Origin of the sequence: Micromonospora sp. NPDC049048 (assembly GCF_043197615.1) — a bacterium.
Taxonomy (GTDB): domain Bacteria; phylum Actinomycetota; class Actinomycetes; order Mycobacteriales; family Micromonosporaceae; genus Micromonospora.
In genome coordinates this window covers 1-57671 of sequence record NZ_JBICTM010000009.1, presented here as the reverse complement: position 1 = coordinate 57671, position 57671 = coordinate 1, and the positions used below count along the sequence as shown (strand labels likewise).

Sequence of the window (57671 nt, the reverse complement as noted above, 5' to 3'; positions counted from 1 at the left end):
TCCAGGGCGTACCCGGCTTCGAGATCGGCAACGACGGCAACGGGCCGCGAGGCTGGCTGGTGCGGGTGCCGGCGCTGGCCGAGCGGCGCGGGTCGGCGCCGGCGACGGTGGCCGCACTCCAGCGACGCAAGATGGGCACGATCGACGATCCCAGCGGTACGAGCACCGGGGCGCACGCGCTCACCCGGACCCTGCCGGTCAGCCTCTACCCGTGCGACGCGGCGGAGATGGCCGCCCTCACGCACGCGGGTGACGCCGTCGGCGTCGCCGGGCTGGCGGGTGCCGTGATCCGTCTGCTCGCTGCGGGACGCCCACTCGTCGAGGCCCTGGTGAGCGTGGCGTCGGATCCGGGAGACTTCTCCGAGGTGGCGCAGCGGTCCCTGGTTCCGGCTCTCGCCGCTGCCGGGTCGGGTGCGCCCTCTGTCCACGAGCTGACCCGGCTGGCTCCCGATGCCCGGGCGGTCTCCGCGCTGGCGGGCGGCGTCTACGCCGTCGCCTGCTTCCCGGGCCGCGAGGCGGTACGCGAGGCGCTCCTCTTCGCCGCCTCGGCCGGCGACGGCGGGCACGCCGTGACGGTGGCCGGTGCCCTGCTGGGTACGGCGCACGGGCCGGACGCGCTCCCGGTCGACTGGCTGTCCCGGTTGGAGCTGGCGTGGACGGCCGACACGCTGGCCCGCGACCTCGTCACCGAGTTGCACGACAGCCCGTCGGGAGGCGAGTACTTCCCACCGACCGATCCACACTGGCGGACCCGCTACCCCGGCTGACGTCGGATCGGAGCGCGTCCGTACGCGAAGTGCGACCCTGATGACCGTCCACCGCCCCGCAAGGGCCTCGGCCCGCACGGTCAACCGCCCCGCAAGGTCTCCGGCCCGCAAGGTCCTCGGCGACCGCCGCCCGCCTCGGCCGCGTCGAACGGCACCCCGGTCACGTCCCCCATCGGGTGCTGGGCGTCGGGGGCAAGGACGTGTTCGGGAGGTCGGCTCGGTGCGGGGCGGCTCCCGCCGCGCCGGGCTGTACGGGCCCGTCAACAGCCGGGTCGGACGGGTCTCCGGTCGCGCTCAGCGCCCGATCAGGGCCTGTCCGGACGCCTCCGGCGTCTGCCGTGACGCCCTGCCCGCCCGGATCTCGTCCAGCCTCGCTTCGAGCACCACCGCCTGGGCGACCGAGCCGCCACGGACGCCGAGGCCGCCACGGGCCGCGCGGTAGAAGAGGTCGCGCGCCTCGTTGGCCCGGTGCAGCAGGTCGGCGAGATCGTGGTCGTCGCCCGGGTCGAGTCCACGGGCCACCCGCTCGATCTGCCAGACGGCGTCCCGCCACTCGCGGGCCGCCGACACGGTCGAGGCGTCCCCGAGCAGCAGGAGGCTCTCCCAGGCCAACGTGTGCCGGACGTCCGCGTCGGCCAGGCGGGTGAGGCCTTCTTCCCGGTCCATCCGGTGCCCGCGCGAGTGGGGTCGCTCGTCCACGAGCATGCGGTTGGCGACGGCGTGGATCTCCTTGATCACCCGCGCGAACTCGACGTACGCGTCGAGCCGCCGGTCGTCCCAGCGGACGGACTGGTTCCGCTTCCACCGGGTGCGGTCGGCGAGGGAGGTGGCGACGATCGTGCCGATCGTGCCGACCAGCACACCGATGAGGGCGGGCAACTGCGTGACGATGCTTCCCATACCTGGAGCCTGCCAGTCACCGGCAAGCGGGCTTCGCCGCGGGACCACTCGGGTAGCAGGGCGAGCGGGCAGCCGAGGGTGGCGCCGTGCAGGCTTGACCCTCGAGTCGGTCGAGCCCCGAGCATGTATCGCGGAGACCCGACAGCCGGCTGCCCGGCCCTGACCGCGAGGAGCATGGTGGACACGAACGACGCCGACGACGTCATGGCGCACCTCGGCCGCGCCCTGGAACTGGGTACGGCCGGCGACCGTACCGCCGCACGCCTGGCCCTGACCGAACTCTGGGACCGGGTCGGCGACACCGGGGACGCGCTGCACCGCTGCACCGTCGCGCACCACCTGGCCGACCTTCAGGACTCGGTCGCGGACGAGGTGGCGTGGGACCGCCGGGCGCTGGCCGCCGTCGCGGACCTCAGCGACGAGCGCGTGCGGCGGCACGACGCGTCGTTGCGGGTCCGGGCCCTCCTGCCGTCGCTGCACCTCAACCTCGCCGACGGGTACCGCCGTGCCGGCGACGCCGCCCGCGCCCGCGACCACCTGGCGATCGCGACGCCGCTCGTCGCCGAGCTGCCGGACGACGCGTACCGCACGATGATCGACGACGCGATCACACGGGTGAGCGCGCTTCTCGACAGCGGATCGCGGGAACCTCTCGCCGCGCCCTGACACGTGCCTGCCGTCGCAGTCCGGTGCGGGGAGGACCGTGACCTTCCGTCAGCTCGGGACGTCGCGGCGGCGGAAGCCGGCCATGCCGGCCGCGAGCAGCACCCCCGCCACCGCCGTCAGCACGACCAGCGGCAGCACCGCCGGGTCGGCCGCCGGGGCCGGCGGCACGTGGGTGTACGGCGACAGGTTCAGCGCCGCCTGCGGCAGGTCGAGCACCGCGCCCAACTGCCCGAGCAGCAGGAACGCGATCAGCGCCGCCCAGGACAGCGCCACCGACCAGCGCGGCAGTAGGCCGAACAGCGCGGTCACCACCCCCGCGACCACGAGCAGGGCCGGCAGTCGCACCAGTGCCGCCCCGCCCAGCTCGACCGCCCGGCCGAGGGGATCGCCGGCGACCAGACCGTAGCCGAGCCCGGTGGTGAGCCCGCCCACCAGCACCAGGGCGAGCGCGCCGAGCGTCGCCGCGAGCACCTGTGTCGTCAGCCAACGGGTGCGGCTGACCGCCGTGGCCAGCACCGCCTCCAGCGGCCCGTCGCTCTCGTCGTTGCGCGTACGCAGCAGCGCCTGCACGACGTACGCGCCGATGGTCAGCGCGAACAGCCCCAGCATCGCCGCCAGGTACGCGTCGATCAATCGTGCGCCGCCGCCCATCGCGCTGATGGCCTCGGCGGCGGCCGGGTTCTCCTCGATCATGGCGTTGAACTCGTCGCCGGCGATGCCCATCGAGAACCCGAGCACCGCCACCCCGACCGCCCAGCCGAGCAGCGCCCCGCGCTGCAGCCGCCAGGCCAGCCCGGCGGGGCTGAGCAGACCGGGTACGGCTGTGGCCGGCCCGCGCCGGGGCGCGACGAGCCCGGCCCCGACGTCCCGCCGCTCGGCGAGGGCGTACGCGAGCGCCACCCCGGCGACCAGCAGCGCGACGGGCAGCGCCAGCGTCCACCAGCGTTCGCCGCCGAAGGCCCGCACCTGGTTGCCCCAGCCGAGCGGGGAGAGCCAGGACGGCCAGGCGCTGACCACCCGCAGCCCGCCGTCGACCTGCTCGCCCAGTACGTCACCGGCCGCGCGGAGCAGGAAGGAGATCCCGACCGCGGCGGCGGCGAGCGCGTTGGCGCCCCGGGAGGTGACCGACAGCTGGGCGGTGACGGCGGCGACGCCGGTGAAGGCCACCCCGACGCCCCCGATGGCGGCGGCCGCGGCGACCGACCCGGCGAGCGGCAGGCCGGCACCGGCCAGCGCGGCGGCGAGCAGGGCGGCGGCGGCCACGTTCGCCGCGACGACCACCAGCAGCGCGGCGGTGAGCAGCGCGTACCGGCCGACGACGGAGGCGCCGAGCAGTTCCGCCCGGCCCGTCTCCTCGTTCTGCCGGGTGTGCCGGACGACCGCGAAGGTGCTCAGCAGGGCGGCGAGCAGGGCCAGCGTCACGTACGTCTCGGCGACCACGACCGCGCCGAGGTCGGTGCCGGCGATCGGGCCGTTGAAGGCGCGGGCGACCAGGCTGGACGCCGACGTGCTGGCGTAGCCGACGCGGGCCGCCTCGTCGGGGTAGAACTCCTTGACGCTGCCGGCGAGGGCGTAGCCGAGCAGAGGCGTGCCGAGCACCCAGATCGCCAGCCGGACCCGGTCGCGGCGCAGCACGAGCCGGGCGAGTCGCCCGGTGCCGGTGAACGCGCTCACCGGACGCCCTCCGGCCGGCCGGCACCCGGACCGTCGCCAGCACCCGGCCCGTCGCGGCCGGCACCTTCATTCGGGCCGGCACCGTCAGTCGGGCCGGCACCGTCAGTCGGGCCGGCCACCGACCCGGAGGATCCGGCGGCGACGGTGGCGCGTTCGTCGCCGTAGTGGCGCAGGAACAGCTCCTCAAGGGTGGGCGGGGCGCTGGTCAGCGCCCGGACGCCGAAACGCACCAGGTGCCCGAGCAGATCGTCGAGGTGGGCGGGCTCGACCTCCAGGTGGGTACGCCCGTCGACCTCACGCACGTCGTGGACGCCGGGCAGCGCGGCCAGGCCCGTCGCCGGTCGCGCGGTCTCGACCGCGACGGCCGTACGCGTGAGATGGCGCAGCTCGGCGAGGGTGCCGGACTCGACGGTGCGCCCCTCGCGGATGATGCTGACCCGGTCGCAGAGCGCCTCGACCTCGGCCAGCACGTGGCTGGAGAGCAGGACGGTCGCGCCCTCGCGCTTGAGCTGGCGGACCTCGTCCTGGAACACGGCCTCCATCAGCGGATCGAGCCCGGAGGTCGGCTCGTCGAGCACGTAGAGCTCGACGTCCGAGGCGAGGGCGGCGACGATGGCGACCTTCTGCCGGTTGCCCTTCGAGTAGGTGCGGCACTTGCGCGTCGGGTCGAGGTCGAAGCGCTCCAGCAGGTCGTCGCGGCGACGCCGGTCGAGGCCACCGCGCAGCTGCCCGAAGAGGTCGATCGCCTCGCCGCCGGACAGGTTCGGCCACAGGTTCACGTCGCCGGGCACGTACGCCAGCCGGCGGTGCAGGGCCACCGCGTCGCGCCAGGGGTCGGCGTCGAAGACCCGTACGTCGCCCGCGTCGCGGCGCAGCAGGCCGAGCAGGACGCGGATCGTGGTGGACTTGCCCGAGCCGTTGGGGCCGAGGAAGCCGTGCACCTCCCCCGCCCCGACCTTCAGCGCGAGTCCGTCGAGCGCCCGGACGCTGCCGAACGTCTTGACCAGGTCGTCGATGGAGATGACGGGCATGGACCCCTCCTGCCGCTGGCGGTGCCGACCTGCGCGACCGGATCGAGGCAGGCCTGCCGACGACCACACTGTACTGACCGATGGTCAGTCGAATCAATGGTGCCGCCTCCCGGCGGTCAGGGCGCGGCTACGCTTGCCGCCATGACCGCCGAGGCGCCCGACGACACGCGCACCCGGATCCTGCGCGCCGCGCTCGACCTGTTCGCCGAGCACGGCTACCAGCGCACCTCGCTGCGCCAGATCGCCGAGCGGCTGCGGCTGACCAAGGCGGCGATCCTCTACCACTTCCCCGCCAAGGAGCACCTGCTCACCGCCCTGGTCGAGCCGCTGGTCGCCGATTTCGAGGCGCTGCTCGACACGGCCGAGGCGGGGCCGGCCGAGCGGGCCCGGTGGACGGTACTGGAGGGCTGGGTGGACATCATCCTGGGCCACCGCCGTCCACTCGGCATGCTCTTCCACGACATCGCGCTCGTCGGTCGGGGCGACACCTACCACCGCCTGATCCGGATCGCCCTGCGCGCCAACGACCTGATCGCCGGGCCCGACGCCGGGCGCCGGGAGCGGGTACGGGCGGTGCAGGCGGTCGCCGCGTGCAGCGACCCGATCGTCTTCTTCACCGACGTGCCGGACGAGGTGCTGCGCGCCGACATGCTCGACGGCGTACGCCGGCTGCTCGGCGACCCGGCGGGCACCGACCCGACCAGCGGCGCGGGCGCGGAGACCGGCGACGGCACGGGCACCACGTCCGGCGACGGCCCGGGTGTGCCGCGCCCCGGCGACGGCGCGGGTGCGCCGACCTCCGGAGGCGGTGCGGTGAGGGGCCGGCGGCGGCCCGGGCGGCCGCGGGCGATGGGTGCGGAGCAGGTGGCGGCGGCCCGGCGGATGCACGCCGAGGGCAGCCACTCGGCCGACGAGATCGCCGCCGCGCTCGGGGTCTCGCGGGCCACCGTCTACCGCCACCTCGACCCGACCGTCGCAGAATAATGAGACGGATTATGCGACGGTTCTGAGACTCGCGACGAGTCGTCAGGCGGCCAGCGTGGCGTAGCGGCCGGCGCGCTCCAGCAGTCCGTCGTGGCTGCCGGACTCGACGATCCGGCCGTGGTCGAGCACGGCGATCTGGTCCGCGCCCCGCACCGTGGAGAGCCGGTGGGCGATGGTGATGGTGGTACGCCCCCGGGCCACCTCGTCGAACGCCCGCTGCACGGCGCGTTCGGTCTCGGTGTCGAGCGCGCTGGTGGCCTCGTCGAGGATCAGGATGCGCGGGTCGCGCAGCAGCGTACGGGCGATGGCGAGGCGCTGCTTCTCGCCGCCGGAGAAGCGGTGCCCCCGGGAGCCGACGACCGTGTCGTACCCGTCGGGCAGCCCGGCGAGCAGGTCGTGGATCTGGGCGGCGCGGGCGGCTGCCTCGATCTCGGCGTCGGTGGCGTCGGGGCGGGCGTAGCGCAGGTTCTCCCGCACGGTGGTGTGCAGCAGGTACGTCTCCTGGCTGACCACGCCGACGATCGCGGCCAGGTCGGCCAGGCGCAGGTCGCGCAGGTCGACGCCGTCGACGGTGATCCGGCCGCTCGTCGGGTCGTGCAGCCGGCTGACGAGCGCGGCCAGGGTGCTCTTGCCGGAGCCGGTCTCGCCGACCAGGGCCAGGCTGGTGCCGGCCGGCACGTCGAGGGTGATCCCGGCGACGGCGGCGGTGTCGCTGCCCGGGTAGCGGAAGGTGACGTCGGTCAGGCGCAGGCGGCCTCGGACCCGGCGGGGGTCGACGTCGGCCGGCTCGGCGGGGTCGTCCACCTCGACGGGCAGGTCCAGGTACTCGAAGATCCTGGCGAACAGCGCCAGCGAGGCGGTCACCGAGACGCCCACGTTGAGCAGGCCCATCAGCGGGCGGAACAGCCCGCCCTGCAACGCGGTGAAGGCGACCAGGGTGCCGATGCTGAGCGTGCCGGCGGCGCCGGGCAGCCCGGCGCTGAGGTAGATGACCGCCGGGATGGCGGCGAAGACGATGCTCATCGTGGCCATCCGCCAGCGGCCGGCGAGTTCGGAGCGCAGTTCCAGGTCGACCAGGCGGGCCGACGAGGCGGCGAAGCGCGCGGCCAGGGCGGGGCCGGTGCCGAGGGTCTTGGCGAGTTGCACCCCGCTGACCGACAGCCCCTCCTCGACGGTGACGTTGAGGTCGGCGAGTTCGCGCTGGCGCTGCGCGGTGATCTCGCGACGCAGGTGGGCGACCCTGCGGGTCAGCCAGATGGCCGGCGGCAGCACGACGAGGGAGACCAGGGAGAGCCGCCAGGAGAGCGCGACCATCGCCGCCGCGGTGGCGACCACGGTGGTCAGGTTGGCCGCGATGGCGGTGGCGGTCGAGGTGACCACGCTCTGCATGCCGCCGATGTCGTTGGTGATGCGGGACTGCACCTCGCCGGTGCGGGTGCGGGTGAAGAACGACAGCGACTGCCGTTGCAGGTGGGTGAAGACGTCGGTGCGCAGCCGGTGCATGACCTGCTGGCCGACCCGGGTGGAGATCCAGGTCTGCGCCACGCCGAGCACGGAGGTCACGGCGGCGACGGCGACCATGCCGGCGACCAGGGCGACCAGCAGGGCCAGGTCGCGCTCCGGCAGGGCCCGGTCGATCACGGCGCGCAGCAGGAAGGGCGAGGCCATGGCGAGCACCGAGGAGACCACGATGATCGCGGTGACGGCGCCGATCGCCGCCTTGTGCCGGGCGAAGAGCGTGCCGATGCGCCACAGGGACACCTGGCGGGCCTGCGCCTTCTCGGCGGCGCTGACCTTGCGGGGGCCGCGGTCGCGGCCGGAGGGGATGGGTTCCAAGGGATGCTCCCTCACGTCGACAATGCTGAGGTTACCTCAACATGAGGGAGCAACAGCTTCCGCTGGTACGGTATTCCCGTGACCGCGGACACGGACGGCAGCGACGACGGCAGCGACAGCCTCGCCGAGGAGTTCCGGGCGGTGACCCGGCGGCTGCGCCACCGCACCCGCGAGGCGCTCGCGCCCTGGGACGTCACGCCCGCCCAGTCCCGGGCGCTCGGCGTGCTGATCCGGCACGGCGCGCTGCGGCTCAGCGTGCTCGCCGAGCACCTGCGCATCGCCCCGCGCTCGGCCACCGAGGTCGTCGACGACCTCGAGGCGCGTGGGCTCGTACGGCGCCGCCCCGACCCGGCCGACCGGCGGGCCACCCTGGTCACGCCGACCGAGGAGGGTACGCACACCGGCGCCGCCATCCGTGCCGCCCGGCGGGCCGCCACCGAGGAGCTGTTCGACCGCCTGGCACCCGCCGACCGGGAACAGCTCGCCCGCATCCTGCGTACGCTGCGCGACTGATCCGCCGCCCGGGGCGCGACCTCCTTCGCGGTGCCCTCGCCGGCGCGGAAGAGCCCACCACCGGGCCCGCCCGGGGCCGCGACCGGACACTGCCTGGGTTTGCCGCCCCCGACGGCGGGTAGCCCAGCCGCCCGTCCTGCCGACGGGACCGGGCTCCCCCACGATCGGGCGGCCCGGCGCAGCCGCGACGCCGACGGGAGTGGTGACGGTGGGTCCGATGCCCCGGAAGTCCGGTGGCCGCTGACGATGTGCGGCATCAGCGGCGAGGCCAGGTTCGACGGCTCGGCACCGGACACCGGCGCGGTGACCCGGATGAGCGAGGCGATGCGGTCCCGGGGCCCGGACGGCGAGGGCCTCTTCGACGACGGCTGGGTGGTCCTCGGGCACCGCCGGCTCACCGTCATCGACCTCACCGAGGCCGGCTCCCAGCCGATGGTCCGCGAGGACCTCGGACTGGCGCTGGTCTTCAACGGCTGCGTCTACAACTACCCGCAGCTGCGCGAGGAACTGCGGGAGGCGGGGCACACGTTCCACTCCACCAGCGACACCGAGGTCGTCCTGGTGGCGTACGCGCAGTGGGGCGAGCACTTCGTCGACCACCTGGTCGGCATGTTCGCCGTCGTCCTGGTGGACCGGCGGCGGCGCCGGCTCGTGCTGGCCCGCGACCGGCTCGGCATCAAGCCGCTCTACCTCGCCGAGTCACCCGGCCGGCTGCGCTTCGCCTCCACCCTGCCGGCCCTGCTGCGGGCCGGCGACGTGGACACCGCGATCGACCCGGTGGCGCTGCACCACTACCTCTCCTGGCACTCCATCGTGCCCGCGCCCCGCACCGTCCTGCGCGGGGTGCGCAAGCTGCCCCCGGCCACCGTGCGCGTCGTCGAGGCCGACGGGCGCAGCCGCCAGCACGTCTACTGGCGGCCCGACTACGCCCGGCACCCCGACCACGAGGGGATGGACGCCGCCGACTGGCGGGCCGCCGTCGGGGAGGCGTTGCGCGAAGCGGTACGCCGCCGGCTCGTCGCCGACGTCCCCGTCGGCGTGCTGCTCTCCGGCGGCCTGGACTCCAGCATGATCGTGGCGCTGCTGGCCGAGGCCGGGCAGCACCACCTCCAGACGTTCAGCATCGGCTTCGACAGCCGCGGCGGCGAGTCCGGCGACGAGTTCCACTACTCCGACCTGGTCGCCCGCACCTTCGGCACCGACCACCACCGCATCCGGCTCGCCGACGAGGACCTGGTCCCGGCGGTACGACGGACCGTGCACGCCATGACCGAGCCGATGGGCAGCCACGACGTGGTCGCCTTCCACCTGCTCTCCGAACAGGTGGCCCGGCACGTGAAGGTGGCCCAGTCCGGCCAGGGCGCCGACGAGGTCTTCGCCGGCTACGGCTACCACCAACCCCTCACGCGAGTGCCCCGCGACGGCGCGACGGCGGCCTTCGCCGACGCGTTCTTCGACCGGGACCACGCCGAGCTGAACCGGGTGGTCGACCCCGCGTACGCCTGCGACCGCGACGCCAGTCGCGAACTGCTGGCGGCGGACCTGGCCGCGCCGGGCGCGCAGACGGCGCTGGACGCGGTGCTGCGCCTGGACACCCACCTGATGCTGCCCGACGACCCGGTCAAGCGGGTGGACAGCATGAGCATGGCGTGGGGGCTGGAGGTGCGTACGCCGTTCCTGGACCAGGACCTGGTCACCCTCGCGGCGGCCTGCCCGCCCGAGCACAAGGTGGCCGACGGCGGCAAGGGTGTGCTGAAGGCGGTGGCCCGCGAGGTGCTGCCCGTCGAGGTGGTCGACCGCCCGAAGGGCTACTTCCCGGTGCCGGCGCTGCGCAACGTCGACGGGCCGGTACGGCAGCTCGTCGCCGAGGCCCTCGCCGCCCCCGCCGCCCGCGAGCGCGGCCTGTTCCGCCGCGGGTACGTCGACGAGCTGCTGGCCGAGCCGGACCGGGCGCAGGCCGCCGCCGGCAGCAACAAGCTGTGGCAGCTCGGCCTGCTGGAACTCTGGTTGCAGTCCCACGACATCCGCTGACCGGCGGCCCCTCCCAGGCGAACCGGGCGCCAGCCTGCTCCGCAGCCGGGGCCCGCCAGCCGCCGGCGGCGACGGCGGCAACGGGCGCGGCTCAGCCGGCGCGGGTCTCGGCGGCCAGGTGGTCCAGGACGGCGCGCACGTCGTCGCCGGTGCGCGCCATGACGCGACGTTGCCGGGTGGCGCCGTTGCCGTCGCGGCGCAACCGTAGGAGCTGCTCGCGGACGTAGTCGAGGTCGCCGTGGCGGGCCAGGGCCGGGGTGATGGTGTCGACGAGTTCGCCGACCATTTCCCAGGCGGGACGGGCGACGCCGGCGCGCAGGTCGATCAGGTCGCCCTCCAGCCCGTCGTGGGCGGCCCGCCAGTGCGCGGCGGAGACCAGGCAGTCCCGGATCCGTCGGGCGGGCACCCCGGCGCGCGCGTCGTCGGCCAGCGTCGCGACGAGGGCCCGGACCAGCCCGGCGACCAGCACGGTGTCGTCCACGGCCGGACAGACGTCACCCACCCGCACCTCCACGGTGGGATACGCGGACGACGGACGCGCGTACCAGTAGACCATCGCGGCGTCGAGCATGATCCCGGCGTCGATCAGCTCCGTCACCGTCGCGTCGTAGTCGGCGACCGACTCGAAGTGCGGGGTCGGCCCGATGCTGGGCCAGCGTTCGAGCTGCATGGAGCGCCAGCTGGCGTGCCCGGTGTCGCGGCCGTCGTGCAGCGGCGAGTTGGCGGTGATCGCCTGCACCACCGGCAGCCACGGCCGCAGGTGGTTGCAGACCTGCACGGCCAGTTCGCGGTCGGCCATCCCGACGTGCACGTGGCAGCCGCAGACGGCCGGATCGTGCGCCACCGGCCCGAAGCGCCGCGACATGGCGTGGTAGCGGGGTTTGTCCGGCACCGTCCGGTGCGGCTCGTGCACGGGCGTGGCGCCGACCGCGACGAGCCGGGCCCCGGCGGCCTCCGCCGCGTCACCGGCGGAGCGGCGCAGCGCCACCAGCTGCGCGCGCAGCTCGGCCAGGTCGGCGGTGACGGGCGTGACCATCTCCACCATGCTGTGCCGGAACTCCTGCCGGCTCTGCTCCCGGGCGCTGCCGGACAGGGCGGTGAGCACCCGGTCGGCGACCGGCAGGCTCTCCCCCGTGTGCGGGTCGAGCAGGAGGTACTCCTCCTCGACCCCGATCGTCAACGTGGTCGGGTCGGAAGCGGTGGCAAGTGCCGGACGGTACGTCATGGGCGCTGCGCGTCCGTTCGTCGGGCGGCGCCGGGCGCCGCGCTGCCGGACGACCCGGGTTCCCGGCCCACCGAGCGGGCAAACGCGCAGGAGGCGGCGTTCATCCACCCGGCAGCGTGGTGGCCGCCCGCGCGGCCAGGAAGGCGCGTTCGGCCGCGTTGTCCGTCCGCTCGGCGGCCGTCCGGTACGCCTGCGTCGCCTCCCGCCCCCGGCCCAGCCGCCGCAGCAGGTCGGCCCGGACCGCGTGGAACACGTGGTAGCGGCCCAGGTCGAGCCGCTCGACGGCGGCCAGCCCCGCCGCCGGCCCGGCCACCTCGGCGAGCGCGACGGCCCGGTTCAGCGCCACGACCGGCCCCGGGGCGTACGCGGTGAGCTGGTCGTACAACGTGAGGATCTGGGCCCAGTCGGTGCCGGCGGCGTCGGGAGCGTCGCTGTGCACGGCGGCGATCGCGGCCTGGATCTGGTACGGCCCGGGCCGGTCGCGGCGCAGGCAGCGGCGGACCAGAGCCTGCCCCTCGGCGACGAGCCCGGCGTCCCACCGGCGGCGGTCCTGGGCGGGCAGCGGCACCAGCGCGCCGTCGGCCGTGGTGCGCGCGGGGCGGCGCGCCTCGGTGAGCAGCATCAGCGCCAGCAGGCCCAGCGCCTCCGGCTCGTCCGGCATCAGCTCCACCAGCAGCCGGGCCAGCCGGATCGCCTCGGCGCACAGGTCGTCGCGGACGAGCCGGTCGCCGGAGCCGGCGGTGTGCCCGGCCGTGAAGATCAGGTAGAGCACGGCCAGCACGGCGTCGAGCCGCTCCGGCAGGTCGGCGTCGCCGGGCACCCGGTACGGGATCCCCGCGTCCCGGATCTTGGCCTTGGCGCGCACGATCCGCTGGGCCATGGTCGCCTCGGAGACCAGGAACGCCCTGGCGATCTCGACGGTGCCCAGGCCGCCCAGCAGCCGCAGGGTCAGCGCGACCCGGGCGGCGGGGGCGAGCGCCGGATGGCAGCAGGTGAAGATCAGGCGGAGCCGGTCGTCGTGCACCGGCCCCTCCTCGGTCGGTCCGTCGCGCACGTGCAACAGGGCGGCCTGGGCGTGCCGGTCGGCGCGGGAGGCCTCGCGCCGCAGGCGGTCGACGGCCCGGTTCCGGGCGGTGGTGATGATCCAACCGGCCGGGCTGGGCGGTGGCCCGCTCTCCGGCCACCGCGCCACCGCCACCGTGAACGCCTCCTGCACGGCCTCCTCGGCGAGGCCGATGTCGCCGAGCAGCCGGGTCAGGACGGCGACCGCGCGACCGTACTCCGCGCGGAACACCGCCTCCACGTCGACCATGGCGCTCATGTCGGGCACCGGTCAGCGTGGCGTCGGGGCCAGCAGGCCGGCCACGGCGTCGACGGTCTCCGGGTGCGCGGCCAGCAGGGCGGTCACCCCGACGGGAACGGCGCTGGCCGTGACCCCCGCCTCGCGCCAGCCGCCGGCGCAGCCGAGGAGCGCGGCGACGGCGTCCACGCTCTCCCGGTTGTCCGCCAGCAGGGCGGCCACCGGCCCGGCGGCGACGGCGGTGACGGCTGGCGCCGCCGGGGCGGCCGACCATGGCGGCACCCAGGCGTCCAGCGCGGCCAGCGAGCCCGGGAACGTACGCCCCGCCTCCCGGACCAGCAGCGGCACCAGCTCCGCACCGTGCGCGCGCAGCGTGGTGATCAGGGTGGGCAGCCACGGCAGCAGCACCGGGTCGGGCAGCCGGGCGAACGCGGACGACATCACCTCCACGACGAACGCGGCGAGCCCCGGCACCGGCTCCAGGGCCTGCACGAACCCGCTGAGGTACTGCGGGAAGGCGGGCACCACCAGCGGGTTGGCGAGCAGCGCGGCACACCGCTCGCGCAACTCGGCCAGCGGCAGCAGGCCCAGCTGGTGCCGGGCGGCCCAGAGCAGGGCCACCTTGGCCGGCGTCTCCGGGTGGCACTGCGCCACGGCGAGTTCGAGCTGGGAGCGGTCGCAGCCCAGGGAGAGCGCCAGGCTCTCCATGCCGAACAGGAAGCCCAGCATGGCGCCGACCTGCCGTACGCCGCTGTCCTCGTCGACGAAGGCGGTGGGCAGCAGGGTGCAGTAGTGCGCGTAACCGGTGGTGACGAACGCCTCGCACCAGGCCGGCAGCGGCCCGGTGGCGCGGTGGTGGGCCAGCAGCCGCCGGATCCGGCGCAGCACCTCGGGGGCGTCGTCGACCGTACGTTCGGCGGCGAGCAGCTCCACCGCGCGGGTGCCCAGCTCGTCGACCAGGCGCGGGCTGTCGAGCAGCCGGATGGCGTCCTCGACGGCCTCCAGCGCGACCGAGGCCGTCGCGTCCGGGCCCCGCACCGCGCGACGCAGGCGCTGCTCCAGCACCTGCTCGACGGTCACCCCCTCGTAGCCCAACTCGATGAGCGAACGCTGGTTGCGGCCGAGAGCCAGGTCCCAGCTCTCCTGGATCGAGCGGTGCCCCAGTCGGCGCTCACCCATGATGGGCCGGACCGCGTCGGACGGCAGCAGGTGCCGCAGCCGCCACAGCAGATCGGAGCAGGGCACCAGCTCGGGACTGGCCCGCAGGTCCACCAGGGCCCGCTGGATGGTGCGCTTCTCCAGGTCCAGCCCGAGCGGGGCGAGACGGTCGTGGACGTCGCGGGCGAGCGGCGGCAGGGCCTCGTAGCCCACCTGGCCGACCCGGTCGCCGCCGAACAGGATCTCGCAGAGCCGCCGGACGTCCCGGCGGCCCGGGACGACGTCCTTCTCGATGCAGGTGACCGCCGCGTCGGCGAAGTCGTACGGCGTGGGGCGGGCGCGGTTGCGCAGCCCGGCGAGGAGGATCGAGGTCTCGAAGACGGCGATCGCGTCGGCGGTGCTGGCCAGGTAGCCGTTGCGGCGGGCCAGCCGGACGATGTCGACGCACCAGCCGCGCAGCTCCCCCTCGTCCAGGCCCTGCGGCGCCGGCGGCTGCGCCAGGTATCCCGAGAGCCGGTCGGCGACTTCAGCGGCGGGCGCGGGGGCCGGGGCGGCGCGGCGCCGGCCACCGGTGCGGGTCCGACCCCCGCGCTGGCCCTCCAGCCGGAACGGGGTCAGCCCGGTGCGGTCGACCGCCTTGGCCCAGGTGGCGGCTGCGATCGACACCGAGCCGGGTGCGAGGCCGAACTGCGCCTCGATGGCGGAGTGGCTGGACGGGATGAGCCCGTAGTGCCACCGGGTGGCGGTGCGGGGACTGATCTCGAACGAGGCGTCGCCCCGCAACCCGAACTGCTCCACCCGGCTGGCGGCGTGGAACGCGCCGCAGACGTAGAGGCAGTCGGCGGGGTCGGCCCCGGTGGCGGCGAGGTGCTGGCGCATCCGCGTCCACATGTAGCGCTCGCGGTCCTCGTCCCTGTCCCGGGCGTCCGAGCCGGCCGGGCGCAGCCGCCGGAACAGGCTGCCGATCAGCACCATCACCTGCCGGTAGGTGTCGTGGTCGGCGTCGGCCAGCGGCTGCTCGACGTACTGGTCCCACCACTCCGACCAGTGCCGGACCTTGCCGTGGTGCAGGAGGTAGGCCTCCAGCTCCGCGAAGCGGGGCCGCAGGTCGCCGATCTCGACCCCGACCGCGTCGCCGTGCAGAGCCGCCTCCTCCCCCGCCGGCGCGGCGGCCTCGACGTCCCCGCCGGGCGGGGCCTCCTCGCCGGGGCCGGGCGGGGTCTCCTCGCCCGTGCCGCGTGGGCGGGGCGACCACTGGAAGACGTGGTCGGTGGAGCGGTCCACCAGCACCAGCTCGACGCCGGGCGTCTCCAGCGCGTACGCGATCGCCTGGTATTCGGCGCTGGCCTCGGTGACCGGCGCGACCACGCTGAGCGGCCCCCAGTCGGCCGGGAAGCCCTCCAGCTCCGAGGCGAACGCCTGCACGGCGACCGGGAGGCGGCAGTTGCGCAGCTCGCCCAGCAGCGGCTGGAGGTCCTCGCAGAGCTCCAGGTAGATCACCTTCGGCTGCTTCGCGCGCAGCCGGCGGACCATGGCCAGCGCGGAGGCCGGCGAGTGGTGGCAGACCGGGAAGATCTCCAGCTCCTCGCCGAGGGCGCGGTCGACGTCGTCGACGATGCCGGCGAGGATGTCGGCGACGGCGGCCGAACTGCCGGCGAAGGCGGTGGCGGCGGCCGTGAGCTGCTCGCGCAGCGCGCCGAACGGTCCGATCGTGGTGGGAGCGGTCACGACAGGGCGGCGATCGCCTGGCGGCCGCCGTCGAGGAAGCCCTCCCAACCGCCACCGTCCTGCTTGGCCCGTGGCTCCACGACCCCGTGCAGGTACTTGTTGAGGATCGCCAGGTCCTCCGGGCTGCGTCGGGCGAGCGAGCCCACCAGCGACCCGGCCAGCGTCTCGGCGCGCAGGGTGCGGTCGCCGAAGAACTGGCTGTGCAGGATGGCGTCCTCCAGGACGCCGATCTGTTCGGCGGTGGACAGCGCCGACTCCAGCTTCTCGTCGTCGCTGGTCGCGGCGGAGGCGGCGGCGCGCAGGTCGGCGAAGCTCTGCAACAGGATGTCCAGCAGGGTGGGCGGCACGTCCAGCGTGATCTGGTGGCGGCGCAGCAGCTCCTCGGTGCGGAAGCGGACGATCTCGGCCTCGCTGCGCTTGTTCGTCACCACGGGGATCCGGACGAAGTTGAACCGCCGCTTGAGCGCCGAGGAGAGGTCGTTCACGCCCCGGTCGCGGCTGTTGGCCGTGGCGATGATCGAGAAGCCGGGCCTGGCGAAGACGATGTTGTCGTGGTCCAGCTCCGGGATGCTGACGTACTTCTCCGACAGGATCGAGATCAGCGCGTCCTGCACGTCGCTCGTGGAGCGGGTCAGCTCCTCGAACCGGCCGATGGTGCCCTGCTCCATCGCCGTCATGATCGGCGAGGGGATCATCGACTCCCGGGACTGGCCCCGGGCGATGACCATGGAGACGTTCCACGAGTACTTGATGTGGTCCTCGGTGGTGCCGGCGGTGCCCTGGACCACCAGCGTCGAGTTGCGGCAGACGGCGGCAGCCAGCAGCTCGGCCAGCCAGCTCTTGCCGGTGCCCGGGTCGCCGATCAGCAGCAGGCCCCGGTCCGACGCCAGGGTCACGATGCTGCGTTCGACGAACGTACGGTCGCCGAACCACTTCTGCGGGATCTCCCGGTCGAGCCCGTCGGCGCGCTCCGAGCCGAGGACGAACAGGCGGACCATCCGCGGGCTCAGCCGCCACGAGAACGGCTTCGGGTCGGTGTCGACCGACTCCAGGTAGTCGAGTTCCTCGGCGTACTTGACCTCGGCGGGGGCACGCAGCATCTCGGACATGAGGGGTTGTTCTCCTAGGTGAGGAAGCTCTTGAGCTCGAAGACGAGTTTGCGGATGTGGCCGGAGATCACCGGCGTGCCCAGGTCCTTGAAGCGTTGCCGGAACCAGGGGTTGACGCTCTGCTGGCCCGAGCTGTTGACCGAGCCGACCGGGATGAACCGCACCCCGGAGCGGTGCACCGCCTCGATGCCGTCGAACAGCGGCTGGGAGCGGTCGAACTCGTAGAAGTCCGAGATCCACACCATGACCGTGTTCTTCGGCTCGACGATCTTCGGGCGGGCCAGCGCCATCGCCACCGGGCCGTCGTTGCCGCCGCCCAGCTTCGTACGCAGCAGCACCTCGAACGGGTCGTGCACCCAGGGCGTGAGGTCCAGGGCCCGCGTGTCGTACGCGATCAGGTGCACGTCCACCTTGGGCAGGCCGGCGAAGATCGACGCGAGGATGGTGCAGTTGACCATCGAGTCGACCATGGAGCCCGACTGGTCCACCACCACGATCAGCCGGGCCGGCGTGACCCGCCGGGCGGTCTGCCGGTAGTAGAGGCGGTCCACGTAGAGGCGCTCGTCCTCCGGACTCCAGTTGGTCAGGTTCTGCCAGATCGTGCGGTCGAGGTCGAGGTTGCGGTAGACCCGCTTCGGCGGCACGGACCGGTCGACGACGCCGACGCTGGTCTGCGCGACCTGCGTACGCAGCACCTCGGCGACCTCATCGACGAAGCGCCGGATGAGCGCCTTGGCGTTAGCCAGGGCCACCCCGGAGAGGTTCGCCTTGTCGCGCAGCAGCTGCTCGATCAGCGACATGCTCGGCGTCAGCCGACTGGCCAGCACCGGATCGGCCAGCACCTCCCGCAGGTGCATCCGGCGGACCAGGTCGCCCTCGATGCCGGCCAGCACCCCGCCCAGGCCGTCGCCGCCGCCCTGCCGGCGCAGCCCGCCGGGCTCCATCCCGAGCGCCTGCTCGAACCAGCCGGCGTCGGACTGCCACCGGGCCAGCTGGCCCGCGTCGACCGCGCCGTGGCCGGTGGCGAACACGTTGAGCAGCAGCTTCGACACCAGGGCGGCGCGGCGTACCTCGGCGGCGCCCGGCGCTTGCGGCGGCCCGTCGCCGCCGGTTCCGGCGGCGGATCCCGCAGGCTCGCCGCACCCGCCGGAGTCGGCGGACCCGACGGTGCCTGCGGACCCGACGGTGCCTGCGGACTCGGCGGGATCGGCGGGATCGGCGGCGGATTCGGCGAGGTCAGTCGGGCCGGCGGGATCGCTGGTGGAGTCGGGTGCCGCGGCGGCCGGGGCGTCGGGCTCGGGGTGGAGCAGGCCGCGCAGCTCGTCGGCGATGGCCGGGAAGCGCTGGACGACGGTGTCCACCGAGACCGCCGGATCCAGGAGGGCGGCCGGCAGGCCGAGGTCCTCCACGACCGCCATGCTGGCCGATTCCAGGGTGGGCTGCTCGTCGGGGTCGAAGAGCCGGGCCAGCAGCCGCCAGTAGAGCACCTGGCGCCGGTTGGCGTCGGCGAGGTCCGCGGGGGTCGGCAGATCGGTCATCGGCGCAGCAACCGTCCCGCGCGCTCGCGCAGCACCGCCACGGCGTCGCCCGCCTTGGCCTCCGCCTTGGCGATCTTCGGGTCGGTGATCCCGCCCGCCCAGTCTCCGGTGTGCACGTCGACCGGCCGGCGTTTGACGGTGGTGCGCACCGCCAGGGGTTGCAGCAGCCACCGATCGTCGTCCCACCGGATCAGCCCGATGCAGGCGGCGGATGCGGCCACCAGCTCGGGGGTGAGCGGGCCGCAGGAGGGCAGCCGGTCCACCGCGACGGCGATCGACTGGCCGCCGAGCTCGAAGGTCGTCGTGCCGTCGTCGTCGCGCACGGTGTAGCCCTCCACCAGCACCGGCTCGGCGATCCCGACGGGGTGCCGGTCCAGCGGCGCCGACGCCGCCGCAACCGCCGTGGGCAGCAGGACCCGGGCGGTGGCGAACGGGTCGGCCGGCTCGCCGGGGCGTACCCGGTCGTCGTGCCAGATCAGGTCCGCGCCGTGCAGCGGCAGACCGGTGACCGTCACGGCGCGTCGCTCGGCCAGCGCGGCCAGCAGCACGGGATGGGCGTCCAGCAGGCGCCACAGCGCCGGCCCGACGATCGTCTCCACCTTGACCGCGCCGACCGCGCAGCGGACCAGCCGGGGCGGCCCGCCGTCGGCCGGCTCCAGGATCGCGTGCAGCTGCGCCTGCACGGCGGTGTCGTGCTCGTGCACGTCGACGCCCAGCACCAGCAGCCGCCCGGAGACCTCCTCGGCAGCGGTCGGCGAGGACGCGGTCGCCGCGTCCTGGGCCAGCAGCACACCCCGGGCCCACAGGTCGGCCCAGCGCCGCAGCGGCGGCTGCGCCATCGTGGCCACCGGCACGCAGGCGCGCAGCTCGGCGGCGAGCCCGTCGAGCAGCACCGCGAGCCGGCGCAGCCGGGGCTCGGCGAGGGCCGCCTCGACCGGTGCCCCCGCCCCGGCCACGAGTTCGTGGTCGAGGCCGCCCCAGCCGGTCACCGCCACCTCGTGCAGCCAGGCGCGAGCGCCGGCGCGGGCCGCGACCGCGTCGCCCTCGGGCCCGGCCGCGCCGGCGGCCCAGGGGGCGCGGGAGCGGCCCAGTGCGGAGTCCAGCTGCCCGAGCAGCGCGTCGTGCGCGGCGCCGAACAGCGCGCACCGGGCGCCGGCGAGAGCGAGCAGGTGTTCCTCGGCCACCGAACCGGCGGTCACCTTGGTCACCGCCTCGGCGAGCCGGTCGCCGAGCGGGGTGGCGGCGAACGCACCGGCCAGGGCGGCCAGCGCGGCGGCGTCGTCGGCGCCCACCCGGGCGAGGCCGCGCAGCAGCGCGTCGTCGAGCCCGGCGACCAGGTCGAGGGCGTCGGTCAGACCGGTCGGGGTGCCGTCGCGCAGGGCGGCGAGCTGCGTGCCGAGCATCAGCGGCCCGCCCCGACGGCCGGGAACCAGTGCAGCTCAGGCAGGGCGACCGTGCTGCCGGGCAGTTCGAGGTAGGACAGGTGCCGCAGGAAGCGGCTGAACACGACGGCGGCCGGGGTCGGCTCGTGCCGCCCGTCCAGGGCGGAGAGCAGTTCCCGGGCGGTGTCCACCTCCGCGCCGACGTCGACCCGCAGGTAGCGGGCGACACGCTCGGCGCCGTACTGGAGCAGCGCCTCCTCGGCGAGGGCGTGCAGGTGTTTGCACGGCATGCCGCGCAGCCCTCCGCAGGGACGGTTGTTGTTGGTGCTGCAGTGGTAGGCGTGGGTGCCGGAGGCGATCGACGACACGTAGACCCGGTCGACGTCCGACCCGCTGGAGACCACCCCCTGCAACCGTCCGTCGGCCAACTCGACGAAGGGCACCTTGGCCAGCTTGCGGGGCCGCGCGGGCGGCATCACCCGTACCGTGCTGCGCCGTCGCCACGCGGTCCGTTCCGCGTCAGCCACTGTCCGACCTCCCGTCCGCCGCTTCCGGCGCCGCCCACGACCATCCGGACGCCGGAGGGGCCGCCGGCGTCGCTGTGACGACAAGGATCATGGACCACGGGTACGACACGGCGCTGAGTCGGGTTTGCGGACGGCGGTCGCCCGGGGGGTCGCCCCGCCCCTATGCTTCGGACACCGACGCGGACGGGAGGCGGGATGTCACCGGTCATCGCGCTCGCGGTGCGGGGCAGCGGCGGCCCCGCCGGAGCCCAGCACCCGCCGGCACGCGACGCCGGGCGGGCCGTACGCGCCGCCGGGGATCCGGGCCGCGAGCCGGGCGGCCGGTGCCGTCCCGGTGCCGTCGTCCCCCGCGCGGGTCTGCGGCGCAGGAGCGTCGCGGCCGGCTCCCGATGGTGTAGAAAAGGCGGGGTGAGCGCAGCGATGACGCGCGGCAGGGTCCACGGTCGCCGGACGGTCCACCGTGGCTGAGACCGAGCTGCCGCCCGTGGAGGCGGGACCCGCCCTGGTACGGCTGGGGGACGTGCCGCTGGCCGACCTGCTTGCCGGCGCCGGTGACAGCGTGCTGGCCCACGTGCTCGGCACCCTCGTGGTCGGCGACGAGCCGGGCCGACAGCTCGACGTGTCCGCGTTCGAGTCGAGCTTCTGACGTGTCCGCCGACGCCCCGACGTCGGCCGCGCCGCCCCGCCCTGAGCACACCCGCCCGCCGACGGGCCACGCCACTGCCGATCCCGTCGCCCCGGCGCAACCGGCCGGGCGAGAGACGGAAAGGGGCGGCCCGCGCGCCGGAGGCGGCCCGCCGCCCCGGGTGCGGCAGCTCGTGCTCAAGGTGCACAGCCGGTGCAACCTGGCGTGCGACCACTGTTACGTCTACCGGCACGCGGACCAGCGGTGGCGCGAACGACCCCGGGTGATCGCCCCGGGCACCGTGGACCAGGTCGCGCGACGCCTCGGCGCGCACCTGGCGCGGCACCGGCTCGACCGGGTACGCGTCGTGCTGCACGGCGGCGAGCCGCTGCTGGCCGGCCCGGCGGTGCTCGACCGGACCGTACGCACCCTGCGCGCGGCGCTGCCCCCGGGCGCGGTGCTCGACATCGGCATGCAGACCAACGGCGTGCTGCTGGACGAGGAGTTCCTGGCGCTGTGCCACCGGCACGACATCGACGTCGGGGTGAGCCTCGACGGTGACCGGGTCGCCAACGACCGGCACCGCCGCTACCCCGACGGGCGGGGCAGCTTCGCCGACGTGGCCGCCGCGCTGCGGCTGCTCGCCCGCCCGGAGCACCGGTCGCGCTGGGCGGGGCTGCTCTGCACGGTCGACCTGGCCAACGATCCGGTACGCGTCTACGAGGCGCTGCTCGCGTTCGCCCCGCCCCGGCTGGACCTGCTGCTGCCGCACGGTAACTGGAGCGCTCCCCCACCCGGGCGCGGGCCGGACACCGCCGAGACCCCGTACGGCGACTGGCTGGTCGCCGTCTTCGACCGCTGGTACCACAGCACGCCGCGGCGGACGGGCATCCGGTTGTTCGAGTCGCTGATCGCGTTGGTGCTCGGCGGTCGCAGCGGCACCCGGGCGCTGGGCTTCGCCGAGCCGGATCTCATGACGATCGAGACCGACGGCACCATCGAGGGCACCGACACCCTGAAGACGACCGACGACGCGTCGATGCGTACGGGGCTGGACGTCTTCCGGCACTCCTTCGACGAGGCGCTGCGTCACCCGTCGCTGGCCGGCCGGCCCACCGGTCCGGCGGCCCTGGCCGCCGAGTGCCGGGCCTGTCCGGTGCTCAGCGCCTGCGGCGGCGGCCTCTACGCGCACCGCTTCCGTGCCGGCGCGGGATTCGCGCACCCGTCCGTCTACTGCCCCGACCTCTACCGGCTGATCCGGCACGTGCAGCGGGTGGTGGCCGCCGACGTCGACGCCCTCCGCCGCCGCGCCCTGGCCGGCCACCCCGCCCCGGCCGAGCGGACCGCCCCGCCCGCCCCGGCCGAGCAGACCGCCCCGCCCGCCCCGCCCGGGCCGGCCGAGACGGGCAAGACGGCCAAGACGGCCGAGACCGCCGGGACCGCCGAGACAGCCGAGACGGCCGGGCAGTTCCTGACAGTCGAGTCGGCCGGGTCCACGCCGATGGCGGCGGGCCGTGGGGTCGGCACCCGGGGGCGGTGAGACCGTGGTGCTCTCCCCCGCCCAGTTGGCCGGGCTCGCCGCCGGGCACGGCGACGACGCGACGCTGGAGGTGCTACGCGCCGGGCAGCTGGGACGCCGGCGACTGCTCACCGTCGCCGCCGCGCGTGCCGGCGGGGACGGGCCGTCGGTGCGGGAGTGCCTCGCCCTGCTGACCCGCGCCGAGCGGGCGGACCCGGCGGCGGTCGCCCACGTCCTGGCCCATCCACCGGTCACCGGCTGGGCCACGACGGCGCTGGGTGGCCACCCCGACCCGGCCTACCTGGCCGGGCTGGCGGCCGCCGCGGCCGTCCGGGCGGGCCTGCCCTTCACGCTCGCCGTGCCCTGCCCCGAGGGCACGCTGCTGCTGCCCACGGTGGGCGGTGCGGTCGGGCTCGGCGCCGGCCTCGCGGTCGTCAGCAGCGTCGGCGGCCGGTACGACGGCCGGCCCTCGACCGGCGGCGACGCACCGCCGGGGCTGTCGGTGCGCGGGCCGGCCGGCGCCGTGCGCGTTGCGGCGAGCGGGCCGGGCGGCGGCACTCTGGCGAGCGGGCCGGGCGGCGGCACTCTGGCCAGCGGGCCGGACGGCGGCACCCCGGCGGGCGGGTGGCTGCCGACGCGCCGGGTCACCCCGGTCCGTGGCGCGCCCCCGACCGAGGTGCTCGTCGACGACCAGGACCCGTACCGGTACCGGTACCACCGGCCGCCGACGGGCCGGCTCGACGACGCGGCGGCGGACCGGCTCGACCGGCTGACCGGGCAGGCGTGGCACTGGCTGACCGACCGGCTGCCGGCGCACGCCCGGGGGCTGGCCGCGCTGCTGCGTTCGCTGGTGCCGCTCACGCCCGCGCCGTCCGGGCACCCGGTCAGCGCCACCAGCCGGACGGCGCTGGGCGCGATCGCGGTCTCCGCGCCGGACGACCCGGAGACGCTCGCGCTGCTGCTCGTGCACGAGTTGCAGCACACCAAGCTGGGCGCGCTGCTGGACCTGCTGCCGCTGCACGTCCCGGACGGGCCGGCCCGCTACCGGGCCCCCTGGCGATCGGACCCGCGCCCCGTCGGCGCGCTGCTCCAGGGCGCGTACGCCCACCTCGGGGTCGCCGAGGTGTGGCGCTGCCGGCGGCACGAGGGCGTCCGCGGCGCGTTCGAGTACGCGTACTGGCGGGAGCAGACCGCGCGGGCCGTGGCGCAGCTGGCCGGCAGCGCCGAGCTGACCGACGACGGGCGGGCCTTCGTGGCGGGCATGGCCGACACCCTGCGCGGCTGGGGGTCCGACGGCGACCGGCGGGTCGAGGCGGCGGCGCGCGACGTCGCGGACGGCGGGGCGGTGCGCTGGGCACTGGCCAACCTGCTCCCGGCCGACGGCGACGTGGCGGAGGTGGCGCACGCGTGGCGGCAGGGCCGGCGGAGGCCCCCGCCGCTCGTCCCGCCCGCCGTCGTGCCCGGCCCGGCCCGGCCCGCGTCGATCGGCGGCACCGGGCCGGAGGCGGCGGTGCGGCACCGGCTGCTGGGCAGGGCCGGCGGGACCGGTACCGGCGTCGTCCCCGGCTCGCGGCAGTCGCCGGACGCCGACGACGCCGACGACGCCGACGACGCCGACCGGGCGTACGCCGAGGGGGACGTGCCGGGTGCCCTGGCCGGGTACCGTCGTCGGCTCGCCGGGGATCCCGGGGACACCGACGCGCTGGTCGGGGCCGCGTTGGCGGCCGGGCGGCTGGGGCGTACCGCCGCCGCGCGGGTGTTGACCACCCGCCCCGACCTGGTCCGGGCGCTGTGCCACCGGCTGCCCGGGGCCGACCCGGTGGCGGTGGCCACCTGGCTCGCCGGCGGTGGCCCCGACCGGTCGACCGGTCAGAGCAGCGCGGGCTCGATGTAGCCGTTGAACCGCTCCCGCTGGCGGGCCTGGACCACCCGCGGGTTGTCGCCGCCGAACAGCTGCACCAGCTGGCCGAACGCGTCGTCGTAGAGGGCCCGGCCGGCGTCGGCCTCGCTCTCGGTGGCCAGCCGGCTGACCGCCAGGTTGACCGACGCCGACACGGTGTCCGGGTGCTCGGCGCCGAGCGCCCGGGTCAGTTCGACGTACGCGGTGGTGTCCAGGAGCAGGGCGGCGTCGCGCTCGCCGAGGGCGAACAGGTCGTTGGCGAGGTTGAGCGTGGCGAGCAGGGTGTGCGGGTGCCGCTCGCCGAGGCTGGCCAGGAGCTGGTCGCGGACCCGCTGGGCGAGATCGCGGGACTGCGCGTGCTCGCCGGCCTTGCGCAGGAACACGCCGAGGTTGTTGAGGCAGGCCAGGGTGAACGCGTGGTCGGCGCCGAGCACCTCGGCGTAGCTGTCGCGCAACTGCCTCGCCATCCGCAGCGCGGTGGGGTTGTCGCCGACCGCCGACCAGGTGGTGGCCAGCGCCATCTCGCAGGAGAGGGTGTCGGCGTGGTCGCCGCCGAGGGTGCGCTGGTAGCGCACCACGGTGCGTTCCAGCACGCGGTGCGCGTCGGCGAAGCGGCCGAGCTGGCGCAGGGTCAGCGCCAGCTCCTTGGCGGTACGCAGGGTCTCCGGGTGGTCGGGGCCGACGACCTTCTGCTGGGTCGCGGAGGTGCGTTGCAGGACGCTGTGCGAGCGCCACAGCTCCCCGGTGTCGCGCAGCCCCCGGCCGTAGTTGCTGGCCGAGGCGAGGGTGGACGGGTCCTCCTCGCCGAAGCGTTCCCGGCGCCGCTCGTAGATGTGCTGGTCGAGCTGGGCCGCCTCGCGGAAGTGCCCGGCCAGCCGCAGCGAGACGGCGAGGTTGTTCTCAGCGGTGAGGGTACGGCCGCTGTCCTCGCCGAAGCTGCGGATGCTCAGCTCCAGGGTGCGCCGGTCGCGGTGCTCGGCGTCGTGGTAGCGGCCCTGGGCGCGCAGGTCGGCCCCGATGCTGCGGGCGGTCATCAGGGTGTAGAGGTGCTGCTCGCCGAAGATCCGGCGCTGCCGGTCGTAGACGTCCTGGTCGATCTCGAAGGCCTGGTCGAAGAGGCTCTGCGCCCGCAGGACGTTGGCCAGGTGGAACCGCATCCGCAGCTTGGTCGGGTCGTCGTCGTCGGTGTCGCGCCAGTGCTCCAGCGCGTCCTCCGCCAGCGAGCGCCCGCTCTCGTAGTCCCCGCGCCGGTAGAGGTAGCGCACCGTGTCGGCGACGAGCTGGCGGGCCTCCTCGGCGGTGGACTCGTGCAGGGCCGAGGGCCGTACGTGCGGCCACAGTTCGGCGTAGCGCGGCCAGTTGGCCGGCTTGTCCGGGTCGCGGGGGCTGGCGGCGGCGAGCAGCAGCTGGGCCTGGCGGCGGGTCTCGGCCGGGTCGTCGAGCTGGTCCTTGATGACCAGTTGCACCAGCCGGTGGATGCGGATGGTGTTGTTCTCCGCGTCCACCTGGGCGAGGCCGTAGCGGCCCAGCTCGGCGGTGACCAGCCCCTGCAGGATCGGGTCGGTGAGGGTGGGGTCGAACGGGGCCATGAAGACAGCGAACCGCTCGCCGGTGAGCATCGCGACCGGGATCGGCTCGGGGGCGAAGTACGAGCACAGCTCCAGCAGGCGCGCGGCGGCGGGTTTCTCCTGCCGCAGCTGGCGCAGGGTCACCAGCCAGGTCGCGGCGAGCGCCTTGGAGTAGCCGGCCGACTGCCGGCCGTCGAGGATGCGCAGCAGGCCGGGGGTGTCCAGCGACGCGAGGTACTGCTCCACCGGCAGCGCCGTGGCCCGCAGGTAGGCGGCGCCCTGCTCGACCGCCAACGGCAGGTCGCCGAGCTTCTCCGCGACCTGGGTCGCCTCGTCCTCGGTGAGCCCCCGGACGCGTTCGCGCAGCAGTTGGAGGCTCTCCGTGCGGTCGAAGACCGTCAGCTCGGTGGCGGTGGCGTACTCGCTCCAGGTCTGGTCGCGGGTGGTGAGCACGACGTGCCCCGGGCCCTGCGGGATCAGCGCCCGGGTGGCGCGGGACGGCTCGTCGGCGTTGTCCATGACGATCAGCCAGCGTCGGCCGGGGCCGCCCCGGCGCAGCGCGTCGAGCACCCGCCGGACCGCCTCGGCGCCGCCGCCGGCGCCGAGCCCCAGCGCGTCGGCGAGGTCGGCGAGCCCGCCCCGGATCCGCTCCTCGTTGTCGGCGGGGATCCACCAGACCACGTCGTAGTCGCGGGCGAAGCGGAGCGCGTACTCGGCGGCGAGCTGGGTCTTGCCGACGCCGCCCAGACCGTGGACCACCTGTAGTCCGGAGGCGGGCGAGGCGGTGAGCCGGTCGCGCAGCGCCTCCAGCTGCGCGGCCCGCCCGACGAAGGTGGTGCCGTGCGGGCGCACGTTCCACACTGCGGGGAACGATCCGGGATATCTGCCGACGGCCCGGCCGCTCACCGTGTGCGCGGGTGCGCCGACCTCCTCGAGCAGCAGGGCCCGGGCGGTGCCGGCGTCGGCGTCGGTGAGGTCGACCGGCGTACGGTCGGTGTAGGGCAGGGCGAGCCGGGACTCGTCGACCCGCAGCGGCACCAGGACGCCGGCACCGGCGATCTGGTCCCGGCTGGCGGCGACCTTCCATGCCTCGGCGGCCAGTGGGGTGGCCGCGAAGTGTCGGGTCAGCACCACCAGCACCCGGCTGGCGGCGGCGAGCGCGCGGTCGAACTCGGCCCGGCCACCCGCCCGGACGGGTACGTCGACCGCGCGCCGGTCCACCCGCAGGCCCGCTTCCTCCAGCTGGTCGCTGATCCATTCCGCCCAGAGCCGGTCCATCGAGGCGTAGCCGACCAGCACGGTCTGCTCGGCGGTGAGCCGGGAACGTTCGAACGCGGTCAGCGACCGGCGGCGTTCCTCCTCCGGCATCGGCTCCAGCCGGGTGACCCGGCCGCCGGTCACCACCGAGGCGAGCTGCTCGTACGCCGCGAGCAGGGTGCCGGTCTGCTCGGGGCGGTCGCCGAACGCGGCGAGGATCTCCTCGTAGGCGTAGAAGGTGCGGTACGGCACCTCGATGGTGTTCCAGTAGCGTGTCCGCGCGGCGTCGGAGAGGTGGTCGAGGAAGGACGCGAACTCCGCCCGCACCAGGTCCCGGCCGGTCTCCAGCTTGCGCAGCTCGGCGTCCTCGACCCGGGTCGGCACCGGCACCAGCAGCGGTGGGTCGTCGGGGCGCTGGGCGCGGATCGAACGGGCCACGGCCGCCGCGCCCCGGATGCTCTGCGTCGACATGGTGAAGCAGTTGACGACGGTGTCGGGCAGCTGCACGGTGCAGATCCCGGCGACGTCGCTCAGGCCCGTCCGGCTGTCGATGAGCACGATGTCGTACTCGGCGCGCATCTGGGCGCGGACCGCGTCGAAGAAGGCCGCCCCGCCCTGGCGTTCGTAGAAGTTCGACCAGTCGAAGGTGCTCACCAGCCGCGAGTACGCCGAGTCCTGCTGGCCGGCCGCCACGAAGTCGATCACGCCGCCGTGCGGGAACTCCCAGTTCAGCGAGACGGCCCGGCGCTGGATCTTGGCGTGCCCGGCGAGCAGCTCCTCCTGGTCGTCGGCGGGGTTGCGCTGCATGGTGGCCATCGAGTAATCCCAGATCATCTCGATGACGCCGGGGGTGGCCCGCAGCTCGGAGTCGCGCAGGAACGGGTGGAAGTAGCGGTGCAGGCCGGGCGATTCCAGGTCCCAGTCCACCACGAGGACCTGGAGACCCTGGCTGGCCAGGATCCAGGCGACGTTGGCCAGCGCCATCGTGCGTCCCGTGCCGCCCTTGTACGAGTAGAACGTGACGATCTGCCCACGTGCCGCGTCGTTCACCGCCATCGGCTGCCCGCCTCCATCATGGACCTTCGAGGATCGGGCGGTGCACCGGGCCGTCCGACGGCGGCTCCTGGTAGACCGTGCCCGTACGGTAGATGCGGCTCTGCGCCACGACCAGCGCGTCCTCGAGCTCGGCGTGGAAGCGGCCGGCGGTGGCGATCTCCGGTCGCCACATGGCGGGATCGTTGCGCACGACGTGGTGCGACAGGACGCGGGCCAGGGTCTCCCACATCCGTTGGTTGCCGTCGGCCGCCGCGTCGTCGACGGCCGTCCAGGGCACCAGCACGGGGGTGGTGGTGTCGGGGTCGCGGTCGTAGCCGACGAGGGTCAGCTCGTAACGCGGCAGGCCGGCCGACCAGACGTCCACCACGAGCACGACGATCTGGTTGTGCGCCCGGGCCCACTCCCGCACCTCGGCGAGGTCGGCGGCGTCCTCCACCGTCCAGCCGTAGCTCTTGGTGGTGGCGATGGCCCCGGCGTAGCTGCCGATCGGCGCCTCCAGCTCGGGGCGGTACGGCCGCCAGTCCCGGGCCAGCGCGCCGTAGCGCTCGTCGGCTCCCGGGTGGGTGTCGGCCAGCTCCGCCGAGCTGCCGGCGGCCAGGACGAACCAGACGTGCCGGGCGCTGGTCGCACGGGGCACCCGGGCAGGGGACGACCCGGCCGCCGGCCGCCGGCGCGGTGTCTCGAAGGCGCTGGTGACGTTGGCGAGCACCGGACGCCGGGTGAGGCGGGCGAGGCGGTGGTCGCGGTCGGTCTGCACGATGTGCTTGGCCAGCGCGTCGACGAAGTCCTGGTATTCGTCGTGGTGCCGGCGGCGCTGCTTGAGGGTGAGCAGCCCGTCCTGGGCGTACACCGCGCCGGCCGGAAAGTTCTTGTGCTGGAAGCCGGTCAGCGCCTCGGGCATGCGGTCGCAGGGAACCCAGCGGATCGGCAGCACCGCGGGGGGACGGCGGCGGAACTCCCGCTCGTGGGCGTCCATCCGGTCGGCGAAGACCCGGAACTCGCGTCCACAGTAGTCGCTCACGACGTAGCGGGGAGAGGTCAGCGCCACCAGGCAGGAGCTGGTGGCGAGCGCGTCGGCGAGCTCGTGCGACCAGGTCGCGCCGAGCGGCATCTGCCCGTCGACGAACCCCACCTCGTCCCACCCCACGCCGGCCAGCCGGGCCACCGCGTCGCTGAGGTCGACGAAGAACTCCTGCACCTGGCCGTTGCGGTTGTCCTCATGGGCGTAGCTCAGGAAGAAGAGTGGCACGCCCGCCTCCGCTCACGGGTCCCACGATGGTACGGAAATTATAGGTCCGTCGATGCCAGGGTAGCCCTGTGCGATCTTCGCGCGGACCCCGCGAAGAGTCGTATCCCCGACGGTTCCGCGCGACACCCCATCACTGATTGCTTAAATAAGTTTGGCCTGATACAAAGAGGCCGTGCACGCCTTCGACGTCCTCGGCGACCCGGTGCGGCGCCGCATCCTCGAACTGCTCACCGACGGCGAGATGACCGCCGGCGGGCTGTGCGACGTGATCCGGCGGGAGTTCGGGATCTCGCAGCCGGCCGTCTCCCAGCACCTCAAGGTGCTGCGGGACAACGGCTTCGCCACCGTGCGGGCGGAGGGGACGCGGCGCCTCTACGCCGTCGACACCCGGCCACTGCGGGAGATCGACCGCTGGCTCGAGAACTTCCGGCGGTTCTGGACGCCACCCCTGCACGCTCTCGCCACCGAGCTGGCCCGAGGCAGGCGCGAACGGCGGCTGCGCGAACAGCCGCCCCCGACCGACGACACGACCGAACACGGGAGAGACCGATGATCGACGCGACCGAGCAGATCAACGCCGTACGCCGCCAGCTCGGCCGGCGGGTGCTGGAGGCCGGCGAGGCCCGGGTGATGACCATCAGCCAGACGTACGACGCGCCGCTCGAGGACGTCTGGGACGCCTGCACCAACGCCGAACGCATCCCCCGCTGGTTCATGCCCATCTCCGGCGACCTGCGGCTGCACGGCCGTTACCAGTTGGAGGGCAACGCCGGCGGCACGGTGGAGCGCTGCGACCCGCCGAAGAGCTTCGCCGCCACCTGGGAGTTCGGCGGCGAGGTGAGCTGGATCGAGGTGCGGCTGACGCCGGTCGAGGACGGCCGGACCCGGTTCGAGCTGGAGCACGTCGCCCACGTCGACCAGGAGCGCTGGGACCAGTTCGGTCCGGGCGCGCTCGGGGTCGGCTGGGACCTGGGACTGCTCGGGCTGGCCTCGCACCTCGCCGCCGACGGCAGCGGGGTCACGCCGGAGGAGAGCGAGGCCTGGATGGTCTCCGAGCAGGGCCGGCGGTTCGTGACGGAGAGCAGCGAGCGGTGGGGCGAGGCGAGCGTCGCCGACGGCACCGACGCCGGGCAGGCGCAGGCCGCCGCGGGTCGCACCACGGCCTTCTACACGGGTACGCCGGCGGCCTGACCACGCCGGCACGCCGGCGGCCTGACCACGCCGGCACGGCGGCGCCCGCGAGCCGGGCCCGACGCTGCGCCACGCGTCGGCCCGGTGCCGGTCGGGGAGCCGCGCGGGTTCCGCCGTGGGCCGGCAGGCGGCGCCGGCCCCGCCCCGGAAATCGCGCGCGTTCCGTCGGACCCCTCGGGCAGACTCGCCCGCATGTCGCCCCGCACCGTCGCCGAACTCGTCGCCGCCGTCAACGCCGGCGAGGAGGTCCGCTACCTGCACTTCTGGGGTCACCGACCCCAGCGCGACGGCAGCGTCGGGCCCGGCTGCCTGAGCCAGTGGTGGCCCGCCCCGTTCAGCGACGGCGAGCGGACGTACGCCACCGCCGAGCACTGGATGATGTGGCACAAGGCGATGCTGTTCGGCGACACGACGGTCGCCGCACGGATTCTGGCGGCCGGGCATCCTGACCGCGCGAAGTCGCTCGGCCGCCAGGTGCGCGGCTTCGACCAGGCGACGTGGGAGACCCGGCGCCTCGACATCGTGGTGGCGGGCAGCGTCGCCAAGTTCGGTCAGCACGACGACCTGCGGGCGTTCCTGCTCGGCACCGGTGACCGGGTGCTCGTGGAGGCGAGCCCGCTCGACCGCGTCTGGGGCATCGGCCTGGCCGCCGACGACCCGCGCGCGGAGGATCCGGCGCGCTGGCAGGGGGACAACCTGCTCGGGTTCGCCCTCATGACGGCCCGCGACACCCTGCGCGCGGGCCACCCGTGAGCGCCGGTCCCGCCACCCGGGCGGCAGGGGCGGCAGGTCGCGGCGGCCCCGGGCGGGCGGGGTAACGTGCTGCGGCATGACCGCCGTGGCGTACTCCCACTGCTCCTTCTGCGGCGCCGCCTACCCGGCGGCGGCCGGTTGGCCGCGGGTCTGCGCGGCCTGCGGTGAGACGGTCTGGCGCAACCCGCTGCCCGTCGCGGTGGCGGTGCTGCCGGTCCGCACGGCCCGGGGGCTCGGCGTGGTCGTCGTACGCCGCGACATCGAGCCGGCGCGCGGGCGGCTCGCGCTGCCGGGCGGCTTCATCGAGTACGGCGAGGAGTGGCAGGAGGCGCTGGTGCGGGAGCTGCGGGAGGAGACGGGCCTGCACGCCGACGCCGCCGACGCCCGCCTCCTGTCGGTCTACGGCGCCCCGGCCGGCGGCACGATGATGGTCTTCGGCGAGCTGCCCGAACGGCACGCCGACGCGCTGCCCGCGTCGGCGCCGACCGAGGAGGCCACCGAGTGGCTGGTGCTCACCGAGCCGACGGAGCTGGCCTTCTCCACCCACACCCGGGTGCTCACCGAGTTCCTCGCCCGACGCGCGGGCTGAGCCGCACGCCGAGCGCGCAAGCCGGAGTGAGCCGCACGCCGAGCGCGCAAGCCGGGTTGCGCCGGACGCCGAGGCGGGAGCCGGACGCTCAGCCCGCCAGGTAGCGGGCGGGTACCGCGTCGGTGAGCCAGACCCCGTTGGCGCTGCGATAGAAGGTGTGCCCGTCGCGGGCCATCGCCGCCGCGTCCACGGTCAGCACCACCAGCTCGCCCGCCCGCCGGGCGCCCACCCGCCGGGCGGTCGCCTCGTCCGGCGACAGGTGCACGTGGTGCCGGCCGGCCCGGTGCAGGCCGGTCGCCCGGATCGAGTCGAGCACGAGGCGGCTGGTGCCGTGGTAGAGCCGTGCCGGCGGCGGGCTGGGCGCCAGCCCCAGCTCGACCGGGATCGAGTGCCCCTGGCTGGCACGGATCCGTTCGCCGCCGTCGGCCCCGCGTTCCACGGCGAAGCGCTGCTTGTCGTTGCCGGCCACCACGGCGTCCAGGTCGGTGCGGTCGATCCGCATCGCGGCGAGCAGGTCGTCGACCGGCACCCAGCCCGCCCGGTCGGGTGCGAGGCCGAAGCGGGCCGGCTCGTGCCGCAACGCCAGGGAGATCCGCTTGCTCAGCCGCACCAGCGCCCGGTGATCCATCCGGGGAGTCTCCCCCGCCGGACCCGGCCGGCGCCATCGGATTCGGCCGGGCGTCGGCCCGCGATGCCGCCGCCCGCGTACGCCTTGCGTGAGGCGGCTCTCCACACGGGTCGCCGACCGGCGGGCGATATCCTCGACCGGGTGAACACGGCCCGGCAGACGGAGCGCAGGCTGATCGCCTCGAACAAGAAGGCGCGGCACGACTACACGATCCTCAAGACCTACGAGGCGGGGATCGTGCTGGCCGGCACCGAGGTCAAGTCGCTGCGCGAGGGCCGGGCGTCGTTGGTCGACGCCTTCGCCCAGGAGCGCGACGGCGAGCTGATGCTCTACGGGCTGCACATCGCCGAGTATGGCTTCGGCAGCTGGACGAACCACGCGCCCCGACGCACCCGCAAGCTGCTGCTGCGTCGGGTGGAGATCGCCCGGATCCTGGAGCGGACCCGCGAGGGCGGCCTGGCCCTGGTGCCCCTGTCGATGTACTTCTCGGGCGGCTGGGCGAAGGTCGAGCTGGCCCTGGCCAAGGGCCGCAAGTCGTACGACAAGCGGCAGGCGCTGGCCGAGCGGGACGCCGAACGGGAGATCGCCCGGGAGCTGGGCCGCCACCTCAAGGGCCGCACTGCGCGGCGGGGCTGACCCCGGCCCTTCCCGACGTTCCCACACACCGACCCGGACCGGCGGGCCGGTCGCGCCCAACCGCCGTCACGGTGGGTCGGCGCGGCACGCCGGACGGTCATTGACGCGACAGCGCCCTCGTGGTGTGCTCACTCGGTCCGGTAATGAAAACCGTAGTCATTACCACTGAGCTTGAGGAGAACCATGTCTCTCACCGTCCCGCCCGCCCTGCTCGACGCCGCCGAGCGCGGTCCCATCGACGACGCCGAGTTCGTCGCCTGCGTCCGCGACTCGCTGCCGTACGCCTGGCAGACCGTCAGCCGCGTGGCCGCCGAACTGGCGTCGACCGGCGCGGAGCACGCCGACAACGTGATCCCGCCGCCCAGCGAGGCCGAACGCGGCCAGTTGCTGCGCGCGCTCGCCAGCGACGCCATCCGGGCCGGCCTGGAACGGCACTTCCAGGTCAAGCTCGCCTTCCAGAACTGCCACCGGGTCGCCGCGTTCCGCCCGGCGGCCGTCGACTCCGACGCGTACCGGCGCTTCGTCTCCGCCCGTGGTCAGCTGCTCAACCAGTCCCCCGAGCTGCGCAACTGCTGACCCGCGGGACGCGGCCGGCGGGCGGGGCGGGGTGTCGACGGCCCGCGCCGCCCGCCGGGCGCTCGCGTCAGCGGGCGCCCGGCGACGCCGGCGCAGAGGCACCGGCGGGCCCGGACGACGGCGGCACGGGCGCGTCGGCGGGCCCCGACGGCGGCGGCACGGGCGCGTCGGCGGGCCCCGCGACCGGCGCCCGGCCCAGGCAGCGCGGGTCCGCCCGCCCTACCGGCTGTCGGGGGATCATCCAGTCCAGCGCCGTCTCCTCGACATGCCAGCCGTACACGTGCACCCGGCTGACCGGAATCCGTCCCGGGTCGGGGCAGAGCAGCTGCCCGCGTACCTGGTCGTTGGGGAGGAAACGCACCTCGCCCCGCCCGTCGAGCACGATCGTCATCCGGTCGGTCACGGTGACCGCCTCGCCGCGGACCACCTCCCGGACCGGGCCCGCCTCCGGGCCGACCTCGACGGCCACGGCGGGCAGCAGCGGCACCCGCAGGAAGACCGCGCCCATCACCAGCGGTACCGCCGCGGACACCGCGTAGGCGAGGACGCGGGTCAGCGCCGGGGCGACCGGACGCGGCAGCGGCCCGGTGAGCACCAGGGCTCCCAGCGGCGGCACGACCAGCAGCAGGGCGGTGGCCAGCTCGCCCTCGCCGAGGGCGTTCGGCACGGCGGGCGCCAGCCAGGCGTAGCTGGCGGCCGCCGCCAGGACCGGCAGCACCAGGGCGGTGAGCAGGAGCAGGCGGGGGCGCTCCGGATGGCGCAGCCGGGTCCGCAGCGCCAACAGCGACAGGGCGAGCATCACCAGCAGCGGCAGGAACCGCAGCTGCCAGGTGAGCGCCGCCAGCGCGATCGCCGCCACCAGCACCCAGCCGGGGGTACGCACGGTGCCGTAGGCGAGCAGCGAGCGTTCCGGGTCGAACCGGTCAGGGGCGCTGACCTGGAGCAGCCGGCCGAGGACGGCCAGCACCAGCACGACGAGCGGGAACGCCCACACCAGGGCGATCAGCAGGGCACTGAGCAGCCCCAGCGGGCTGACGTACTGCACGAGCAGCAGCATCGTCGGCATGTCCTGGCGACTGAGCCGCCAGAGCCGCAGCACCAACAGCAGCACCGGGAACGCCGGCAGCAGCGTCAACAGCCACTGCTGCGCCTGTTGCGCCTGCTTGGTGCCCGGGCGACGGTCGGCGCGCCCGAACGGGGCCGGTTCGGAGAAGGCAGGGCCCACCTCTGCCACGGCCACTGCCGCACCTCCACCTTCTCCTCGGGCTCCGGCTGCCGGCCGACCGCCACCTGCTGGGGGTTGCTGTACTGCTGCTCCGAGGCCAGGTAGCGGTCGAAGGCCGCCTTCCAGCGGTCGCCGTCCGGGCCCTTCGCGGACTGCTGAAGGGAGAGGTTGACCAGGTCCCGCATCTCCGGTATCGGGCCGGTGTTCACGCCCCACTTCTCCGCCGACTCCGCCCCGATGTCCCAGTGCCGCAGCTCCTTCGGCCGCAGCAGCTTCGTCGCCGGCGGCAGCTCGCCGGGCGGGCGCGGGCCCACGAAGCCGGCCAGGATCGCCGCGTCGGTGGTGACCGCGTCCACCTCCTTGTCGTAGAGCGCCTGGATGCACTCGCTGATCCGGTTGCGGCCGATCGGGCTCGCGCCCGCCTCGCGCAGGCGCTGCTCCGAGGTGGACGTACCCAGCGTGCAGACCTTCGCCCGCTCTAGGTCGCGCAGGCTGGCGACCTTGCGGGGGTCGGACGCGAGCGTCAGCACCGACTGCTCGGTCTCCAGGTAGGGAAAGGAGAAGACCACGCCCTGGTCGCGGCGCTGGTCGGTGATGCTGTACGAGGCGACCACCAGGTCGACGGTGACGAAGCTGCCGTCCGCGTCGCGCGCCTGCCGGCGCGCCCGGTCCTCGCTCTCGATCGACAGCAGCGTCACCTCAGGAGCGTCGAAGCCGAGGTCCTCGGCGATCATGTACGCGATCTCGATGTCGAAACCCTCGAACGCGCCGTTCTCCAACTTCTGCGCCACGCCCGGCTGGTCGTCCTTGACGCCGATGACCAGCCTGTCCCGGTTGGTCAGCCCCGCCCGCTCGCGCAGCTCGTCCCAGGTGGGCGGGCCGGTCGCCACGATCACGCGTACGGTGGCCGCCACGACCACCACCAGCAGGAGCAGCAGGGCCGCCAGGCGCACCTGCCGGGACCTGGACGCGCGGGCGGCAGCCACCGGCGGCGGCGAGGTGCTGCTGGACTCGTCGCCCTGACCCAACTCGGCCCTCCTCGACGCCGTCCCCCGTACGAGCCCTTCATTGTGGTCCAATCCGCCGCGCGGCGACAGCACCCGGTGACGATCGCGTCACGGCTCGTGTGTGGCCGCGTACACGAGGCTCGACAGTCTTGAGTGGTCGCAGAATCGGGGCTGACACGGCTTTCTGCCTTGCGTCTGCCGGCCGCTAGGGTGAACCGGTGACGACGTTCCGCATCGGGGAGGCCGCCGAGCTGCTCGGCGTCAGCGCCGACACCGTACGCCGGTGGGTGGACGCCGGGCGGCTCGCCGCCGGCCGCGACACACACGGCCACCGGACGATCGACGGGGTCGACCTCGCCGCGTTCGCGCGCGGTCAGGCCGCCGAGCCGGACGACCGGTCGGACGCCTCCTCGGCCCGCAACCGGCTGCGCGGCATCGTGGTCAACGTCGTCAAGGACACCGTGATGGCGCAGGTGGACATCCAGGCCGGCCCGTTCCGGATCGTGTCGCTGATGAGCCGGGAGGCGGTCGACGAGTTGGACCTCCGGGTCGGTTCGCTGGCCGTCGCGGTGATCAAGTCGACCACGGTGGTGGTGGAACGGGCCGCGCCGTCGGGCAACGCCCGGGGGAGGCAGGGATCGTGAGTCCGCAGCGACCGCGTCGGTGGCCGGCGCTGGTGGTGGCGCTGACGCTGGCCCTTTCCGGCGTGGCCGGCTGCGACGGCGGGAGCGCCGCCGGTGGCGGCGGGTCGGCGGATGGCGGCGGCACCCTGACCGTCTTCGCCGCGGCCTCGCTGACGGAGTCGTTCACCCGGCTCGGCCGCGACTTCGAGGCGGCCCACCCGGGCACCACCGTCGTCTTCAACTTCGCCGGCAGCGCGACGTTGGCCGCCCAGATCAACCAGGGCGCGCCGGCCGACGTGTTCGCCTCGGCGGCGACGCGGAACATGGCCACGGTCACCGGGGCGGGCAACGCCGACGGCGACCCGGCGCTCTTCGCCCGCAACCAGCTCGTCGTCGCCGTGCCGAAGGGCAACCCGGGGGGCGTCGCCGGGCTGGCCGACCTGACCCGGCCGGGCGTGAAGGTCGCCCTCTGCGCGGAGCAGGTGCCCTGCGGCGCGGCGGCCCGCACCGCGCTCGCCGCCGCCTCGCTCGCCCTCACTCCGGTCACCCTGGAGCAGGACGTCCGGGGCGCGCTGTCCAAGGTGCGCCTCGGCGAGGTCGACGCGGCCCTCGTCTACCGTACGGACGCGCTGGCCGCCACGGCCGAGGTGACGGCCGTCGAGTTCCCCGAGTCCGCCCACGCCGTCAACGACTACCCCATCGTCGTGCTGCGCGACGCGCCGAATCCCGACGGCGCGCGGGCCTTCGTCGCGTACGTCCGATCGGAGCGGGGACGCGCGGTGCTCACCGAGGCGGGGTTCCAGGTCCCGTGACGCGTACCCGGTCCGGGCGGCGGGGCGCCGGGGTGCCCGTCGCGCTGCTGCTGCCGGCCGCGCTGGGCCTGGCCTTCCTCGTCCTGCCGCTGGTCGGGCTGCTGGCCCGTACGCCGTGGGCCGACCTGCCGCAGCGGCTCGCCGCGCCGGGCGTGCTCACCGCGCTGCGGCTGTCCCTGGTGACCGCCACCCTGGCCACGCTGCTCTGCCTGCTGCTCGGGGTGCCGCTGGCCTGGCTGCTGGCCCGCGTCGAGTTCCCCGGTCGGCGCCTGGTACGCGCCCTCGTCACCGTGCCGCTGGTCCTGCCGCCCGTCGTCGGCGGGGTGGCGCTGCTGCTGGTGTTCGGGCGGCGGGGCCTGCTCGGCGGCTGGCTCGACGCGACCTTCGGCATCAGCCTGCCGTTCACCACCGCCGGCGTGGTGCTGGCGGAGGCGTTCGTGGCGATGCCGTTCCTCGTGATCGCCGTGGAGGGGGCGCTGCGCGGCTCCGACGGCCGGTACGAGGAGGCGGCGGCCACCCTCGGCGCGGGTCGCTGGACGACGTTCACCCACGTCACCCTGCCCCTGGTGGCGCCCGGTCTGGCGGCCGGCGCGGTGCTGTGCTGGGCGCGGGCGCTCGGCGAGTTCGGCGCCACCATCACCTTCGCCGGCAACTATCCGGGGCGTACGCAGACCATGCCGCTGGCGGTCTACCTGGCGTTGGAGACGGACGTGCAGGCGGCAGTCGTGCTCAGCCTCGTCCTGCTCGTCGTCTCGGTGGCCATCCTCGCCGGGCTGCGCGACCGCTGGATCACCAGCCCGTGAACGCGCCGCTGCTCGACGCGCACCTCGTGGTGGACCGGGACGGCTTCCGCCTCGACGTGCCGCTGCGGGTCGCCGCCGGCGAGGTGGTCGCGCTGCTCGGCCCCAACGGGGCGGGCAAGACCACGGCGCTGCGCGCGCTCGCCGGCCTGCTCCCGCTGAGCGCCGGGCACCTCACCCTCGACGGCGTCGACCTGGACCGGCCGGAGGGCCGGGCATGGACGCCGACCGAGCGCCGGCCGATCGGCGTGGTCTTCCAGGACTACCTGCTCTTCCCTCACCTCAGCGCGCTGGAGAACGTGGCGTTCGGCCCTCGGCGGCGGGGCGCGGACCGGCGTGGCGCCCGTCGGCGGGCCCACGACTGGCTGGACCGGGTGGGCCTGGCCGAGCACGCCCACCGCCGGCCCCGACAACTCTCGGGTGGGCAGGCGCAGCGGGTCGCGCTGGCCCGCGCGCTCGCCGTCGAGCCGGCGCTGCTGCTGCTGGACGAGCCGCTCGCCGCGCTCGACGCGCGCACCCGGCTGGACACCCGGGCCGAGCTGCACCGGCACCTCGCCGCGCATCCGGGGGCCACCCTGCTGGTCACCCACGATCCGCTGGACGCGCTGGTGCTGGCCGACCGGCTCGTGGTCGTCGAGGAGGGCCGGGTGGTGCAGGAGGGCGACGCCGCGACCGTCACGGCGCGGCCACGCACCGACTACGTGGCGCGGCTCGTGGGGCTGAACCTGCACCGGGGACACGCCGACGGGCACCGGATACGGGTCGCCGACGGGCTGACCCTCACCGTCGCCGACCGGCTCGACGGGGAGGCCTTCGTCGCCTTCCGGCCGTCGGCGGTGGCCCTGCATCCCGCCCGCCCCGAGGGCAGCCCGCGCAACACCTGGGCGGCGACGGTGGCCGGCGTGCAGCGACACGGCGACAACCTGCGGGTGCGGCTCGACGGGCCGATCGGGGTGGCGGCGGACGTCACCCCGGCCGCCGCCGCCCAGCTACGCCTGGCCCCCGGCCAGCCGGTCTGGGCCGCAGTCAAGGCGGCGGAGACGCACGCCTACCCCGCCGGCTGACGCCGCCGCTGCCTTGCGGCCGGCACCGACGCACGGCTGGGGTGGGAACGCGGGACGCCAAACGGTGCCGGTGCCCGCCGAGGAGATCGGCGCGCGGGGCGCGGAAGGCGGGCAGCTCGTGCACGGCCGGACGGCACGCTGTACGACGCCGACGCCGGACGAGACACGTGGACGGCAGCGGCGCTGGACCGCAGCGGGCCCGGTCAGGCGGCGGGGTCGGCAGCCAGCAGGTCGGCGTGCGCGGCACGGAGCCGGGCGAGGCCCGGGTCGCTGCCCGGCGTGACGCGCCGGTCGAGCTCCGCCCACACCTCGGCGAGGGCGGCGGTGACCGCGCGCAGCTCGGCGGAGTGGCGGCGGCTGCTCAGCCGGTGCGCCTCGTCGAGGCGGCGGGCCCAACCGGCGGTGACGGTGGCGAGGCGGTCGGCGTCGGCGCGGGCCTGGGCGGCGCTGCGGGCGGCCGCCGCGGGGACGATCGCGGCGACGGGTCGGGGGTCGCCGTCGCGGGTGACGATGGTGACGGTGTCGGTCAACTCGGCCAGCGCGACGAGTTGGGTGAGCCGGGTGCGCGCCTCGCGCAGCGGCACCGAGCGCGGCTGGTCGGTGTGCGGGGTGAGAGCGGGGACAGCCATGGATGGATGGTCGCCCCCGGGTACGACATTTCCGCACGCCGGCGGTCCAGGATGGACGCAGGGGGCCGAAAACTCGCGCGGGGCACGGGGCGAAACGGATCGGGAAGTCCGGTCGGCACACCTGGACAACTACAGTTAACAATCCTAATAATTGTGCATCCGTCGATCCGACGGCCCTCGTACCCGGGAGGTCCGGATGCGTCGCCCTGCCCGAAACCTGCTGCTGGCCGCCGTCGCGGCCCTCGCCACCGTCACGGCCACCACGCTGACCCTGGCCGCGCCGGCCCGCGCCGCCGGCCCGACCGCCACCTTCGTCAAGACCGCCGACTGGGGCACCGGATGGGAGGGGCGCTACACCGTCACCAACGGCGGCCCGGGCACCATCACCGGCTGGCAGGTCGCCTTCACCCTGCCCGCGGGCACCACGCTCGGCTCCTACTGGGACGCCACGGTGAGCAGCGCCGGCCAGCGGCACACGTTCACCAACCGCTCGTGGAACGGCACCGTGGCCCCCGGCGCCTCGGTGTCGTTCGGCTTCCTGGCCACCGGCTCCGGATCCCCCACCGACTGCACGGTCAACGGCGCCCCGTGTTCCGGCGGGACCCCCACCAGCCCGCCGACCACGCCCCCGCCCACCACCGCCCCGCCCACCACCGCCCCGCCCACCACCGCGCCGCCCACGACACCACCGCCGACCACCCCGCCGCCGACCACTCCCCCGCCCGGCGGGCTGCCCCGGCACGCGTTGATCGGCTACCTGCACGCCAGCTTCGCCAACGGCTCGGGCTACCTGCGGATGGCCGACGTGCCCGCCGACTGGGACATCGTCAACCTCGCCTTCGGCGAGCCCACCACGGTCACCTCGGGCGACATCCGGTTCCAGCTCTGCCCGCCGAGCGAGTGCCCGGGCGTCGAGACCGAGGCCGAGTTCGTCGCGGCGATCCGCGCCAAGCAGGCGCAGGGCAAAAAGGTGCTGCTCTCCATCGGCGGGCAGAACGGCCAGGTCCAGCTCACCACGACCGCCGCCCGGGACACCTTCGTCCGGTCGGTGGCGACCATCATCGACCGGTACGGCCTCGACGGGCTCGACATCGACTTCGAGGGACATTCGCTCTACCTCGACACCGGCGACACCGACTTCCGCAACCCGACCACGCCGGTGATCGTCAACCTGATCTCCGCGATCCGCACCCTCAAGCAGCGGTACGGGGCGGGCTTCGTGCTCACCATGGCGCCCGAGACGTTCTTCGTCCAGCTCGGCTACCAGTTCTACGGCTCGGGGCCGTGGGGCGGGCAGGACCCGCGCGCCGGGTCGTACCTGCCGGTGATCCACGCGCTGCGCGACGACATCACCGTGCTGCACGTGCAGGACTACAACTCGGGGCCAATCATGGGGCTCGACAACCAGTACCACAGCATGGGCAGCGCGGACTTCCACGTCGCGATGACCGACATGCTGCTCGCCGGCTTCCCCGTCGCCGGCAACGCCGACCGCGTCTTCCCGCCGCTGCGTGAGGACCAGGTGGCCTTCGGCGCGCCCTCCTCCCCCAGCGCCGGCAACGGCTACCTCGCCCCGGCCGGGGTGCAGGCCGCGGTGACCTGCCTGGTGAAGGGACAGGGCTGCGGCTCGTACGCCCCGCGCAGCGGCACCAACCCCGCCTTCCGCGGCCTGATGACCTGGTCGATCAACTGGGACCGGTTCTACGCCTGGGAGTTCCGCCTCAGCCACGGCCCGTTCCTGCGGTCGCTGCCCTGACGCAGGCGCCGGCGCCCGGGTCACCCGGCCCGGGCGGCGGCACCACCGCCGGCCCCCGGTGGGTCCGTGCCGCCCGCAATCCGGTTGCGTCGGGGCCCGGCCCGGTCCACGCTCCCCTGACGGGCAGGCCGCGCTGCCCCGGCGGGCGACGGGCCGCGCTGCCCGCCCGACGCACGTCGTCCCGGTGGCACATCCCGCACTTCGGGGCCGGACCGCCGGGCCGACCCCGGGCGGGCGCTGCGGCATCGGGGACGGGGAGGCGGAGTGCGGAGCATCGGTGACCTGGCGCACGGGACCGAGGCGCGGACGGTCGTGCTCGTCGAGGGGCCGAGCGACCGGGCCGCCCTGGAGACCCTCGCCGCGCGCCGCGGCCGGGACCTCGACGCCGAGGGCGTACGGGTGGTGGCCATGGGCGGCGCGACGAACATCGGCCACTTCCTCGACCAGCTCGGCCCTGCGGGACGCGGCCTGCGGTTGGCCGGCCTCTACGACGAGGCCGAGGAGGGCTACTTCCGGCGCGGGCTGGAACGCTGCGGCTTCGGCGTCGACCTGTCCCGGGTCGACCTGGCGGCCCTCGGGTTCCACGTCTGCGTGGCCGACCTGGAGGACGAACTGATCCGTGCGGTCGGCGTCGCCGAGGTCCAGGACGTGCTCGCCGCCGAGGGCGAGCAGCGCTCGTTCGACCTGTTCCAGCGACAGCCGGCGCAGCGGGGCCGGCCCGTCGAGGCGCAGTTGCGCCGGTTCCTCGGCACCCGGTCCGGCCGCAAGAGCGTGTACGCGCGGCTGCTCGTGGCGGCGCTGGAGCCGGACCGGGTGCCCCGCTCACTCGACGCGGTGCTCGCCGGCGTCTGAGCGCACGCCGCGCCACTCGGGCGCCAGCACCGACCACACCTCGATGTCGATCCGCCCGGCCGGACCCGGGTAGACCTCGCGCAGCGTCCCGTCGAGGCGCATGCCCAGCCGCCGGGCGGTGGCGATGCTACGGACGTTGTCCGCCTTGGTGCGCCACTCGATCCGGTGGATGCCGCGCTCGCGTACCGCCCAGTCGACGATCCGGCCGACCGCCCGGGTGACCAGCCCGTGGCCCTCCCCCGCGGGCTCCAGCCAGCAGCCCGCCTCGCAGACGCCCGACGCGGTGTCGAACGAGACGAACATGACCCCGCCGACCAGCTCGCCCCGCCGCCAGATGCCCCAGATGCCGCCGGCGTCGCGCGCCCACCGGTCCGCGTAGCCCTGGAGCACGGCCCGGGCGGCGTCGAGGTCGCCGACGACGAACGAGGGTGACACCCAGGGCACGATGTGCGCGCGGGCCCGGTCGAGGTGGGCGAGGAACTCCTCGGCCCGCCAGGGTTCCAAGGGACGCAGTTCCGCATCCTCGGTCAGGGACAGGGCGAACACGTGACCTCCCGGCGCAAAAGGTTGAGCGGGCACTGTAGTCGGCTCGCGGTGGACCAGCGCGGCGCGACCGGTATACACCCGAGGTATACGCGGTGTGTATAGTCCCGGCCATGTCGATCGGACAGACCTTCCTCGGCCTCCTGGAGGCCACTCCCCGCCACGGCTACGACATCAAGCGCCTCTACGACGAGCGCTTCGGCCACGCCCGCCCGCTCGCATACGGGCAGGTCTACGCCACCCTCTCCCGGCTGCTGCGCGGCGGCCTGGTCGAGGTGGACGCCGTCGAGCCGGGCGAGGGCCCGGAGCGCAAGCGGTACGCGATCACCGAGGCCGGTGTCACCGACGTGGCCCAGTGGCTGGCCCGGGCCGAGAAGCCCGAGCCGTACCTGCAGAGCACCCTCTACACCAAGGTGGTGCTGGCCCTGCTGACCGGCCGCCCCGCCGCCGACGTGCTCGACGTGCAGCGCGCCGAGCACCTGCGGATGATGCGCGAGCTGACCCGCCGCAAGCGCGACGGCGACCTCGCCGAGCAGCTGGTCTGCGACCACGCCCTGTTCCATCTGGAGGCCGACCTGCGCTGGCTGGAGCTGACCGCCGCCCGCCTCGACGAGCTGGCCGCGACGGTGCGGTCGTGAGCGCCCCGCTGCTTGTCGCCGAGGACCTGCACCGCTCGTTCGGGCCGACCCGGGCGCTCGCCGGGGCCAGCCTGCGCGTGCACCCGGGCGAGGTGCTGGCGATCATGGGCTCGTCGGGCTCCGGCAAGTCCACCCTGCTGCACTGCCTCGCCGGCATCGCCCGGCCAGACTCCGGCCGCGTGCGCTACGCCGGCCGCGACCTCACCGCGCTGAGCGACGCCGAGCGCAGCGCGCTGCGCCGGGAGGAGTTCGGCTTCATCTTCCAGTTCGGCCAGCTCGTGCCGGAGCTGACCTGCCTGGAGAACGTCGCGCTGCCGCTGCGCCTGGCCCGGGTCGGCCGACGCGACGCCCAGCGGCGGGCCGCCGAGTGGCTGGAGCGCCTGGAGGTCGCCGACGTGGCCGGCAAGCGGCCCGGCGAGGTCTCCGGTGGGCAGGGGCAGCGGGTGGCGGTCGCCCGGGCGCTGGTCAGCCGGCCCCGGGTGGTCTTCGCCGACGAACCCACCGGGGCGCTCGACTCGCTGAACGGCGAGCGGGTCATGCGGCTGCTCACCGCCGCCGCCCGGGACACCGGGGCGGCCGTGGTGCTGGTGACCCACGAGGCGCGGGTCGCCGCGTACTCCGATCGGGAGGTCGTGGTGCGCGACGGGCGCACCCGGGACCTGGAGGTCGCGGCGTGACGCGGCTGCGCGACCGGGCGGCCGACCTGGCGATGGGCGCCCGGATGGCGGTCACCGGCGGGCGCGACGGCTGGCTGCGGGCGGTGCTCACCGCGCTCGGCGTCGGGGTGGGGGTGGCGATGCTGCTGCTCGCCGCCGCCGTGCCCGGCGCGCTGGACGCCCGGCAGGCGCGCGGCGACGCCCGCGACGACCTGCGGATGGGCGAGAAGATCCCGGCCGCCGCGAACACCCTGCTGATCCGGCAGAGCGACACCGAGTTCCGGGGACGGTCGGTGCGGGGCCGGATCGTGCGGCCGGAGGGGCCGGCCGCACCGGTCCCGCCGGGGGTGGGCGCGCTGCCCCGCGCCGGCGAGGTGCTGGTCTCCCCCGCCCTGCGCGACCTGCTCGACTCCGACGACGGCGCGCTGTTCGCGCCCCGGCTGGCCGGCGCCACGGTCGTCGGCGTCATCGGTGCCGAGGGGCTGGCCGGCCCGCGCGAGCTGGCCTACTACCTGGGCAGCGCCACCCTCGCCGCCGACGACGCCATCCGGCTGGACGCGTTCGGTGGCGGGCTGCCCGGCGAGGCCTTCGACCCCGTGCTGGTGGTGCTGGTGGTCGTCATCTTCGTGGTGCTGCTGCTGCCCATCGCGGTCTTCCTCGGCGCGGCCGTGCGGTTCGGCGGGGAGCGGCGCGACCGGCGGCTGGCCGCGCTGCGGCTGATCGGCGCGGACGCCGCGATGATCCGTCGGATCGCCGCCGGGGAGGCCGCCGCCGGCGCGCTGCTCGGCGTCGCGGCCGGCGGTGCGCTCTTCGCGCTCGGCCGGCAGGTGGTGCCGCTGGTCACCCTCATGGACCTCAGCGTGTACGCCGCCGACGTGCGCCCGCCGCTGGCGCTGGTGGCCGCCGTCGTGCTGGCCGTGCCGGCGCTCGCCGTCGTCGTGACGCTGGTGTCGATGCGCGCCGTGCTGGTCGAGCCGCTCGGGGTGACCCGGCGCGCCACCCCGGTGCGCCGCCGGCTGGTGTGGCGGCTGCTGCTGCCCGCCGCCGGGCTCGGGCTGCTGCTCGCCGGCGCCGCCGGGGTCGCGCCGCTGGGCGGCGAGCGGCAGACCGCGGCCGGCGCCGTGCTGCTGCTGGTCGGCGTCGTCACCCTGCTGCCCTGGCTGACCGACCTGCTCGTACGCCGGCTGCGCGGCGGCCCCGTCGCGTGGCAGCTCGCGGTGCGCCGTCTCCAGGTCGACAGCGCCGCCTCGGCACGGCTGGTCAACGGCATCGCGGTCGCCGTGGCGGGCACCATCGGGTTGCAGATGCTCTTCGCCGGCGTCGCCGGCCGGTTCACCTTCGACACCGGCCAGGACACCTCCCGGGCCCAGGTGCAGGTGCAGTTCCTCCCGCGGTCGGACGTGGCGGCGGGGCTGGACCGGCTGGCCGGCGCGCCCGGGGTGACCGCGAGCAACGCCACCCTGGCCACCTCCGTCACGGCCGGCGCGGCGTACGGCACGCTGCGGATCGGCGACTGCGCGGCGCTGGCGGAGTTCGCGCGGCTCGACCGGTGCGCCGACGGCGACGTGTTCCTGGTCCCGGACGCGGAGGGCGAGCCGGTTGGGATCGGTGCGGGCAGCGCGGCCACGGTCGCCGACGGGGTGACCTGGCGGGTGCCGCCCACCGCCCGGGAGGTGCCGGTGCGTCCCGACCCGTCCGGCTACCGGCAGGGCGGGGTGCTGGCCACCCCCGGCGCGGTCGACACCGCCCGGCTGGGCCCGCTGCGCGCCGAGGCGTACCTGCGGCTCGCACCCGACCGGCCGGACGCGGTCGAGCACGTCCGCAACGCCGCCGCCGTCGTCGACCCGTACGCCTCGGTGCTCACGCTGACCGAGAGCCGCCAGGCCAGCCAGTTCGTCAACGTCCAGCGCGGCCTCTACGTCGGCGCGGTGGTCACGCTGCTGCTGATCGGGGCCAGCATGCTGGTCGGCGTACTGGAGCAGTTGCGGGAGCGCCGCCGGCTGCTGGCGATGCTGGTCGCGGTGGGCACCCGCCGCTCCACGCTGAGCTGGTCGGTGCTGTGGCAGAGCGCCGTGCCGGTGGTGATCGGGCTCGCCCTGGCGGTCGTGTTCGGCCTCGGCCTCGGCGCGGCGCTGCTGCGCATGGTGCAGACGCCGGTGACGGTCGCCTGGCCGACGCTGGGCATCTCCACCGGCCTCGGGGCGGCGGTGGTGCTGCTGGTGACGGGGCTCAGCCTGCCGGTGCTGTGGCGGCTCACCCGCCCGGACGGCATCCGTACGGAATGATCCCCGGCCGGGGGTCCGCTCGGGGCCCTCGACCTGTCGGGGCTGCGCCCGGCGGCGGCGCTGCCGCGGGGCTACGGCGACTCGACCCGGGCGAGCAGCTCGGCGAGGTGCACTGCCCGTACGGCCGACCGGCGCCGGCGCAGCCCCGTGCGCAACTGCCGCAGGCAGCCCGGGTTGACCACCACCACCAGGTCCACGCCCGCGGCCTCGATCTCGTCGAGCTTCGCGTCGAGGATCCGGCGGGACTCCTTCGGGCGCAGCAGCGAGTACGTGCCGGCCGCCCCGCAACAGGTGGCCGCCGAGGGCAGCTCCACGTAGTCGGCGACCTGACGCAGCAGCGCCCGGGGCTCGGCGAACACGCCGAGGCCGTTGCGCAGGTGGCAGGAGTCCTGGAGGGCGACCCGGGCGCGCCGCCCGCCGACCCGCAGCTCGGCCCCGGCGGGCCGGTCGGCCAGCCAGGTGGACAGCTCGCGCACCCGCTCGGCGCCGAGCACGGAGGCGAGATGGGCGGCGCAGCCGCCGGAGGTGGTGACGATCGTGCCCGGCAGGTCCGCGCCGAGGCGTTCGGCCAGCCGTTCGCCGCCGGCCAGGTCGCCGTTGTGCGCGTGCAGTGCGCCGCAGCAGCCCTGCGCCGTGGGGACGGCCAGCTCGGGCGCGAGCGCGTGCGCCGCCCGGCTGACCGCCGGGTAGAGCCCCCGCTCGACACAGCCCAGCATCAGGTGCCCGCCTGTGTCAGGCCCGGCGGGGGCGGCGGGCATGGGGGCGGTCGCCGTCGCGGATGCCCCGCCCGGAGCGGGCGTGGGCTGGGCTTGCGTGGCCTGGGCCGGGGTGCCGGCCCGGCCGCGGGCGGCGCGGCGGACGAGGCCGGACAGTCGCAGCAGCCAGCGTTGCTCGACGAACAGCATGAGCGCCCGGGCCACCAGCGGCCGCCGCCAGCCGCGCCACTGGTGCACCCGCCACTGCTCCAGCAGGCTGCCGTACTCGACGCCGGCCGGGCAGACCGGCTCGCAGGCCCGGCAGCCCAGGCAGAACGAGGACTGCTCGGCGAGGGTGGCGTCGTCCGGGGGCAGGGTGCCGTCCTGCAACGCCCGCATCAGCGTGATCCGGCCGCGCGGCGAGGACGCCTCGTCGCCGGTCATCGCGTACGTGGGGCAGGCCGGCAGGCAGAACCCGCAGGAGATGCAGCGCGACAGCTGCTCCGGATCGAACACGTCACCGGTCATGAGCCGAGCTTTCCGGGGTTGAGGATGCCCGCCGGGTCGAAGGCCGTCTTGATCCGGCGCAGCAGGGCGAGCTGGTCGTCGCCGAGGCGGGCGGCGAGGAACGGCAGCTTCGCCGCCCCCACCCCGTGCTCGCCGGTGATGGTGCCCCCGAGGTCGATGGCGGCGGCGAAGACGTCGGCGAAGGCCGCCTCGGCCCGGCGTACGGCCTCGTGGTCCTCGGCCGAGTCGAGCACACAGGTGGGGTGCAGGTTGCCGTCGCCGGCGTGGCCGAAGGTGGCGATGGCGACGTCGTGCCGGGCGGCGATGGCGTCGATGCGGTCGACCATCTCGGCGATGCGCGGCCGGGGCACGGTCGCGTCCTCCAGGATGGTCACCCCGCCCCGGCGGGACAGCGCCGGCAGCGCGCAGCGGCGGGCGGCCAGCAGTGCCTCGGCCTGGGCGACCTCGCGGGCCGTGGTCACCTCCACCGCGCCGGCCTCGACGCAGGCGGCGCCGATCCGGTCCAGATGGGCGGCGACGAGGTCGGGTGGGCCGTCGTCGCCGAAGAGCAGCAGGGCACCGGCGTCAGCGCGCAACCCCAGGTGGGCGAAGTCCTCGACGGCGTCGATGCAGGCCCGGTCGAGGAACTCCAGCGTCGCCGGCACCACGCCGGCCCGGATCACCCGGGCGACCGCCTCCCCCGCGTCGGCGAGCGTGGGAAAGTACGCGACGCCGGTGTTCGCCGACGCCGGCGCGGGCAGCAGCGCCACGGTCGCCTCGGTGATCACGGCGAGGGTGCCCTCGGAGCCGGTGAGCAGCCGGGTCAGGTCGTAGCCGGCGACGTCCTTCCACAGCCGGCCGCCGGTGCGGATCACCTCGCCGGTGGCCAGCACCGCCTCCAGGCCCAGCACGTAGTTGCGGGTCACGCCGTATTTCAGCCCGCGCAGCCCGCCCGCGCAGGTGGCGATGGTGCCGCCGACGGTGGCGACCGTGCGGCTGCCCGGATCGGGTGCCCAGAGCAGGCCCCGCGCGGCGGCGGCGTCGGCCAGGGCGGCGCTGGTCACGCCCGGTTGCACCCGGGCGAGCAGCTCGTCGGCGCTGACCTCCAGGATGGCCTTGAGCCGGGTCAGCACCAGCACGATCCCGCCGCGCAGCGGTACGGTCGCGGCGCACAGGTTGGAGCCGGCGCCCCGGGGCACCACGGGCACCCGGTGCCGGGTGGCGAGCGCCAGCACCGCGGCGACCTCGGCGGTGTCGGCCGGGAAGACCACCGCGTCCGGCCGGTGCGAGAAGAGCGGCGTGGCGTCCCGCGCGTACGCCACGAGGTCGCCGGCCGCGTCGTGCACGTGCGACGCACCGACGATGCCGCGCAACTCGGCGAGAACGGTCGCGGACAGCGCCATGCCCACCCTTCCCGGCGCGCCGGCCGCGCCTGTAGGTTTTTGCCGGCCTATGACCGGCTGTCTGGCGACATTTTCCACCGATCATAGAGAGCCGGGCGGGCGAGGTGAAGGGACTCCGGGCTCGCGCCGGTCAGCCGGCCGGTCGATTCGGGCGCGGACAGCCTCCGCCGACCGGCCGGGAGCGCCGTCAGGCGACGTGGCGCAGGTATCCCGCGACGGAGGCGTCCAGCACCTCCCGGCCCGGCCGGTCCCACACCTCGGCCGAGAAGACCTCCACCTCGACCGGCCCGGTGTAGCCGGCCGCGTCGACGGCCTCCCGCAGCCGGCGCAGCTCGATGCAGCCGTCGCCGGGCAGGGCCCGGCCGAGCAGCACCCCCTCGGGCAGCGGGGTGACCCAGTCGCACACCTGGAACGCGGCGATCCGCGCCCCGGCGCGGGCGATCTGCGCGTACACCGTGTCGTCCCACCACACGTGGTACGCGTCGACGACGACCCCGACCACGCCCGGGTCGAACCCCTCGGCGATGTCGAGCGCCTGACCGAGGGTGGAGACCACGCAGCGGTCCGCGCAGAACATCGGGTGCAGCGGCTCGATCGCCAGGGTCACCCCTGCCGCGGCGGCGTGCGGGGCCAACTCGGCGACGGCGTCGGCGACCCGGCGGCGGGCCCCGTCGACGTCCCGGCTGCCCGCCGGCAGCCCGCCGGAGACCAGCACCAGGACCGAGGTGCCGAGGGCGGCGGCCTCCTCGATGGCCCGCAGGTTCTCCTCCCGCCAGCCGTCGGCCGTGAAGAAGCCGCCCCGGCACAGGGACGTCACCTCGAGTCCGGCGTCGCGGACCAGCTTCGCGGCGCGCGCCAGCCCGTAGCCGGCAACCGGCTCCCGCCACAGCCCGATTCCCGGCACGCCGGCCGCGACGCAGCCGGCGACCACCTCGGGCAACGCCCAGTGCTGCGACGTGGCCTGGTTGAACGAGAACCGCCGCAGGGCGTCCACGCGGTCCCCCTCCCCGTGTGCGACCGCGGGGCTCGCGGGACCGGCGCTCACTGGGCCGCCTCCGTTCGCGACTGCGGGGCTCGCAAACCCCGCTCACTCCTCGCGCTCACCGAGCCGCCTCCGTTCGCGACTGCGGGGCTCGCAAACCCCGCTCACTCCTCGCGCTCACTGGGGCACCCCCGCCACGGCGAACAGCGCCCGGGCGCGGGCCGCGGCCAGCTCCGCGTCCGGCAGCAGTCCGGCGGCGTCGGCGAGGGTGAGCAGGGTGGCCAGGTGCGCCGGCGAGCGGCCGGACTGCGCCCCACCGACCATCGTGAAGTGGTCCTGGTGCCCGGCCAGCCAGGCCAGGAAGACGATGCCCGTCTTGTAGTGCCAGGTCGGGGCCGCGAAGATGTGCCGGGCCAGGGGCACGGTCGGCGCGAAGATCTCCTCGTACGCCGTCGGCTCCCCCCGGTCGAGCGCGGCGAGCGCCGCGGCGGCGGCCGGCGCGATCGCGGCGAACACCCCGAGCAGCGCGTCGGAGTGGCCGTCCGCGTCGCCCCGGATCAGCTCCGGGTAGTGGAAATCGTCGCCGGTGTAGAGCCGCACCCCGGCGGGCAACCTGCGGCGCAACGCCACCTCACGGTCGGCGTCCAGCAGGGAGACCTTGATCCCGTCCACCCGGGTGTCGTGGGCCTTGATCAGCTCGATGACCGCGTCGGCGGCCTCGTCCAGGTCGGCCGACCCCCAGTAGCCCGCCAACGCCGGGTCGAACATCGGGCCGAGCCAGTGCAGCACCACCGGCCCGTCGGCGGCGGCCAGCAGCTCGTCGTACACCCGCAGGTAGTCCTCCGGGCCCCGGGCGGCGGCGGCCAGGTGGCGGCTGCACATCAGCACCGGACGGGCCCCGGCGGCCCGCACGTCGTCGAGCTGCTCGCGGTAGGCGCGGGCCACCTCGGCGAGGGTCGCCGGGCCGGGCGGAAGCTGGTCCGTGCCGACCCCGGCGACGATCCGCCCACCGACCGCGCGCGCCTCGGCGGCGCTGCGCCGGATCAGCTCGCGGGTGGCCGGGTAGTCCAGCCCCATGCCGCGCTGCGCGGTGTCCATCGCCTCGGCCACCCCGAAGCCGTACGACCACAGGTGGTGCCGGAAGGCCAGGGTGCGCTCCCAGTCGAGCACCGCCGGGGCGCCCGGGACGTTCTCCGCCGCCGGATCGGCCACCACGTGCGCGGCGGCGTACGCGATCCGGCTGGCGGGCGGCCCGGCGGGGCGCGGAAAGCCGGCACCCCCGCGCAGCCGGTACCGCCGCCCACCGGGCAGCACCACGTCGGCGGCGCGCAGAGGTCCGCCTTCCGTTCGCGACTGCGGGGCTCGCAAGCCCGGCTCACTCCTCGCGCTCACAGGTCCGCCTTCCGTTCGCGACTGCGGGGCTCGCAGACCCGGCTCACTCCTCGCGCTCACAGGTCCAGCTCCGGGATGGTCAGCCGGACGCCCTCGCGCGCCGAGCGCAGGCCCAGCTCGGCGAGCTGCACGCCGCGCGCGCCGGCCAGGAAGTCCCACGGGAACGGCTCGTTCGCCACGACGTGCCGCAGGAACGCCTCCCACTGCACCTTGAAGCCGTTGTCGAACTCCTCGTTGTCCGGCACCTCCGTCCACTGTGACCGGAAGGGCTCGGTGACCGGCAGGTCGGGGTTCCACACCGGCTTCGGGGTGACCGCCCGGTGCTGCACCCGGCAACTGCGCAGCCCGGCCACGGCGCTGCCCTCGGTGCCGTCGACCTGGAACTCGACGAGCTCGTCACGGTGCACCCGCACGCACCACGAGGAGTTGAGCTGCGCGACCACGCCGCCGTCGAGCTCGAAGATGCCGTACGCGGCGTCGTCGGCGGTCGCCGGGTAGCTGCGCCCCGCCTCGTCGACCCGCTGCGGCACGTGCGTCGCGGTGACACAGGAGACCGTTCGCACCCTGCCGAAGAGCTCCTCCAGCACGTACTGCCAGTGCGGGAACATGTCCACGACGATGCCGCCGCCGTCCTCGCTGCGGTAGTTCCAGGACGGGCGCTGGGCCGGCTGCCAGTCGCCCTCGAAGACCCAGTAGCCGAACTCGCCCCGCACCGACAGGATCCGCCCGAAGAAGCCGCCGTCGATGAGCCGCTTGAGCTTGCGCAGCCCGGGCAGGAAGAGCTTGTCCTGCACCACCCCCGTACGCACGCCGGCGGCACGCGCCGCCCGGGCCAGGTCCAGGGCGCCCTCGGTGTCCTCGGCCAGGGGCTTCTCGGTGTAGACGTGCTTGCCGGCCTCCAGCGCCCGCCGGATCGCCTTCTCGCGCTGCTGGGTGACCTGGGCGTCGAAGTAGACCTCGACGTCGTCGCGGGCCAGCGCGGCGCTCAGGTCGGTCGTCCAGTCGGTCAGCCCGTGCCGCTCGGCGATCTCGCGGAGCCTGCTCTCGCTGCGGCCGACCAGGACGGGCTCGGGCCAGATCGACGTGCCGTCGGCCAGTGGCACGCCGCCCTGCTCACGGATGGCGAGCAGGGAGCGCACCAGGTGCTGCCGGTAGCCCATCCGGCCGGTGACGCCGTTGACGATGATGCCTATCGACCTGCGGGTCATGGTGTTCCTTCCCTCCACGGGCGCCGCCGGCCGAAACGGGGGCGGGCGGCGACCTGTTCCACGCTGCGCCACCGCCGGGAGGCCCCCTGCGGCAGATCTCAGGCAAGCGCTTTCCTGGGCAGCGTAGGGAACGTCTCCCGCCTCAGGCAAGAGGCAGTCCGGCCCGTCGCGCGGCAGGGCGTCGCGCCGCCGGGCACCGGAGCGGGCAAGGACTTTCGCTGCGGTACGGTGACGAATGGCCGGCACCGGGGCGCGGCCGTCGACAAGCGACCGAGGGGGCGGCAGTGGCGACCCTGTCCGACGTGGCCCGGCGGGCGGGGGTCTCGCCCGCGACCGCCTCCCGGGTGATCAACGGCAGCAGCAAGCCCGTCACCGAGGAGCTTCGCGAGCGCGTGCTGCGCGCCGTCGCCGAGCTGCAGTACGTGCCGAACGCGCACGCCCAACTGCTGGCCCGCGCGCACCGGGTGGCGGTCGGCGTCATCGTGCACGACGTCTCCGATCCGTACTTCGCCGAGATCACCCGGGGCCTGCAACGGGTCGCCACCGACCAGGGCCGGCTGCTGACGATCTGCAACAGCTACCGCGACCCCGACCGCGAGCTGGAGTACGTCGAACTGCTGCGCGGCCAGCAGGTCGCCGCGATCATCCTGGCCGGCTCGGGCTACCACGACACCACCTTCACCCGACTGCTCAACGAGAAGCTCGCCGCGTACGAGGCGACCGGCGGACGGGTCGCGGTCATCGGCCGGCACGAGCACTCGGGCGACGCCGTGATGCCGGACAACCGCGCCGGCGGCCGGCTGATCGGCGCGGAGCTGTACGAGCTGGGGCACCGTGAGATCGGGGTGATCGCCGGGCCGGCGGTGCTCACCACCACCACCGACCGGCTCACCGGGCTGCGGGAGTCCCTCGCCGCGCACGGGCTGAGCCTGCCCGAGCACCGCGTACGCCACGCCGAGTTCGACCGCGACGGCGGCGTCGCGGCCACCGCCGCCCTGCTGGACGCGGACCCCGGGCTGACCGCCATCGTCGCGCTCAACGACTCGATGGCCATCGGCGCGCTGGCGCTGCTGCGCTCCCGGTCGGTGGCCGTGCCCCGGCAGGTCTCGGTCATCGGCTTCGACGACATGCCGATCGCCCGGGACGTCACCCCGGCGCTGACCACCGTCCGGCTGCCCCTGGTCGAGATGGGGGCCCGCGCGATGTCGCTGGCGCTCGACCCGGGGGCGGCGACGCCCCGCGTCGAGATCCTGCCCGCCGAGGTGGTGCGCCGCGACAGCACCGGCCCGGCCCCTGAGGCCGCCCCGGCGCGGCCCGGCGTGCCCGGCTGAGCCCGGGCACCGGCCTCGACACCCAACTTCTGCGGCCCTGGCCCGGCCGGGACCGGCGCGTCAGCCGGCTGACGCGCCGAGGGCGAGATGGTGCTCGGACGCAACCTGCCGGACCGGGAAGGGGGCCGTGGGCGGGCGGGGAGCCGTGGACGGTCAGATGATGAAGTGGGTCCAGTAGGCGAGCCAGGTGACGAAGAGCGCACCCTGGAGCAGGGCCAGGGCGGCGGTCAGCCAGGCGTCGGCGCCGGCCTGGCGGGCCCAGCGGGCCAGCACGAGACCGACCGGGAAGACGGCGATCAGGTAGCGCAGCAGGCTCTTGTACACGGGCGGGCCCATCGACAGCGGCACCAGGACCATCGTCAGCCCGTACACGAGGTAGGGCAGCCCGAGCCGGCGGGCGCCCGCGAGCAGCACCACCAGCACGAGCACGGCGATCCACACCCGCAGGGCGTCGCGGGACGGGCTGTCGGTCAGGCCGTGCCAGAGCACCGCCAGCGGATTCTGCACGCGGATGCCCCAACCCGTCTCCTGGGCGCGCTTGTAGGCGAACCAGTCGCCGCTCTGCCACCGGCAGAACGCCATGAAGGTCAGCCAGCCGGCGGGCAGCAGCACCAGCGGCCAGCCCTGGCGCACGTACGACCACCAGGAGCGCGGGCCCAGCCGGTAGCCGTGCTGGCGCAGCAGCACCAGGGCCAGCGGGAGCACGACGAAGAACCCGACCGAGCGACTCAACGCCAGGAAGAAGCCGACGACACCCACGAGCAGCCAGCGTCGCCGCTCGGCGTAGTGGAAGGCGGCCAGCGCGAGGCAGAGGAACAGCGACTCGGTCAGCGCCGCCTGGAACAGGAACCCGGCCGGCAGCAGCACCAGGTAGCGCACGAACCGGCGGGCCGAGGCGTCGTCGCCGAGCAGCCGCTCGCCCAGCCGGTGGGCGTAGAAGAGCATCAGCAGGAACGCGACGTTGGCCACCAGCAGCAGCGCCAGCGCGGTGTCGCCGCCCAGCAGCGGGGCCAACGGACGGGCCAGGAACGGATAGAGCAGGGGGAAGCCGAAGTCGCGCCACGGCTCGTCGAGCGGGAGCCGGGCGAGGTGGTCGTAGAGGAAGGAGTCCCAGGCGAACCAGAGCGCGAGCGCACGGTGCCCGGAGACCGCCCGCTGCTGCTCGCGCATCATCGTCTCGTCCGGCGGGGGCGCCCAGGGCACCTCGTCGAAGGCGCTCAGCGCGAGCACCCCGACGACGCTGAGCACGATCTTCGTACCGAGGAAGACACCGACGACGTACAGCCAGGGCGCCGGCACCCGCCCGGCGGCCCCCGCCACCGCCCGCCGCAGGTCGTGCCCGCGCCCGGCCAGCCCGGCGGACACCGTGCGCCACCGCCGGTGCGCGACGGCCCGCCCTGTCTCCATCACGCGTCTCCCGATCCGGCCGCCCGACCGGTGCCACATCCCCGTTCCGGGGCCGTTGACACGTCGCCGCCCGGTGACACCTCACCGTGCATCGATCGGGCGCCGGGGCGTCACGGGAACGCCGCCGACGATCCGGCGCGGCGGGGGCGGGACGGGAATCCGGGGGTGAGTTCCGGCCGGCACCGGGTAAGCGGGCGCCTCCGGAAGGCGGAAGCGGGAGGCGACGGGCATGGGCGAAGAGCGCGGCACGGTGGTCATCGGCGCGGGGCCGGCGGGCCTGACCGCGGCGTACGAGCTGCTGCGGCGGGACAGCCCGGTCCGGGTGTTCGAGGCCGACGAGGTGGTGGGCGGGATCAGCCGCACCGTCGAGCGCGACGGGTGGCGCTTCGACATCGGCGGACACCGGTTCTTCACGAAGGTGGCCCGGGTCGAGGAATTCTGGCACGAGATCCTGCCCGACGAGGACTTCCTGCTGCGGCCCCGGATGAGCCGGATCTACTACCGGGGCGCCCTGTTCGACTACCCGCTGAGCGCGGCGAACGCCCTGCGCAACCTCGGCGTGCGGGAGGCCGTGCTGTGCATGGGCTCGTACGCGCGCGCCCGGCTACGCCCGCCGAAGGACCAGTCGCACTTCGAGGGCTGGGTCTCGGCCCGGTTCGGCTGGCGGCTGTACTCGATGTTCTTCAAGACGTACACGGAGAAGGTCTGGGGGATGCCGGCCGACCGGTTGCAGGCCGACTGGGCGGCGCAGCGGATCAAGAACCTGTCGCTGGCGAAGGCCGTCCGCAACGCGGTGCTGCCCCGACGCAACCGCAAGGACGTGACCAGCCTGATCGAGGAGTTCCAGTACCCGAGGCTCGGCCCCGGCATGATGTGGGAGCGCTGCGCCGAGGAGGTCCGCCAACGCGGCGGCCGGGTGGACACCGGCACCTGGGTGACCGCCGTGCACCGCGACCCGGAGCGCCGCCGGGCCGTCGCCGTGACCGTCGACGGGGCCGGCGGGCAGCGCACCGAGCCGGCCGCGCACGTCGTCTCCTCGATGCCGATCTCCGAGCTGGTCGCCGCGCTGCGCCCGGCCGCCCCGCCGGAGGTGCTGGCCGCCGCCGCCGACCTGCGGTACCGGGACTTCCTGACCGTCGCGCTGGTGGTGCCGGAGGAGTTCTCGTTCCCGGACAACTGGATCTACGTGCACGACCCGGCCGTGAAGGTCGGCCGGATCCAGAACTTCGGCTCCTGGTCACCGCACCTGGTCAAGGACGGCCGCACCTGCCTCGGCCTGGAGTACTTCGTGTTCGCCGACGACGAGACCTGGCGTACGCCGGACGCCGAGCTGGTCGCCGCCGCGACGGCCGAGCTGGAGCGGCTCGGCCTGGTCCGGCCGGGGGTGGTCGAGGCCGGGTACGTGGTGCGGATGCCGAAGGCGTACCCGGTCTACGACGAGCGCTACCAGCGCAACGTCGACGTGATCCGGGAGTGGCTGGCCCGCGAGGTGCCCAACGTGCACCCGGTGGGACGCAACGGCATGCACCGCTACAACAACCAGGACCACTCGATGCTGACGGCCATGCTCACCGCCGAGAACATCGCCTGCGGCGCCCACCACGACGTGTGGTCGGTCAACGTGGAACAGGACTACCACGAGGAGTCGCGCCACGACGGCGACGGCCACCGGGGCACCGGCCGGGACGCGCCCGTCGTACCGGCCCCACCCGCCGTCGCGATCGGCACGACGCTCGACGGGGCCGCCCGTCCCGACCGGCCCGCCCAGATACCCCTCGGCTGAGCCGACCGGCTGGCGACGGGGCACACCGGTCCGGGCAGCCGAAGCACCCGGAGGTGGCCCGCCTAGGGCCTGTGTCGAAGTCGGTCACAGCCACTCGTTGATGGCCGCGAGGTGGATGGTGGCTTCGTAGCGCACGGCGAGTTTGTCGAACCGGGTG

General features: G+C 75.0%; 47 protein-coding genes and 3 pseudogenes (1 of these 50 running past the window's edge). 25 read left to right on the top strand and 25 right to left on the bottom strand.

What is annotated here, in order from left to right:
* Window positions 1-767 carry the 3' portion of an ADP-ribosylglycohydrolase family protein gene (locus ACGFIG_RS25475; protein WP_393006937.1) on the top strand. Its footprint begins 247 nt before the window's first position, so 767 of the gene's 1014 nt are visible here — the last part of the coding sequence; the start codon falls outside the window, past its left edge; it ends in the stop codon at window positions 765-767.
* A gap of 294 nt (window positions 768-1061) precedes the next feature.
* Here the strand turns inward: ACGFIG_RS25475 and ACGFIG_RS25470 are convergent, their stop codons facing one another.
* Window positions 1062-1667 carry a hypothetical protein gene (locus ACGFIG_RS25470; RefSeq protein WP_393006935.1) on the bottom strand — a complete coding sequence of 202 codons (606 nt, stop codon included), beginning with the start codon at window positions 1665-1667 and terminating at the stop codon, window positions 1062-1064.
* A 204-nt stretch (window positions 1668-1871) separates the two neighbouring features.
* Between ACGFIG_RS25470 and ACGFIG_RS25465 the strand changes: the two genes are divergently transcribed.
* A complete protein-coding gene (locus ACGFIG_RS25465; RefSeq protein WP_393007395.1) occupies window positions 1872-2333 on the top strand; it encodes a hypothetical protein in 462 nt (153 codons plus the stop codon).
* A 48-nt stretch (window positions 2334-2381) separates the two neighbouring features.
* Here the strand turns inward: ACGFIG_RS25465 and ACGFIG_RS25460 are convergent, their stop codons facing one another.
* Both ACGFIG_RS25460 and ACGFIG_RS25455 read right to left on the bottom strand, forming a co-directional pair.
* Window positions 2382-4007: an ABC transporter permease gene (locus tag ACGFIG_RS25460; RefSeq protein WP_393006933.1), complete on the bottom strand. Its 1626-nt coding sequence runs from the start codon at window positions 4005-4007 to the stop codon at window positions 2382-2384.
* Between the two features lie 119 nt (window positions 4008-4126).
* Window positions 4127-5038 (bottom strand): annotated as a pseudogene (locus ACGFIG_RS25455) (ATP-binding cassette domain-containing protein); the annotation flags it as partial.
* Between the two features lie 141 nt (window positions 5039-5179).
* On the opposite strand from ACGFIG_RS25455, the gene ACGFIG_RS25450 reads away from it, so the two are divergent.
* A complete protein-coding gene (locus ACGFIG_RS25450) occupies window positions 5180-6022 on the top strand; it encodes a TetR family transcriptional regulator (RefSeq protein ID WP_393006931.1) in 843 nt (280 codons plus the stop codon).
* A gap of 42 nt (window positions 6023-6064) precedes the next feature.
* Here ACGFIG_RS25450 and ACGFIG_RS25445 read toward each other — a convergent pair whose 3' ends face one another.
* Window positions 6065-7858, bottom strand: a complete 1794-nt coding sequence (locus ACGFIG_RS25445) for an ABC transporter ATP-binding protein (RefSeq protein ID WP_393006929.1) — start codon at window positions 7856-7858, stop codon at window positions 6065-6067.
* A 78-nt stretch (window positions 7859-7936) separates the two neighbouring features.
* On the opposite strand from ACGFIG_RS25445, the gene ACGFIG_RS25440 reads away from it, so the two are divergent.
* Together ACGFIG_RS25440 and ACGFIG_RS25435 are read left to right on the top strand one after the other, a co-directional pair.
* Window positions 7937-8371: a MarR family winged helix-turn-helix transcriptional regulator gene (locus ACGFIG_RS25440; protein ID WP_393006927.1), complete on the top strand. Its 435-nt coding sequence runs from the start codon at window positions 7937-7939 to the stop codon at window positions 8369-8371.
* Between the two features lie 246 nt (window positions 8372-8617).
* Entirely contained in the window at window positions 8618-10402 is a 1785-nt protein-coding gene (locus tag ACGFIG_RS25435) for an N-acetylglutaminylglutamine amidotransferase (RefSeq protein WP_393006925.1), read from the top strand.
* A 91-nt stretch (window positions 10403-10493) separates the two neighbouring features.
* Here the strand turns inward: ACGFIG_RS25435 and ACGFIG_RS25430 are convergent, their stop codons facing one another.
* The 8 genes and pseudogenes from ACGFIG_RS25430 to ACGFIG_RS25395 form a co-directional block, all read right to left on the bottom strand.
* Window positions 10494-11627: a glutamate--cysteine ligase gene (locus ACGFIG_RS25430; protein ID WP_393006923.1), complete on the bottom strand. Its 1134-nt coding sequence runs from the start codon at window positions 11625-11627 to the stop codon at window positions 10494-10496.
* A 100-nt stretch (window positions 11628-11727) separates the two neighbouring features.
* On the bottom strand, window positions 11728-12939 hold the full coding sequence (locus tag ACGFIG_RS25425; protein ID WP_393007393.1) for an RNA polymerase sigma factor: 1212 nt from the start codon (window positions 12937-12939) through the stop codon (window positions 11728-11730).
* Window positions 12940-12960: 21 nt separating this feature from the next.
* The gene (locus ACGFIG_RS25420) at window positions 12961-15813 is read right to left on the bottom strand and encodes a hypothetical protein (protein ID WP_393006921.1); all 2853 of its coding nucleotides are present in this window, start codon (window positions 15811-15813) and stop codon (window positions 12961-12963) included.
* Window positions 15810-16922, bottom strand: coding sequence for an AAA family ATPase (locus ACGFIG_RS25415; RefSeq protein ID WP_393006919.1), 1113 nt, complete (start codon window positions 16920-16922; stop codon window positions 15810-15812). The genes ACGFIG_RS25420 and ACGFIG_RS25415 overlap by 4 nt, the downstream gene beginning before the upstream one ends.
* A gap of 14 nt (window positions 16923-16936) precedes the next feature.
* Window positions 16937-18010 (bottom strand): annotated as a pseudogene (locus ACGFIG_RS25410) (VWA domain-containing protein); the annotation flags it as partial.
* A gap of 162 nt (window positions 18011-18172) precedes the next feature.
* Window positions 18173-18460: pseudogene (locus ACGFIG_RS25405) on the bottom strand (hypothetical protein); the annotation flags it as partial.
* Window positions 18457-19863 carry a hypothetical protein gene (locus ACGFIG_RS25400; protein WP_393006917.1) on the bottom strand — a complete coding sequence of 469 codons (1407 nt, stop codon included), beginning with the start codon at window positions 19861-19863 and terminating at the stop codon, window positions 18457-18459. The pseudogene ACGFIG_RS25405 and the gene ACGFIG_RS25400, both read right to left, overlap by 4 nt.
* Window positions 19863-20318: a hypothetical protein gene (locus ACGFIG_RS25395; protein WP_393007391.1), complete on the bottom strand. Its 456-nt coding sequence runs from the start codon at window positions 20316-20318 to the stop codon at window positions 19863-19865. Before ACGFIG_RS25395 ends, ACGFIG_RS25400 begins: the two co-directional genes overlap by 1 nt.
* 511 nt (window positions 20319-20829) lie before the next feature.
* Here ACGFIG_RS25395 and fxsA point away from each other — a divergent pair.
* The 3 genes from fxsA (at window position 20830) to ACGFIG_RS25380 (ending at window position 24407) form a co-directional block, all read left to right on the top strand.
* Entirely contained in the window at window positions 20830-21015 is a 186-nt protein-coding gene (fxsA, locus tag ACGFIG_RS25390; RefSeq protein WP_393006915.1) for an FxSxx-COOH cyclophane-containing RiPP peptide, read from the top strand.
* A gap of 160 nt (window positions 21016-21175) precedes the next feature.
* Window positions 21176-22534, top strand: coding sequence for an FxsB family cyclophane-forming radical SAM/SPASM peptide maturase (locus ACGFIG_RS25385; RefSeq protein WP_393006913.1), 1359 nt, complete (start codon window positions 21176-21178; stop codon window positions 22532-22534).
* Window positions 22535-22538: 4 nt separating this feature from the next.
* A complete protein-coding gene (locus tag ACGFIG_RS25380) occupies window positions 22539-24407 on the top strand; it encodes an aKG-HExxH-type peptide beta-hydroxylase (RefSeq protein WP_393006911.1) in 1869 nt (622 codons plus the stop codon).
* On the opposite strand, the gene fxsT is transcribed toward ACGFIG_RS25380, so the two are convergent.
* On the bottom strand, window positions 24383-28294 hold the full coding sequence (gene fxsT, locus ACGFIG_RS25375) for an FxSxx-COOH system tetratricopeptide repeat protein (RefSeq protein WP_393006909.1): 3912 nt from the start codon (window positions 28292-28294) through the stop codon (window positions 24383-24385). The genes ACGFIG_RS25380 and fxsT overlap by 25 nt on opposite strands.
* 16 nt (window positions 28295-28310) lie before the next feature.
* Window positions 28311-29543 (bottom strand): TIR-like protein FxsC, encoded by a 1233-nt coding sequence (locus tag ACGFIG_RS25370; RefSeq protein WP_393006907.1) that lies wholly within the window; start codon window positions 29541-29543, stop codon window positions 28311-28313.
* A 172-nt stretch (window positions 29544-29715) separates the two neighbouring features.
* Between ACGFIG_RS25370 and ACGFIG_RS25365 the strand changes: the two genes are divergently transcribed.
* The 4 genes from ACGFIG_RS25365 (at window position 29716) to ACGFIG_RS25350 (ending at window position 32076) form a co-directional block, all read left to right on the top strand.
* On the top strand, window positions 29716-30096 hold the full coding sequence (locus ACGFIG_RS25365) for an ArsR/SmtB family transcription factor (RefSeq protein WP_393006905.1): 381 nt from the start codon (window positions 29716-29718) through the stop codon (window positions 30094-30096).
* A complete protein-coding gene (locus ACGFIG_RS25360; protein WP_393006903.1) occupies window positions 30093-30734 on the top strand; it encodes an SRPBCC family protein in 642 nt (213 codons plus the stop codon). The genes ACGFIG_RS25365 and ACGFIG_RS25360 overlap by 4 nt, the downstream gene beginning before the upstream one ends.
* A 192-nt stretch (window positions 30735-30926) precedes the next feature.
* Window positions 30927-31487, top strand: coding sequence for an NADAR family protein (locus ACGFIG_RS25355; protein WP_393006902.1), 561 nt, complete (start codon window positions 30927-30929; stop codon window positions 31485-31487).
* Window positions 31488-31563: 76 nt separating this feature from the next.
* A complete protein-coding gene (locus tag ACGFIG_RS25350; RefSeq protein WP_393006900.1) occupies window positions 31564-32076 on the top strand; it encodes an NUDIX domain-containing protein in 513 nt (170 codons plus the stop codon).
* Between the two features lie 88 nt (window positions 32077-32164).
* Here ACGFIG_RS25350 and ACGFIG_RS25345 read toward each other — a convergent pair whose 3' ends face one another.
* Complete coding sequence (locus ACGFIG_RS25345; RefSeq protein ID WP_393006898.1) at window positions 32165-32704, bottom strand: RNA 2'-phosphotransferase; 540 nt, start codon at window positions 32702-32704, stop codon at window positions 32165-32167.
* Window positions 32705-32845: 141 nt separating this feature from the next.
* Here ACGFIG_RS25345 and smpB point away from each other — a divergent pair, with 141 nt between their 5' ends.
* Window positions 32846-33340, top strand: a complete 495-nt coding sequence (gene smpB, locus ACGFIG_RS25340; protein WP_393006896.1) for an SsrA-binding protein SmpB — start codon at window positions 32846-32848, stop codon at window positions 33338-33340.
* Window positions 33341-33523: 183 nt separating this feature from the next.
* A complete protein-coding gene (locus tag ACGFIG_RS25335) occupies window positions 33524-33916 on the top strand; it encodes an SCO5389 family protein (protein ID WP_393006894.1) in 393 nt (130 codons plus the stop codon).
* 67 nt (window positions 33917-33983) lie between these two features.
* Here the strand turns inward: ACGFIG_RS25335 and ACGFIG_RS25330 are convergent, their stop codons facing one another.
* Both ACGFIG_RS25330 and ACGFIG_RS25325 read right to left on the bottom strand, forming a co-directional pair.
* Window positions 33984-35156, bottom strand: a complete 1173-nt coding sequence (locus tag ACGFIG_RS25330) for a hypothetical protein (RefSeq protein WP_393006892.1) — start codon at window positions 35154-35156, stop codon at window positions 33984-33986.
* Entirely contained in the window at window positions 35048-36169 is a 1122-nt protein-coding gene (locus ACGFIG_RS25325) for a transporter substrate-binding domain-containing protein (protein WP_393006890.1), read from the bottom strand. The genes ACGFIG_RS25330 and ACGFIG_RS25325 overlap by 109 nt, the downstream gene beginning before the upstream one ends.
* A gap of 197 nt (window positions 36170-36366) precedes the next feature.
* Between ACGFIG_RS25325 and ACGFIG_RS25320 the strand changes: the two genes are divergently transcribed.
* Genes ACGFIG_RS25320 through ACGFIG_RS25305 form a run of 4 tightly spaced genes read left to right on the top strand, consistent with a single transcriptional unit; the run spans window position 36367 to window position 39447 of the window.
* The gene (locus tag ACGFIG_RS25320; protein WP_393006888.1) at window positions 36367-36792 is read left to right on the top strand and encodes a molybdopterin-binding protein; all 426 of its coding nucleotides are present in this window, start codon (window positions 36367-36369) and stop codon (window positions 36790-36792) included.
* A complete protein-coding gene (gene modA, locus ACGFIG_RS25315; RefSeq protein WP_393006886.1) occupies window positions 36789-37583 on the top strand; it encodes a molybdate ABC transporter substrate-binding protein in 795 nt (264 codons plus the stop codon). Before ACGFIG_RS25320 ends, modA begins: the two co-directional genes overlap by 4 nt.
* Window positions 37580-38386 (top strand): ABC transporter permease, encoded by an 807-nt coding sequence (locus ACGFIG_RS25310; protein ID WP_393006884.1) that lies wholly within the window; start codon window positions 37580-37582, stop codon window positions 38384-38386. Before modA ends, ACGFIG_RS25310 begins: the two co-directional genes overlap by 4 nt.
* A complete protein-coding gene (locus tag ACGFIG_RS25305) occupies window positions 38383-39447 on the top strand; it encodes an ABC transporter ATP-binding protein (protein ID WP_393006882.1) in 1065 nt (354 codons plus the stop codon). Before ACGFIG_RS25310 ends, ACGFIG_RS25305 begins: the two co-directional genes overlap by 4 nt.
* Window positions 39448-39650: 203 nt before the next feature.
* Here ACGFIG_RS25305 and ACGFIG_RS25300 read toward each other — a convergent pair whose 3' ends face one another.
* Complete coding sequence (locus ACGFIG_RS25300; RefSeq protein WP_393006880.1) at window positions 39651-40076, bottom strand: type II toxin-antitoxin system Phd/YefM family antitoxin; 426 nt, start codon at window positions 40074-40076, stop codon at window positions 39651-39653.
* A gap of 217 nt (window positions 40077-40293) precedes the next feature.
* Here ACGFIG_RS25300 and ACGFIG_RS25295 point away from each other — a divergent pair, with 217 nt between their 5' ends.
* Both ACGFIG_RS25295 and ACGFIG_RS25290 read left to right on the top strand, forming a co-directional pair.
* Window positions 40294-41832, top strand: a complete 1539-nt coding sequence (locus tag ACGFIG_RS25295; RefSeq protein WP_393007389.1) for a chitinase — start codon at window positions 40294-40296, stop codon at window positions 41830-41832.
* A 264-nt stretch (window positions 41833-42096) separates the two neighbouring features.
* Window positions 42097-42684, top strand: coding sequence for a TOPRIM nucleotidyl transferase/hydrolase domain-containing protein (locus tag ACGFIG_RS25290; protein ID WP_393006878.1), 588 nt, complete (start codon window positions 42097-42099; stop codon window positions 42682-42684).
* Here the strand turns inward: ACGFIG_RS25290 and ACGFIG_RS25285 are convergent.
* Window positions 42655-43230, bottom strand: a complete 576-nt coding sequence (locus tag ACGFIG_RS25285) for a GNAT family N-acetyltransferase (protein WP_393006876.1) — start codon at window positions 43228-43230, stop codon at window positions 42655-42657. The genes ACGFIG_RS25290 and ACGFIG_RS25285 overlap by 30 nt on opposite strands.
* Before the next feature lie 110 nt (window positions 43231-43340).
* Here ACGFIG_RS25285 and ACGFIG_RS25280 point away from each other — a divergent pair, with 110 nt between their 5' ends.
* Genes ACGFIG_RS25280 through ACGFIG_RS25270 form a run of 3 tightly spaced genes read left to right on the top strand, consistent with a single transcriptional unit; the run spans window position 43341 to window position 46806 of the window.
* Window positions 43341-43865: a PadR family transcriptional regulator gene (locus ACGFIG_RS25280; RefSeq protein ID WP_393006874.1), complete on the top strand. Its 525-nt coding sequence runs from the start codon at window positions 43341-43343 to the stop codon at window positions 43863-43865.
* A complete protein-coding gene (locus ACGFIG_RS25275; RefSeq protein WP_393006872.1) occupies window positions 43862-44542 on the top strand; it encodes an ABC transporter ATP-binding protein in 681 nt (226 codons plus the stop codon). The genes ACGFIG_RS25280 and ACGFIG_RS25275 overlap by 4 nt, the downstream gene beginning before the upstream one ends.
* Window positions 44539-46806, top strand: coding sequence for an FtsX-like permease family protein (locus tag ACGFIG_RS25270; RefSeq protein WP_393006870.1), 2268 nt, complete (start codon window positions 44539-44541; stop codon window positions 46804-46806). The genes ACGFIG_RS25275 and ACGFIG_RS25270 overlap by 4 nt, the downstream gene beginning before the upstream one ends.
* 71 nt (window positions 46807-46877) lie before the next feature.
* Here ACGFIG_RS25270 and ACGFIG_RS25265 read toward each other — a convergent pair whose 3' ends face one another.
* The 5 genes from ACGFIG_RS25265 to ACGFIG_RS25245 form a co-directional block, all read right to left on the bottom strand.
* Window positions 46878-48029, bottom strand: a complete 1152-nt coding sequence (locus ACGFIG_RS25265; RefSeq protein WP_393006868.1) for a (Fe-S)-binding protein — start codon at window positions 48027-48029, stop codon at window positions 46878-46880.
* Window positions 48026-49411, bottom strand: a complete 1386-nt coding sequence (locus tag ACGFIG_RS25260) for an FAD-binding oxidoreductase (protein ID WP_393006866.1) — start codon at window positions 49409-49411, stop codon at window positions 48026-48028. The genes ACGFIG_RS25265 and ACGFIG_RS25260 overlap by 4 nt, the downstream gene beginning before the upstream one ends.
* Window positions 49412-49598: 187 nt before the next feature.
* Window positions 49599-50396, bottom strand: a complete 798-nt coding sequence (locus tag ACGFIG_RS25255) for a sugar phosphate isomerase/epimerase family protein (protein WP_393007387.1) — start codon at window positions 50394-50396, stop codon at window positions 49599-49601.
* Window positions 50397-50570: 174 nt separating this feature from the next.
* Window positions 50571-51725: a dihydrodipicolinate synthase family protein gene (locus ACGFIG_RS25250; RefSeq protein ID WP_393007385.1), complete on the bottom strand. Its 1155-nt coding sequence runs from the start codon at window positions 51723-51725 to the stop codon at window positions 50571-50573.
* Between the two features lie 116 nt (window positions 51726-51841).
* On the bottom strand, window positions 51842-52993 hold the full coding sequence (locus ACGFIG_RS25245) for a Gfo/Idh/MocA family protein (RefSeq protein ID WP_393006864.1): 1152 nt from the start codon (window positions 52991-52993) through the stop codon (window positions 51842-51844).
* 284 nt (window positions 52994-53277) lie between these two features.
* Here ACGFIG_RS25245 and ACGFIG_RS25240 point away from each other — a divergent pair, with 284 nt between their 5' ends.
* The gene (locus tag ACGFIG_RS25240) at window positions 53278-54324 is read left to right on the top strand and encodes a LacI family DNA-binding transcriptional regulator (protein ID WP_393006862.1); all 1047 of its coding nucleotides are present in this window, start codon (window positions 53278-53280) and stop codon (window positions 54322-54324) included.
* Window positions 54325-54477: 153 nt separating this feature from the next.
* Here the strand turns inward: ACGFIG_RS25240 and ACGFIG_RS25235 are convergent, their stop codons facing one another.
* Window positions 54478-55731: a hypothetical protein gene (locus ACGFIG_RS25235; RefSeq protein ID WP_393006860.1), complete on the bottom strand. Its 1254-nt coding sequence runs from the start codon at window positions 55729-55731 to the stop codon at window positions 54478-54480.
* Between the two features lie 229 nt (window positions 55732-55960).
* On the opposite strand from ACGFIG_RS25235, the gene ACGFIG_RS25230 reads away from it, so the two are divergent.
* Window positions 55961-57514 carry an NAD(P)/FAD-dependent oxidoreductase gene (locus tag ACGFIG_RS25230; protein ID WP_393006858.1) on the top strand — a complete coding sequence of 518 codons (1554 nt, stop codon included), beginning with the start codon at window positions 55961-55963 and terminating at the stop codon, window positions 57512-57514.
* Window positions 57515-57671: the final 157 nt, after the last annotated feature.

Bases quoted from the DNA above. Each gene is read 5' to 3' on its own strand.
- ACGFIG_RS25335 (WP_393006894.1), top strand. From the start codon at position 33,524: ATGTCTCTCACCGTCCCGCCCGCCCTGCTCGACGCCGCCGAGCGCGGT.
- ACGFIG_RS25235 (WP_393006860.1), bottom strand. From the start codon at position 55,731: ATGGAGACAGGGCGGGCCGTCGCGCACCGGCGGTGGCGCACGGTGTCC.
- ACGFIG_RS25355 (WP_393006902.1), top strand. From the start codon at position 30,927: ATGTCGCCCCGCACCGTCGCCGAACTCGTCGCCGCCGTCAACGCCGGC.
- ACGFIG_RS25435 (WP_393006925.1), top strand. From the start codon at position 8,618: ATGTGCGGCATCAGCGGCGAGGCCAGGTTCGACGGCTCGGCACCGGAC.
- ACGFIG_RS25360 (WP_393006903.1), top strand. From the start codon at position 30,093: ATGATCGACGCGACCGAGCAGATCAACGCCGTACGCCGCCAGCTCGGC.
- ACGFIG_RS25465 (WP_393007395.1), top strand. From the start codon at position 1,872: ATGGCGCACCTCGGCCGCGCCCTGGAACTGGGTACGGCCGGCGACCGT.
- ACGFIG_RS25425 (WP_393007393.1), bottom strand. From the start codon at position 12,939: ATGGTCGACGTGGAGGCGGTGTTCCGCGCGGAGTACGGTCGCGCGGTC.
- fxsT (WP_393006909.1), bottom strand. From the start codon at position 28,294: ATGGCGGTGAACGACGCGGCACGTGGGCAGATCGTCACGTTCTACTCG.
- ACGFIG_RS25395 (WP_393007391.1), bottom strand. From the start codon at position 20,318: ATGCCGCCCGCGCGGCCCCGCAAGCTGGCCAAGGTGCCCTTCGTCGAG.
- ACGFIG_RS25350 (WP_393006900.1), top strand. From the start codon at position 31,564: ATGACCGCCGTGGCGTACTCCCACTGCTCCTTCTGCGGCGCCGCCTAC.
- ACGFIG_RS25450 (WP_393006931.1), top strand. From the start codon at position 5,180: ATGACCGCCGAGGCGCCCGACGACACGCGCACCCGGATCCTGCGCGCC.
- ACGFIG_RS25430 (WP_393006923.1), bottom strand. From the start codon at position 11,627: ATGACGTACCGTCCGGCACTTGCCACCGCTTCCGACCCGACCACGTTG.
- ACGFIG_RS25280 (WP_393006874.1), top strand. From the start codon at position 43,341: ATGTCGATCGGACAGACCTTCCTCGGCCTCCTGGAGGCCACTCCCCGC.
- ACGFIG_RS25265 (WP_393006868.1), bottom strand. From the start codon at position 48,029: ATGACCGGTGACGTGTTCGATCCGGAGCAGCTGTCGCGCTGCATCTCC.
- ACGFIG_RS25470 (WP_393006935.1), bottom strand. From the start codon at position 1,667: ATGGGAAGCATCGTCACGCAGTTGCCCGCCCTCATCGGTGTGCTGGTC.
- ACGFIG_RS25260 (WP_393006866.1), bottom strand. From the start codon at position 49,411: ATGGCGCTGTCCGCGACCGTTCTCGCCGAGTTGCGCGGCATCGTCGGT.
- ACGFIG_RS25345 (WP_393006898.1), bottom strand. From the start codon at position 32,704: ATGGATCACCGGGCGCTGGTGCGGCTGAGCAAGCGGATCTCCCTGGCG.
- ACGFIG_RS25415 (WP_393006919.1), bottom strand. From the start codon at position 16,922: ATGTCCGAGATGCTGCGTGCCCCCGCCGAGGTCAAGTACGCCGAGGAA.
- ACGFIG_RS25230 (WP_393006858.1), top strand. From the start codon at position 55,961: ATGGGCGAAGAGCGCGGCACGGTGGTCATCGGCGCGGGGCCGGCGGGC.
- ACGFIG_RS25300 (WP_393006880.1), bottom strand. From the start codon at position 40,076: ATGGCTGTCCCCGCTCTCACCCCGCACACCGACCAGCCGCGCTCGGTG.
- ACGFIG_RS25245 (WP_393006864.1), bottom strand. From the start codon at position 52,993: ATGACCCGCAGGTCGATAGGCATCATCGTCAACGGCGTCACCGGCCGG.
- ACGFIG_RS25400 (WP_393006917.1), bottom strand. From the start codon at position 19,863: ATGCTCGGCACGCAGCTCGCCGCCCTGCGCGACGGCACCCCGACCGGT.